Annotated in this window: 60 protein-coding genes and 1 pseudogene (1 of these 61 cut by a window edge); 32 read left to right on the top strand and 29 right to left on the bottom strand. The window is 71.8% G+C overall.

The genetic code is table 11. The annotated features are described in order from the left end of the window. Positions 1–351: 351 nt before the first annotated feature. From BMZ92_RS38845 to BMZ92_RS23995, 3 genes and pseudogenes are all read right to left on the bottom strand, one after another. Positions 352–543, bottom strand: a complete 192-nt coding sequence (locus BMZ92_RS38845; RefSeq protein WP_177228848.1) for a transposase — start codon at positions 541–543, stop codon at positions 352–354. 24 nt (positions 544–567) lie between these two features. Beyond that, positions 568–1,803: an LCP family protein gene (locus BMZ92_RS23990; RefSeq protein WP_091511681.1), complete on the bottom strand. Its 1,236-nt coding sequence runs from the start codon at positions 1,801–1,803 to the stop codon at positions 568–570. Between the two features lie 166 nt (positions 1,804–1,969). Continuing rightward, positions 1,970–3,130, bottom strand: a pseudogene (locus BMZ92_RS23995) (LCP family protein); the annotation flags it as partial. 168 nt (positions 3,131–3,298) lie between these two features. On the opposite strand from BMZ92_RS23995, the gene rfbB reads away from it, so the two are divergent. Together rfbB and rfbD are read left to right on the top strand one after the other, a co-directional pair. Continuing rightward, entirely contained in the window at positions 3,299–4,291 is a 993-nt protein-coding gene (rfbB, locus tag BMZ92_RS24000; protein WP_091511687.1) for a dTDP-glucose 4,6-dehydratase, read from the top strand. Between the two features lie 8 nt (positions 4,292–4,299). Further along, positions 4,300–5,190, top strand: a complete 891-nt coding sequence (rfbD, locus tag BMZ92_RS24005) for a dTDP-4-dehydrorhamnose reductase (RefSeq protein WP_177228849.1) — start codon at positions 4,300–4,302, stop codon at positions 5,188–5,190. Here the strand turns inward: rfbD and BMZ92_RS24010 are convergent. From BMZ92_RS24010 to BMZ92_RS24020, 3 genes are read right to left on the bottom strand one after another with little or no spacing between them, the layout of a single operon-like run. Further along, positions 5,166–6,251 carry a glycosyltransferase family 4 protein gene (locus tag BMZ92_RS24010; RefSeq protein ID WP_091511695.1) on the bottom strand — a complete coding sequence of 362 codons (1,086 nt, stop codon included), beginning with the start codon at positions 6,249–6,251 and terminating at the stop codon, positions 5,166–5,168. The genes rfbD and BMZ92_RS24010 overlap by 25 nt on opposite strands. Then, on the bottom strand, positions 6,244–8,751 hold the full coding sequence (locus BMZ92_RS24015; protein ID WP_091511699.1) for a glycosyltransferase: 2,508 nt from the start codon (positions 8,749–8,751) through the stop codon (positions 6,244–6,246). The genes BMZ92_RS24010 and BMZ92_RS24015 overlap by 8 nt, the downstream gene beginning before the upstream one ends. 31 nt (positions 8,752–8,782) lie before the next feature. Beyond that, complete coding sequence (locus BMZ92_RS24020) at positions 8,783–9,730, bottom strand: glycosyltransferase family 2 protein (RefSeq protein WP_091511704.1); 948 nt, start codon at positions 9,728–9,730, stop codon at positions 8,783–8,785. Here BMZ92_RS24020 and BMZ92_RS24025 point away from each other — a divergent pair. Both BMZ92_RS24025 and BMZ92_RS24030 read left to right on the top strand, forming a co-directional pair. Continuing rightward, positions 9,711–10,748 carry a glycosyltransferase family 4 protein gene (locus BMZ92_RS24025; RefSeq protein WP_091511707.1) on the top strand — a complete coding sequence of 346 codons (1,038 nt, stop codon included), beginning with the start codon at positions 9,711–9,713 and terminating at the stop codon, positions 10,746–10,748. The two genes, BMZ92_RS24020 and BMZ92_RS24025, sit on opposite strands and share 20 nt — an antisense overlap. A 55-nt stretch (positions 10,749–10,803) precedes the next feature. Further along, complete coding sequence (locus BMZ92_RS24030; RefSeq protein WP_091511711.1) at positions 10,804–11,931, top strand: glycosyltransferase family 4 protein; 1,128 nt, start codon at positions 10,804–10,806, stop codon at positions 11,929–11,931. An 89-nt stretch (positions 11,932–12,020) separates the two neighbouring features. Here the strand turns inward: BMZ92_RS24030 and BMZ92_RS24035 are convergent, their stop codons facing one another. Continuing rightward, positions 12,021–12,554, bottom strand: a complete 534-nt coding sequence (locus tag BMZ92_RS24035) for a hypothetical protein (protein ID WP_091511999.1) — start codon at positions 12,552–12,554, stop codon at positions 12,021–12,023. 174 nt (positions 12,555–12,728) lie between these two features. After that, the gene (locus BMZ92_RS24040) at positions 12,729–13,259 is read right to left on the bottom strand and encodes a hypothetical protein (protein WP_091511714.1); all 531 of its coding nucleotides are present in this window, start codon (positions 13,257–13,259) and stop codon (positions 12,729–12,731) included. A 354-nt stretch (positions 13,260–13,613) separates the two neighbouring features. Between BMZ92_RS24040 and BMZ92_RS24045 the strand changes: the two genes are divergently transcribed. Further along, positions 13,614–14,477, top strand: coding sequence for a glycosyltransferase family 2 protein (locus BMZ92_RS24045; protein WP_245783215.1), 864 nt, complete (start codon positions 13,614–13,616; stop codon positions 14,475–14,477). Position 14,478: 1 nt separating this feature from the next. On the opposite strand, the gene BMZ92_RS24050 is transcribed toward BMZ92_RS24045, so the two are convergent. Continuing rightward, positions 14,479–14,826, bottom strand: a complete 348-nt coding sequence (locus tag BMZ92_RS24050) for a hypothetical protein (RefSeq protein WP_177228850.1) — start codon at positions 14,824–14,826, stop codon at positions 14,479–14,481. Between the two features lie 141 nt (positions 14,827–14,967). Between BMZ92_RS24050 and manB the strand changes: the two genes are divergently transcribed. Both manB and BMZ92_RS24060 read left to right on the top strand, forming a co-directional pair. After that, positions 14,968–16,047, top strand: coding sequence for a mannose-1-phosphate guanylyltransferase (gene manB / locus BMZ92_RS24055; RefSeq protein WP_245783216.1), 1,080 nt, complete (start codon positions 14,968–14,970; stop codon positions 16,045–16,047). After that, positions 16,047–16,943, top strand: coding sequence for a DNA-3-methyladenine glycosylase family protein (locus BMZ92_RS24060; RefSeq protein ID WP_091511717.1), 897 nt, complete (start codon positions 16,047–16,049; stop codon positions 16,941–16,943). Before manB ends, BMZ92_RS24060 begins: the two co-directional genes overlap by 1 nt. Before the next feature lie 160 nt (positions 16,944–17,103). Here the strand turns inward: BMZ92_RS24060 and BMZ92_RS24065 are convergent, their stop codons facing one another. From BMZ92_RS24065 to BMZ92_RS24085, 5 genes are read right to left on the bottom strand one after another with little or no spacing between them, the layout of a single operon-like run. Further along, a complete protein-coding gene (locus BMZ92_RS24065) occupies positions 17,104–17,460 on the bottom strand; it encodes a GntR family transcriptional regulator (RefSeq protein WP_091511719.1) in 357 nt (118 codons plus the stop codon). Beyond that, positions 17,457–17,984, bottom strand: a complete 528-nt coding sequence (locus BMZ92_RS24070) for an NUDIX hydrolase (RefSeq protein WP_091511722.1) — start codon at positions 17,982–17,984, stop codon at positions 17,457–17,459. Before BMZ92_RS24070 ends, BMZ92_RS24065 begins: the two co-directional genes overlap by 4 nt. Further along, on the bottom strand, positions 17,981–19,315 hold the full coding sequence (locus tag BMZ92_RS24075) for a coenzyme F420-0:L-glutamate ligase (RefSeq protein ID WP_091511725.1): 1,335 nt from the start codon (positions 19,313–19,315) through the stop codon (positions 17,981–17,983). The genes BMZ92_RS24070 and BMZ92_RS24075 overlap by 4 nt, the downstream gene beginning before the upstream one ends. Beyond that, positions 19,308–20,303: a 2-phospho-L-lactate transferase gene (cofD, locus tag BMZ92_RS24080; RefSeq protein WP_091511728.1), complete on the bottom strand. Its 996-nt coding sequence runs from the start codon at positions 20,301–20,303 to the stop codon at positions 19,308–19,310. Before cofD ends, BMZ92_RS24075 begins: the two co-directional genes overlap by 8 nt. Continuing rightward, complete coding sequence (locus tag BMZ92_RS24085; RefSeq protein WP_091512008.1) at positions 20,300–21,028, bottom strand: GNAT family N-acetyltransferase; 729 nt, start codon at positions 21,026–21,028, stop codon at positions 20,300–20,302. Before BMZ92_RS24085 ends, cofD begins: the two co-directional genes overlap by 4 nt. A gap of 108 nt (positions 21,029–21,136) precedes the next feature. Here BMZ92_RS24085 and fdxA point away from each other — a divergent pair, with 108 nt between their 5' ends. Continuing rightward, the gene (fdxA, locus tag BMZ92_RS24090; protein ID WP_091511729.1) at positions 21,137–21,457 is read left to right on the top strand and encodes a ferredoxin; all 321 of its coding nucleotides are present in this window, start codon (positions 21,137–21,139) and stop codon (positions 21,455–21,457) included. Then, entirely contained in the window at positions 21,454–22,539 is a 1,086-nt protein-coding gene (dapC, locus tag BMZ92_RS24095) for a succinyldiaminopimelate transaminase (protein ID WP_091511732.1), read from the top strand. The genes fdxA and dapC overlap by 4 nt, the downstream gene beginning before the upstream one ends. On the opposite strand, the gene BMZ92_RS24100 is transcribed toward dapC, so the two are convergent. Next, complete coding sequence (locus BMZ92_RS24100) at positions 22,536–23,108, bottom strand: TetR/AcrR family transcriptional regulator (protein WP_245783217.1); 573 nt, start codon at positions 23,106–23,108, stop codon at positions 22,536–22,538. The genes dapC and BMZ92_RS24100 overlap by 4 nt on opposite strands. A gap of 70 nt (positions 23,109–23,178) precedes the next feature. Between BMZ92_RS24100 and BMZ92_RS24105 the strand changes: the two genes are divergently transcribed. Then, a complete protein-coding gene (locus BMZ92_RS24105; RefSeq protein WP_091511736.1) occupies positions 23,179–24,567 on the top strand; it encodes an FAD-dependent monooxygenase in 1,389 nt (462 codons plus the stop codon). Here BMZ92_RS24105 and dapD read toward each other — a convergent pair. Both dapD and BMZ92_RS24115 read right to left on the bottom strand, forming a co-directional pair. Continuing rightward, positions 24,542–25,522 carry a 2,3,4,5-tetrahydropyridine-2,6-dicarboxylate N-succinyltransferase gene (gene dapD / locus BMZ92_RS24110; protein WP_091512011.1) on the bottom strand — a complete coding sequence of 327 codons (981 nt, stop codon included), beginning with the start codon at positions 25,520–25,522 and terminating at the stop codon, positions 24,542–24,544. The genes BMZ92_RS24105 and dapD overlap by 26 nt on opposite strands. A gap of 25 nt (positions 25,523–25,547) precedes the next feature. Beyond that, the gene (locus tag BMZ92_RS24115) at positions 25,548–25,970 is read right to left on the bottom strand and encodes a lipoprotein (RefSeq protein ID WP_245783218.1); all 423 of its coding nucleotides are present in this window, start codon (positions 25,968–25,970) and stop codon (positions 25,548–25,550) included. Between the two features lie 36 nt (positions 25,971–26,006). On the opposite strand from BMZ92_RS24115, the gene dapE reads away from it, so the two are divergent. The 3 genes from dapE to BMZ92_RS24130 are packed head-to-tail and all read left to right on the top strand — an operon-like array spanning position 26,007 to position 28,427. Continuing rightward, positions 26,007–27,071 (top strand): succinyl-diaminopimelate desuccinylase, encoded by a 1,065-nt coding sequence (gene dapE / locus BMZ92_RS24120; protein WP_091511738.1) that lies wholly within the window; start codon positions 26,007–26,009, stop codon positions 27,069–27,071. Between the two features lie 10 nt (positions 27,072–27,081). Next, positions 27,082–27,858, top strand: coding sequence for an LOG family protein (locus BMZ92_RS24125; protein ID WP_425425853.1), 777 nt, complete (start codon positions 27,082–27,084; stop codon positions 27,856–27,858). Continuing rightward, a complete protein-coding gene (locus tag BMZ92_RS24130) occupies positions 27,858–28,427 on the top strand; it encodes an LOG family protein (protein ID WP_091511742.1) in 570 nt (189 codons plus the stop codon). Before BMZ92_RS24125 ends, BMZ92_RS24130 begins: the two co-directional genes overlap by 1 nt. Here BMZ92_RS24130 and BMZ92_RS24135 read toward each other — a convergent pair. Then, positions 28,420–28,770: a PIN domain-containing protein gene (locus BMZ92_RS24135; protein ID WP_091511745.1), complete on the bottom strand. Its 351-nt coding sequence runs from the start codon at positions 28,768–28,770 to the stop codon at positions 28,420–28,422. The two genes, BMZ92_RS24130 and BMZ92_RS24135, sit on opposite strands and share 8 nt — an antisense overlap. Further along, the gene (locus BMZ92_RS24140; RefSeq protein ID WP_091511747.1) at positions 28,767–29,438 is read right to left on the bottom strand and encodes a lysophospholipid acyltransferase family protein; all 672 of its coding nucleotides are present in this window, start codon (positions 29,436–29,438) and stop codon (positions 28,767–28,769) included. Before BMZ92_RS24140 ends, BMZ92_RS24135 begins: the two co-directional genes overlap by 4 nt. A 98-nt stretch (positions 29,439–29,536) precedes the next feature. Between BMZ92_RS24140 and BMZ92_RS24145 the strand changes: the two genes are divergently transcribed. The 3 genes from BMZ92_RS24145 to BMZ92_RS24155 are packed head-to-tail and all read left to right on the top strand — an operon-like array spanning position 29,537 to position 30,857. After that, positions 29,537–29,839 carry a DivIVA domain-containing protein gene (locus tag BMZ92_RS24145; RefSeq protein ID WP_091511749.1) on the top strand — a complete coding sequence of 101 codons (303 nt, stop codon included), beginning with the start codon at positions 29,537–29,539 and terminating at the stop codon, positions 29,837–29,839. Continuing rightward, entirely contained in the window at positions 29,839–30,294 is a 456-nt protein-coding gene (locus tag BMZ92_RS24150; RefSeq protein ID WP_091511752.1) for an SRPBCC family protein, read from the top strand. Before BMZ92_RS24145 ends, BMZ92_RS24150 begins: the two co-directional genes overlap by 1 nt. After that, the gene (locus BMZ92_RS24155; protein ID WP_091511754.1) at positions 30,291–30,857 is read left to right on the top strand and encodes a DNA-3-methyladenine glycosylase I; all 567 of its coding nucleotides are present in this window, start codon (positions 30,291–30,293) and stop codon (positions 30,855–30,857) included. Before BMZ92_RS24150 ends, BMZ92_RS24155 begins: the two co-directional genes overlap by 4 nt. Positions 30,858–30,861: 4 nt before the next feature. Here BMZ92_RS24155 and BMZ92_RS24160 read toward each other — a convergent pair whose 3' ends face one another. Next, a complete protein-coding gene (locus tag BMZ92_RS24160) occupies positions 30,862–31,656 on the bottom strand; it encodes an enoyl-CoA hydratase-related protein (protein ID WP_091511756.1) in 795 nt (264 codons plus the stop codon). 184 nt (positions 31,657–31,840) lie between these two features. On the opposite strand from BMZ92_RS24160, the gene BMZ92_RS24165 reads away from it, so the two are divergent. Both BMZ92_RS24165 and BMZ92_RS24170 read left to right on the top strand, forming a co-directional pair. Continuing rightward, complete coding sequence (locus tag BMZ92_RS24165; RefSeq protein ID WP_081617745.1) at positions 31,841–32,008, top strand: DUF3117 domain-containing protein; 168 nt, start codon at positions 31,841–31,843, stop codon at positions 32,006–32,008. A 79-nt stretch (positions 32,009–32,087) separates the two neighbouring features. Next, positions 32,088–33,455, top strand: a complete 1,368-nt coding sequence (locus BMZ92_RS24170) for a leucyl aminopeptidase family protein (protein ID WP_091511759.1) — start codon at positions 32,088–32,090, stop codon at positions 33,453–33,455. Here the strand turns inward: BMZ92_RS24170 and BMZ92_RS24175 are convergent. Further along, entirely contained in the window at positions 33,446–34,363 is a 918-nt protein-coding gene (locus BMZ92_RS24175) for a LysR family transcriptional regulator (RefSeq protein WP_091511761.1), read from the bottom strand. The two genes, BMZ92_RS24170 and BMZ92_RS24175, sit on opposite strands and share 10 nt — an antisense overlap. A 63-nt stretch (positions 34,364–34,426) precedes the next feature. Here BMZ92_RS24175 and BMZ92_RS24180 point away from each other — a divergent pair, with 63 nt between their 5' ends. After that, the gene (locus BMZ92_RS24180) at positions 34,427–35,635 is read left to right on the top strand and encodes an MFS transporter (RefSeq protein ID WP_091511764.1); all 1,209 of its coding nucleotides are present in this window, start codon (positions 34,427–34,429) and stop codon (positions 35,633–35,635) included. Between the two features lie 718 nt (positions 35,636–36,353). Here the strand turns inward: BMZ92_RS24180 and BMZ92_RS24185 are convergent. Together BMZ92_RS24185 and BMZ92_RS24190 are read right to left on the bottom strand one after the other, a co-directional pair. Beyond that, positions 36,354–37,142: a helix-turn-helix transcriptional regulator gene (locus BMZ92_RS24185; protein WP_091511766.1), complete on the bottom strand. Its 789-nt coding sequence runs from the start codon at positions 37,140–37,142 to the stop codon at positions 36,354–36,356. A gap of 54 nt (positions 37,143–37,196) precedes the next feature. Next, positions 37,197–37,829 (bottom strand): O-methyltransferase, encoded by a 633-nt coding sequence (locus tag BMZ92_RS24190; protein ID WP_091511769.1) that lies wholly within the window; start codon positions 37,827–37,829, stop codon positions 37,197–37,199. Positions 37,830–38,006: 177 nt separating this feature from the next. On the opposite strand from BMZ92_RS24190, the gene sigE reads away from it, so the two are divergent. From sigE to tatB, 4 genes are all read left to right on the top strand, one after another. Continuing rightward, positions 38,007–38,630 (top strand): RNA polymerase sigma factor SigE, encoded by a 624-nt coding sequence (gene sigE / locus BMZ92_RS24195; protein ID WP_091511771.1) that lies wholly within the window; start codon positions 38,007–38,009, stop codon positions 38,628–38,630. Then, positions 38,627–39,286, top strand: a complete 660-nt coding sequence (locus BMZ92_RS24200) for a zf-HC2 domain-containing protein (RefSeq protein WP_091511774.1) — start codon at positions 38,627–38,629, stop codon at positions 39,284–39,286. Before sigE ends, BMZ92_RS24200 begins: the two co-directional genes overlap by 4 nt. An 80-nt stretch (positions 39,287–39,366) precedes the next feature. After that, entirely contained in the window at positions 39,367–40,881 is a 1,515-nt protein-coding gene (locus tag BMZ92_RS24205) for a S1C family serine protease (protein ID WP_091511777.1), read from the top strand. Positions 40,882–40,923: 42 nt separating this feature from the next. Further along, complete coding sequence (gene tatB / locus BMZ92_RS24210; protein WP_091511779.1) at positions 40,924–41,322, top strand: Sec-independent protein translocase protein TatB; 399 nt, start codon at positions 40,924–40,926, stop codon at positions 41,320–41,322. Positions 41,323–41,772: 450 nt separating this feature from the next. Here tatB and BMZ92_RS24215 read toward each other — a convergent pair whose 3' ends face one another. Genes BMZ92_RS24215 through BMZ92_RS24225 form a run of 3 tightly spaced genes read right to left on the bottom strand, consistent with a single transcriptional unit; the run spans position 41,773 to position 44,725 of the window. Continuing rightward, positions 41,773–42,918 carry an Mrp/NBP35 family ATP-binding protein gene (locus BMZ92_RS24215; RefSeq protein ID WP_091511781.1) on the bottom strand — a complete coding sequence of 382 codons (1,146 nt, stop codon included), beginning with the start codon at positions 42,916–42,918 and terminating at the stop codon, positions 41,773–41,775. 9 nt (positions 42,919–42,927) lie between these two features. Beyond that, positions 42,928–43,440 carry a DUF1003 domain-containing protein gene (locus tag BMZ92_RS24220; RefSeq protein WP_091511783.1) on the bottom strand — a complete coding sequence of 171 codons (513 nt, stop codon included), beginning with the start codon at positions 43,438–43,440 and terminating at the stop codon, positions 42,928–42,930. Next, complete coding sequence (locus BMZ92_RS24225) at positions 43,433–44,725, bottom strand: magnesium transporter MgtE N-terminal domain-containing protein (RefSeq protein WP_091511785.1); 1,293 nt, start codon at positions 44,723–44,725, stop codon at positions 43,433–43,435. The genes BMZ92_RS24220 and BMZ92_RS24225 overlap by 8 nt, the downstream gene beginning before the upstream one ends. Before the next feature lie 300 nt (positions 44,726–45,025). Between BMZ92_RS24225 and BMZ92_RS24230 the strand changes: the two genes are divergently transcribed. From BMZ92_RS24230 to BMZ92_RS24265, 8 genes are all read left to right on the top strand, one after another. Continuing rightward, entirely contained in the window at positions 45,026–45,868 is an 843-nt protein-coding gene (locus BMZ92_RS24230; RefSeq protein ID WP_091511787.1) for a slipin family protein, read from the top strand. A gap of 92 nt (positions 45,869–45,960) precedes the next feature. Then, complete coding sequence (locus BMZ92_RS24235) at positions 45,961–46,497, top strand: YflT domain-containing protein (RefSeq protein ID WP_091511789.1); 537 nt, start codon at positions 45,961–45,963, stop codon at positions 46,495–46,497. 124 nt (positions 46,498–46,621) lie between these two features. Next, positions 46,622–47,917, top strand: a complete 1,296-nt coding sequence (locus tag BMZ92_RS24240; protein ID WP_091511792.1) for an ABC transporter substrate-binding protein — start codon at positions 46,622–46,624, stop codon at positions 47,915–47,917. Continuing rightward, the gene (locus BMZ92_RS24245; RefSeq protein WP_091511794.1) at positions 47,914–48,864 is read left to right on the top strand and encodes an ABC transporter permease subunit; all 951 of its coding nucleotides are present in this window, start codon (positions 47,914–47,916) and stop codon (positions 48,862–48,864) included. Before BMZ92_RS24240 ends, BMZ92_RS24245 begins: the two co-directional genes overlap by 4 nt. Further along, entirely contained in the window at positions 48,864–49,706 is an 843-nt protein-coding gene (locus tag BMZ92_RS24250) for a carbohydrate ABC transporter permease (protein WP_091511797.1), read from the top strand. The genes BMZ92_RS24245 and BMZ92_RS24250 overlap by 1 nt, the downstream gene beginning before the upstream one ends. Before the next feature lie 5 nt (positions 49,707–49,711). Continuing rightward, a complete protein-coding gene (locus BMZ92_RS24255; RefSeq protein WP_091511799.1) occupies positions 49,712–50,902 on the top strand; it encodes an ABC transporter ATP-binding protein in 1,191 nt (396 codons plus the stop codon). A 37-nt stretch (positions 50,903–50,939) separates the two neighbouring features. Then, the gene (locus BMZ92_RS24260) at positions 50,940–51,248 is read left to right on the top strand and encodes a toxin-antitoxin system HicB family antitoxin (protein ID WP_091511801.1); all 309 of its coding nucleotides are present in this window, start codon (positions 50,940–50,942) and stop codon (positions 51,246–51,248) included. Next, positions 51,232–51,666, top strand: a complete 435-nt coding sequence (locus BMZ92_RS24265) for a type II toxin-antitoxin system VapC family toxin (RefSeq protein WP_091511803.1) — start codon at positions 51,232–51,234, stop codon at positions 51,664–51,666. The genes BMZ92_RS24260 and BMZ92_RS24265 overlap by 17 nt, the downstream gene beginning before the upstream one ends. Positions 51,667–51,672: 6 nt before the next feature. On the opposite strand, the gene BMZ92_RS24270 is transcribed toward BMZ92_RS24265, so the two are convergent. Continuing rightward, entirely contained in the window at positions 51,673–52,338 is a 666-nt protein-coding gene (locus BMZ92_RS24270) for a TetR/AcrR family transcriptional regulator (RefSeq protein ID WP_342743518.1), read from the bottom strand. Positions 52,339–52,439: 101 nt separating this feature from the next. Between BMZ92_RS24270 and BMZ92_RS24275 the strand changes: the two genes are divergently transcribed. Further along, positions 52,440–53,942: an MFS transporter gene (locus BMZ92_RS24275; protein WP_091511808.1), complete on the top strand. Its 1,503-nt coding sequence runs from the start codon at positions 52,440–52,442 to the stop codon at positions 53,940–53,942. A 29-nt stretch (positions 53,943–53,971) separates the two neighbouring features. On the opposite strand, the gene BMZ92_RS24280 is transcribed toward BMZ92_RS24275, so the two are convergent. Continuing rightward, the gene (locus BMZ92_RS24280) at positions 53,972–54,820 is read right to left on the bottom strand and encodes a ParB N-terminal domain-containing protein (protein WP_091511809.1); all 849 of its coding nucleotides are present in this window, start codon (positions 54,818–54,820) and stop codon (positions 53,972–53,974) included. Next, positions 54,817–54,877, bottom strand: the 3' end of a protein-coding gene (locus tag BMZ92_RS24285; protein ID WP_091511812.1) for a metallophosphoesterase family protein. The gene runs 596 nt beyond the window's last position; 61 of the gene's 657 nt are visible here — the last part of the coding sequence; its start codon lies off the right edge, out of view — the gene reads right to left on this strand; its stop codon occupies positions 54,817–54,819. Before BMZ92_RS24285 ends, BMZ92_RS24280 begins: the two co-directional genes overlap by 4 nt.

Raw genomic sequence — 54,877 nt, forward strand, 5'->3', positions numbered from 1 at the left:
GCTCCACTTCACAACCGGAGGCCTTCACCTGTCAGCACGACAGGCCACCAACGGTCACCTCAACCCGGGACAACGTCCCTGAACATCACACCTAGGTCATGGCTGACAACGTTGTGGTTCAGGTGATGACGGCGTGCAGGACGATGGCTGCCCGGTAGTCGGTGGCCAGCTTGTGTCCGCACCGGCCCTCCGGATGGGCGGGGCACGTACAGGTGTCGCATCAGGGGCAGGAACGTCGTCGAGTCCCCGGCCTGCCCCGCGGTCAGCAGCGTGACCAGTGGCCGTCCGTTCCCGTCGACGAGCTCGTGAATCTTCGTGGACGGCCCACCTCGTGAGCGGCCGAGCGCGTGGTCAGGCGGCTCGGTCCGAGGATGCGTGTAGTTCGACCCGGCCCCCTGTGGTGCGGGTGATATTCGTCTGCCACGGCCCGAACACCGGCGGCACATCCCGCCACGCGATTCCACACCGGTACCGGTAGATGATGCCCTCGACCATCGCCCGCGCATCCGAAAACGGCCGCCCCGGCTTACCGGTCCGAACCACGCCCGATCTTTCTCAGACACGCCACTAATTCACACACGTCACGCCGTTGATGCTGGTCTGCGCGTACCCGCCCGAGGCCGCCGCGCCACCACCGCCCGTGTGGCCCACGAGCCCGGCGACGTACTGCTGCACCGCCTTCGGGTCCACCTGCACGATGCTCTGCCCGTCCGGGCTGCGGCCGTTGATGGTCAGCACGGGGATGGTCTCGAACGACACGTCACCCGACGCCAGGCCCTTCGCCTTCTCCGCGAACTGCAGCAGGTCGAAGTCCGGGTCCAGCACGAGCGACCGGTGCAGCGCGTCGGTGAGGTCCGTCAGCTTCCCGGGGTTGGTCAGCACACCGGCCGACAGCACCTTGTGCAGTGCCGACCCGAGGAACACCTGCTGCCGCACGATCCGGTCGAGATCGCCCCGGGGCAGGTTCTTCCGCTGCCGCACGAACGACAGCGCCTCGCCGCCGGTCACCGTGTGCAGCCCGGCGGTGAAGTCCGCCCCGGAGTCCTTGTCCTCGGTCGCGTGGTTGAGGCACACCTGCACGCCGCCCAGCGCCTCGGTGATGAGGTAGAAACCGAGCAGGTTGACCTCGGCGTAGTGGTCGATGCGCACCTGCGTGAAGTTCTGGATGGTCTGGACCAGGGCCTTGCGGCCGGCCTGGTCCGAATCGCGCTCGACCGCCGCGGAGTCGCGCTCGCCCCGGGCGCGCAGCTGGTTCGCCGCGGCGGCCTTCGTGGTGCCGAACACCGAGTTGATCTTCGCCTGCCCGCCTTTCGGCACGTCCACCCACGTGTCGCGGGGGATCGAGAGCGCGACGGGCTTGCCGCCGTTCTTGGGGACGCGCAGCAGGATGAGGGTGTCGGTGTTGATCGTGCCCGTCTGCTCGGTGCGCAACGTCTTCAGCATCGACAGCGGCAGCGGGTTGCCCTGCATGTCGGTCCGCGCGTCCACGCCCACCAGCAGGATGTCCTCGGCGCCGTCGTCCGCGGGCGGTGGGGGTGGCAGGTCCGGGCTGTCCGGTTCGCCGAGCACGTCGGTGGTGTGCAGATCGCCCTGCACCTGGTGGTAGGTCAGGTACGCGTAGCCCGTGGCGGCCAGCGCGACCACCGACAGCAGGGCCAGTGCGACCTTCGCCACCCGCGCCGGGACCCGCCCCCGCCGCCGCGGCTCCGGCTCGGTCCCGGCTTCGGGTCCGGCCTCCGGTTCGGTCGTCCTCGGGTGCGGCGTCGGCTTCTGCTGCTCAGCGCCGTCGTCGTCGGTGTCCAAACCGGTTTCTCCCCCTGCTCGCCCCTGCCTGTCGTCCCAGGTTAAGGCACGGGGGTCAGTTCACACAGGCGACTTCGCCACCCGTGATGGGCGGGGGCGCGCTGGACGGCGGCGGCAGCGACCGGCCGGCGGCACCGGCGTTGGCCCGGCCGGCGGAACTCGGTGGTGCCTTCGAGGACGGGGGCGCCGACGAGGTGGTCGGCGGGGTGGCCGTGGTGGACGTCGCGCCGGGGTCGGCGGTGAGCCCGTCGACGAACTGGTGCACCTGCGCCGGGTCGACGCGCAGCACGTCCGCGCCGCCGATGACCGCGTTGCCGAGCGTGGGGATGGTGCGGAACTCGATGCGGCCGCTGTCGAGACCGCGCATCTGGCCGGCGAACTGGGTCAGGTCCCAGTTGTCGGAGAGCACCACGGACTTCTTCACGGCGGTGATCACATCACCGAGTTTCCCGGGGTTCATCAGGACGTCCCGCGACAGGACCTTGCGCGCGAGCCCCGACAGGAACGCCTGCTGCCGCGCGATCCGGTCCAGGTCCCCGTTGGGCAGGTCGTAGCGCTGCCGCACGAAGGCCAGCGCCTGCACGCCCTCGACGGTCTGCCTGCCCGCGGGCAGGTCGACGCCGGACTTGCGCTCGTGCACCGGGCCGTTCAGGCACACCTCGACCCCGCCGAGGGCCCTGGTCACCTCGTAGAAGCTGGCGAGGTTCACCTCGGCGTAGCGGTCGATCATGCCGGGCTTGCCCATGAAGTTCTCGAGCGTGGCGACGAGGTTCTGGCGGCCGGCGTTCTTCGCCTGCCGGTCGGCCTCCTTCAGGTCCACGCCCCGCTGCTGCAACTGGCGGAACCGCTCGTTGTAGGCGTAGACGAACGCCCCGTTGAGCTTGTGCTTGCCGAAGCCCCCGGCGAGTTCCACCCAGGAGTCACGCGGGAACGAGATCGCGACGGCCCGGCGCCCGTCCTGCGGGATGTGCACGAGGATCATCGTGTCGGTCTGCTTCTCGCCCTCGGCGTCCCCGGCGTGCAGCATGTCCAGCACCTCACGCGGCAGCGGGTTGCCCTGCCCGTCGGTGCGGCTGTCCATGCCCACCAGCAGGATGTCCACCGCGCCGTCGAGCGGGACCGCGTGCAACTCGTTGTCCGCGAACACTTCGCTGGTCGTCAGCCCCTGGTTCGGGTCGCCGACGAACTGCCAGCCGTACCACGTCAGCACCAGCACGGCGACGGACACGAGTGCCACGATGGCCTTGCCGCCCCGCAGGGCGAAGACCGCGAACCACGGCCTGCGCCCCCTGGGTGAAGGGATGGGCGGCGGGGGCCATTCGGGTATCTCTTCCGTGGCGTCCTGGCGGGTCGCAACCCCGTCGGTCACGGTCGCTCCTCCTGCCCCCACCATTTTGTGAATGCTTCCAGATTACTGTTCCCTCTACAGAGACGTGTCTCGGCTGGGTTACGTTGCCCGGGTTGCGGAAATCGATGTTCGGAAGGGCGGAAGCCGATGCGGGTGCTGGTGACCGGGGGAGCGGGTTTCATCGGGTCGCACTACGTGCGCCAGACGCTGACGGGTGCGTACCCGGCACTCGCCGACGCCGAGGTCGTGGTGCTGGACAAGCTGACCTACGCGGGCAACCCGGCGAACCTCGCCCCGGTCGCCGACAGCCCGCGGTTCGAGTTCGTGCAGGGCGACATCTGTGACGGCGCGCTGGTGTCGGAGCTGATGACGGGTGTCGACCTGGTGGTGCACTTCGCCGCCGAGTCCCATGTGGACCGGTCGATCCTCGGTTCGGCGGACTTCGTGCTCACCAACGTGCTGGGCACGCAGACCCTGCTGCAGGCCGCGCTCGGCGCCGGCGTGGGCAAGTTCGTGCACGTCTCGACCGACGAGGTGTACGGCTCGATCGCCGAGGGCTCCTGGCCGGAAGACCACGCGCTGGAGCCGAATTCCCCCTATTCGGCGTCGAAGGCGTCCTCGGACCTGCTGGCACGGGCCTTCTTCCGCACGCACGGCCTCCCGGTGTGCGTCACGCGGTGCTCGAACAACTACGGTCCGTACCAGTTTCCCGAAAAGGTCATCCCGCTGTTCGTGACGAACCTGCTCGACGGCGCGAAGGTGCCGCTCTACGGCGACGGGCTGAACGTCCGTGACTGGCTGCACGTGGACGATCACTGCCGCGGCATCCAGCTCGTCGCGGAGTCGGGCAGGGCCGGGGAGGTCTACAACATCGGTGGCGGCACGGAACTCACCAACCGGGAGCTGACCGAGCGGCTGCTCGCCGCGCTCGGCGCCGGCTGGGACAGGGTCGAGCCGGTGCCCGACCGCAAGGGCCACGACCGCCGGTATTCCGTGGACATCACGAAGATCAGCACGGAGCTGGGGTACCGGCCCCAGGTGCCGTTCGACGAGGGCCTGGCCGACACCGTGCGCTGGTACCGCGAGAACCGCTCGTGGTGGGAGCCGCTCAAGGAGCGCGCCGCGCTGGCCGGGAAGTGAGGGCACCGATGCTCAGTGTGCTGGTACCCGGCGGATCCGGGCAGCTCGGCCGGGACCTGGCGGCGCTGGCGTCGCCGGAGGTGGACGTCACCGCGCCGGGATCGGCGGAGCTGGACGTGACCGACGCGGGTGCGGTGATCGCCGCGGTCGGCGCGCTGGCCGAGCGGGCGCGGGAAAGCGGCCGGAAACCCCTGGTGGTCAACGCCGCGGCCTACACCGCGGTGGACAAGGCGGAGACCGACGAGCGGCGCGCGTTCGCGGTCAATGTGGACGGTCCCCGCGTGCTCGCGGCCGCGTGCTCGTCACGCGGGGTGCCGCTGGTGCACGTGTCGACGGACTACGTGTTCCCCGGCGACGCCGACCGGCCGTACGAACCGGAGGACGAGGTCGGCCCGCGCAGCGCGTACGGGCGGACGAAGGCCGCCGGGGAGGACGCCGTGCTGGGTTCCGGCGCGCGGGCCTGGGTGGTGCGCACGGCCTGGGTCTACGGGGTGAGCGGGGCGAACTTCGTGAAGACCATGGTCCGGCTGGAGGGTGAGCGGGACACGCTGTCCGTTGTGGACGACCAGCGGGGCTCGCCCACGTGGTCGGCCGACCTCGCCGCCGGACTGCTCGAACTCGGTCGGGCCATTGTGGACGGTGGTGGTCCTGCCCGCCGGGTGCTGCATTGCACCGGCGGCGGCGAGACGACGTGGTACGGCTTCACGAGGGCGATCTTCGAGGAGCTGGGTGCGGACCCGGAGCGGGTGAAGCCCTGCACCACCGAGGAGTTCCCCCGCCCGGCACCACGCCCGGCGTACTCGGTGCTGTCGAACAAGTCGTGGGCCGACGCGGGGCTCACGCCCTTGCGGCACTGGCGGGAGGCGTTGTCCGCCTACTTCGCGGCCGCCCGCCGGTAGGCCTCGACGGTGGCGTCGGCGCACCGGCGCCACGTGAAGCCACCGGCGTGCGCACGCCGCTCGGCGGACAGCGACGGGTCGCGGACCTCGGAAACCGCTTCCCGCAGCGCTGCGACCAGCGCGTCCACGTCGCCGTAGGGCACCAGGTGGGCGTAGCCGCCCGAGATCTCCCGCAGCGCCGGGATGTCCGTGCACACCACCGGCACGTCGCATGCAAGCGCTTCCAGCACCGGCAGGCCGAACCCCTCCTCACGCGAGGGCAGCACCAGCGCCGAAGCGCCCGCCACGACGTTACGCAAATCCACTTCGGACAGATAACCCGCGTGCCTTGCTCGGCCCGACACGTGCACCGGGCCTGGGCCGGAGAACACCAGCGGCGGCAGCTCAGGGGCCGCCGCGTGTGCCTTGAGCAGCCAGTCCAGCCCCTTGCGCGGGTTCGAGGCGCCGACGTAGAGCAGGTACTCCGAGGGCAGCCGCAGCCGTTCGCGCGTCTCCTTGTTCGGCGGCCGCCCGGTGAACCACGCCGCGTCCACGCCCAGAGGCGTCACCTGGATCTTCTCTCGGGGCACGGAAAGGCGTTCGGCGACCGTTTCGGCTACCGCCTCCGTGGGCGTGCAAACGACGCGGGCCTGCGCCGCACCCTGGCGCACCAGCCTGGGCAGCTCGCGGTCGCTCGGCGCCAGTTCCTCCGGCGCGTCGAGGAAGGCGAGGTCGTGGATCGTCAGCACCCCGGCGGCGCGCAGCGAACGCGGCAACACGAAGTTGGTCCCGTGCACGACATCCGCCCGCCCGGCGAACAGTTCGACCGGCGGGAACGGCGAGTGCAGCCAGCTGGCCCGCAGCAGCCGCGCCGCGACGGGCATGCCGCGGGCGCGGGCACCGTGCGGGAGGACGTGCCGCAGCCGTCGCCAGCCGCGCAGCGTGAACGCCACCGCGCGAGTGTCCACATCGGACCGTGAAGCCAGCTCCTCGGCCAGCGAAGCGGTGTAGCGGCCGATGCCCGTCCGCGCCCCGAGCAAGGGGGTGCCGTCGAGCAGGACTTTCAACGGCCGGTCAGCCACGGCTTCTGGCCAGCTTCTTCAGACGCCCGGCGGCGCGCCGGGCCAGCTCCTTCGGACCGCCGTCGGCGAGGTACTCCCGCACCAGCGCGAGGTCGCGGCGGAGGGCTTCGGTGCCCCGCAACGGTGCCGAGACCACCAGGTCCGCCGCCCCCGGCAGCCGGTCGGCGGCGGGACGCGGGTTCCGGCAGAACTCGACGAGCGGCTTGAGCGCTTCGGGCCAGGCGTACCGGCGGGCGACCGCCGCGATCCGCTCCTTGCACCCGGCGGCGAACTCCTCGTCGTACATCGCGCGTTCCAGCGCGTCCGCGAGCGCGTCGGCGTCCTCCGCGGGCACGACCACGCCGAGCTTCTCGTCCCGCACCAGGTCGGCGAACGCGTCCCCGTCGGTCGTCACGATCGGCAGGCCCGCCCACAGGTAGTCCAGCACGCGGGTGCGGAAGGCGAACGTGGTCTCGACGTGCTCGAAGTGCGTCGTCACGCCGCAGTCGGCGTCGAGCAGCCAGTTCTGCCGCTCGCCGTAGGGCACCCAGTGCTCGTTGAAGAACACGTGCTTGCCGGTCAGCCCGAGCCGGTCGGCGAGCCGCATCGTGCGCGCGCCGATGTCCATCTCCGCGACCTCGGGGTTCGGGTGCTTCATACCGAGGAACACCAGCCGCACGTCGGGCCGCCGCTGCCGCAGCCGGTCGATCGCGCCGACGAGCGTGAGCGGGTCGAACCAGCTGTACACGCCACCGGCCCACAGCACGACGTGGTCGGTCTCGGCGATGCCGTCCAGCGTCGCGCGGAGACCGGGGCCGGTGCGCACGGGCGGTTCGGCGTGCAGGCCGAACGGGACGACGGCGAGCAGCGACTGCGTGGTCGGGTCGGCGTCGTACAGGCGGGGGGTGAGCCTGCCGAGCGCGGCGAGGTGGCCGAGCCAGAAGTGGCGCTGCCGCTCGGAGGCGCAGAGGAAGAAGTCGCCGCGCTCCAGCTGCGCGTCGAGCACGCGCGTGACGCCCACGAGGTCCGCGGCGCGCTTGTCGTCCGGCGCGCTCTTGCCCTGTTCGAGCAGCTCCAGGTGCATCGGGTCGTACAGGTCGCACACCACGATCTTGTGCGAGTGCTCCGCCTTGAGCGCGGGTGCCATCTCCAGCACGTGCCCTTGCAGGATCACCACGTCGGCCCACTCGACCGGCTCGGTGAGGTCGCGCTTGCGGGCGGCGCTGACGGGGAACGGCGCGGGCGGGGGAGCGGCGACCGGGTTCACGGTGACCAGCCGGACGTCGTGCTCGGGGGCGAGGGCGCTCGCGATGTTCCAGGCGCGGATCGCGGGGCCGGCCATCCGCTCGGTGATCGCGTCCCCGGTCAGCACGAGGATCTTGCGCCGCTGCCCGAACACGCTCTCGATGCCGAAGGCTTCGACGAGGATCTCGTGTGCGGCGAGGTAGCGCGGCAGCGGGTAGGCGGGCTCAAGTGCCTTGCGCAGCAACGGGATCAGGTCCGCGTCGGTGCGCACCCTGGCGGCCTGCTCGGCCTTGCGGGACTCGGCAAGCGAGGGCAGCAGCTCGACGAACTGGTCGATCGCCAGCACTCCCGCGAGCGTCGTCCTCGGCACCTCGACCGGCGTCGTGTCGACGGGCTTCACGCCCTTCGCGAGGTCGAGCTGCGTCGCGTCCAGCTCGCCGCGGGCGGTCGCGCGGCGGACGGCCAGCGCGAGCGCGGCGGGCAGCACCTTCGCCAGCGTCTCGTCGGAGACGTTCTTGTACAGCGCGGCGAGTGCGTTGCGCTCCAGCAGGAACGTCTCGCGGCCCGTGTCCGGAGCGTCCACTTCGGACATCGTGGCGTGGTGGCGGTGGTAGGCCAGCGACTCCGGCACGTACCGCACGCGCCAGCCCCGCAGGTTCAGCCGCCAGCCGAGGTCCACGTCCTCGTAGAACATGAAGAAGCGCTCGTCGAAGCCGCCCAGCTCGGTGAACACGCTCGCGCGCACGAACATCGCCGAGCCCGTGGCGAACAGGACGTCCTTGGCGGCCTCGTGCTCTCCGGACGGCAGGTCGGCGAGCGGGCTGCCCGCGTGTCGCTTGTAGCCCATGCCGAACCACGTCAGCCCGGCGTCCACGAAGTCAGTACCGGTCCCGTCCCAGTCCAGCACCTTGCTCGCGACGGCGGCGACGGTCGGTTCCGCGGTCAGGGTCGCGACGGCCGCGCGCACCCAGTTCCGGTCGGGGCGGGCGTCGTTGTTGAGGAACGCGAGGACGCTGCCCTGTGCGTGCCGCGCGCCGAGGTTGCAGCCACCGGCGAAGCCGAGGTTTTCGGAGGACTCGACCAGCTTGATCCCGGGGACCGCCTTGAGCCGGGCCACGTCGTCGCCGCCGGAGGCGTTGTCGACGCAGATCACCTCGAGCCGGGGGTAGTCCAGGTCCTCGCGCAGGGCGCGCAGGCACGTGATCGTGTCGTCCGCGCCGCGGTAGTTCACCACGATCACCGAGACGAGCGGTAAAGGCGAATCCCCCTGGCCCAATGCCGACCTCCGTGCTCCGGTTGAAAGGAGCTTAGCGGCGCGCCCAGTGTCGCCAGACCTGCCCTCGCCGCACTGTCGACCGCCGGGTGATCGCCCGGCGGTCGCGCAGGGCCGCGGGTACCCGGACGAGTACTTCGGTGAGCACCCGCACACGGAGCGCGATGCGGAAGTTCGCCCCCTCGGGCACGTTGCGGCGCAGGGGAAGTAGTGCGGTGATCGCGGCGAACCGCGCCAGCTCGCGGAGGACGACCCACGCGGGTGCACACCGTACAAGGGTGAGCAGGCGGTTGCGCTCGTTCCACAGGTGGAACTGCCGCGACCCGGGCCTCGTGCTCACGCCATGACGGTGGGTCACCCGCGCCTCCGGCACCGTCACGATGTCGTGCCCCGCCAGGCGCAGCCGCCACGCGGTGTCGGTGTCCTCGTAGTAGCAGAAGAAACCGGCGGGCACGCCGCCGATCTCGCGCAGCACGTCCGCGCGCAGCAGGGCCGCACCGCCGCAGAACCCGAAGGCCGGCGTGTCGAGCGTGTCCGCGCCGTAGCCGTCCGCGGTCAGCCGGACCCCGACGCACTGGGGAGTGCCGTCGGGGCGGTTCAGCCGGGAGCTCGCGGCCGCCGCCGGGCCCAGCGCGTCCTCCAGCGCGCCCAGCCAGCCGGGCTCGGGCTCGGCGTCGTCGTTGAGCCAGGCCATCAACGGCGTGTCCACAAGGGACAGCGCGGCGGCCATCGCGCCCGCGTACCCGGCGTTGCGGGGCAGGCGCACGACCCGCGGCTGCGACGGGTGCCCGGCGAGCAGGCGGGCGGTGCCGTCGTCCGAGGCGTTGTCCACCACGAGCGTCCGATGTGGACGATCCTGGGCGGCGAGCGCGTCCAGGCAGGCGGTGATCTGCCCGGCACCCCGCCACGTGACGACCACCACCGTGGAGCTGACCTCGGTCACGGCGAGCACAATACGGCTCGTGTCGGAACTCGTGGTCATCGCCGAGCAGCTGCTGGCGCCCGTGCCGGGCGGCACCGGCCGCTACACCGCCGAGCTGCTGCGTGCGCTGGGCGAGACGGCGCCGCCGGGCTGGGAGGTGACCGGTGTCGTGGCCCGGCGCCCGAAAGAGCAGGTGACGGGCCTGCGGATGCTGCCGCTGCCGCCGCGGGCGCTGGTCGCCGCGTGGCAGCTGGGGGTGCCGTACTGGCCGGGCGGGGACGCCGTCCACGCACCGACCCCGCTCGCGCCGCCACGCGGGCCGGTGTCGGTGACGGTGCACGACACGGTGCCGTGGACGCATCCCGAGACGCTCACCCCGCGCGGGGTGTCGTGGCACCGGCGGATGATCGGTAGGGCGGCCCGCCGTGCCCGCGGACTCGTCGTGCCGACGCGCGCGGTGGCCGACGACCTGTGGCGGTGGGTGCCGGTTTCGGTGCCCGTGCACGTCGCCGGGCACGGGGTGGCGGCGGCGTTGTCGGCCCCCGAGGATGTCCCTGACCTGCCGGAACGTTTCGTACTGGCGGTCGGCACGCTCGAACCCCGCAAGGGCATCGACGTGCTGCTCGACGCGATGGCGGAGCTGGACGTGCCGCTCGTGCTGGTCGGCCAGCCCGGCTGGGGCGGCGTCGAGGCGCGGCGGGACGGCGTGGACGTGCGGGTGCTGGGGCGGCTGCCGGACGCGCGGCTCGCGGGTGTGTTGCGGCGGGCGGCGGTGCTGGCGGTGCCGAGCCGGGCCGAGGGGTTCGGGTTGCCGCTGCTCGAAGCGATGGCGGCCGGGGTGCCGGTGGTGCATTCGGACGCCCCGGCGCTGGTGGAGGTGGCCGGAGGGGCCGGGTTGTGCGTGCCGAGGGGCGACGCGCGGGCGCTCGCCGCGGGGCTGCGGGAGGTGCTGGGGTCGCCGTCGCGGGCATCCGCGCTGGTCGAAGCGGGCCGGGCGCGGGCGGCGGAGTTCTCGTGGCGGCGGTCGGCGGAAGCCGTGTGGCGGATCCACACCGGGAGCGAAGTTGTGAGTTCCTGACCAAACGGACTTTGATCGGTCGTACTCTGCACTGGTGGGACGGAGCGAACCGAGTGTGCTGATCGACGCGACGGCCGTGCCCGCGGACCGCGGCGGCGTCGGCCGCTACGTCGACTCGCTCGTCCAGGCGCTCGACGAGGGCGGTGCGCCGGTCAGCGTGGTGTGCCAGCCGCGGGACGTCCGGTTGTTCGCGCGGCTCGCGCCGCGGTCGCGGATCGTGCCTGCCGGGCCGTCGACGGTGACCAGGACGGCGCGGCTCGCGTGGGAGCAGACGACGCTGCCGATGCTCGCGCGGCGGCTGAACGTGCAGGTCGTGCACTCGCCGCACTACACGATGCCGCTGGCGAGCCCGGCCGCGTCGGTGGTGACCCTGCACGACGCGACGTTCTTCACCGACGCGGTGCTGCACTCGTCGGTCAAGGCGCGGTTCTTCCGCGGCTGGACGGTGACGGCGCTGCGCCGCGCGACGATGTGCGTCGTGCCGAGCCACGCGACGGCGAACGAGCTGGCGCGGGTGACGCGGGCGAGGCCGAGGGCGCTGGAGATCATCGAGCACGGGGTGGACGTGGAGCGGTTCCACCCGCCGTCGCCGGAGGAGGTCAGGGCCGCGCGGGCGGCGATCGGGCTGGAGACCCAGCCGTACGTGGCCTTCCTGGGGGCGCTGGAGCCGCGGAAGAACGTGCCGGCGTTGATCCGGGGCTTCGCGAAGGCGGTCGAACACCGCGCTTCGCCGCCCGCTTTGGTGCTCGCGGGGCAGCCGGGGTGGGACACGCAGGTGGAGAAGGCGCTGGACGCCGCGCCGTTGCGGCTGCGGGTGATCCGGGCGGGGTACCTGCCGTTCGGGACGCTGGCCGGGTTCCTCGGCGGGGCGGAGCTCGTGGCGTATCCCAGCCTCGGGGAGGGTTTCGGACTGCCCGTGCTGGAGGCGATGGCGTGCGGGGCGTGCGTGCTGACCACCCGGCGCCTCTCGCTGCCCGAGGTAGGCGGGGATGCGGTGGCGTACTGCGGCGTCGGCGCGGGCGACGTGGCAGTGGCGCTGTCGGAGCTGCTGGACGACCCGGGTCGCCGTGCGCAGCTCGCCCAAGCGGCACAGCGGCGGGCGAAGGACTTCTCGTGGACCACCAGCGCGGAGCGGCACCGCGAGGCGTACGGAAAGGCGTGGCTGGCCCACCGGCGGGGCTGACTGGTAGCGTTGGGGGTGCGAGGCCCCCGTAGGGCCGAGAAGTGAGCCCGTGGTGCGTCCGGACGGTCGTGTCGCGGGCTTTGCGCTGTCTAGAGCTGGGTGATCCGCCCGATGCCGGCCGAGACGCGCCGCCGCCAGTCGCCACCCGCGCCGTAACACCAGGCCACGGCGTCGGGGATCCACAAGAGCGGGGTGGCAGTGGATTCGTGGTGTTGATGCACCACCGGAGGGGACGTCTCGTAGGTACCCAGCACCCGGTAGATCGTTGCCTGATCATGCCGGTCCTGCTCCTGCCGACTGTCGATCACCACGCGGTGCGCGCCCGCCGCGACGAGATCGCGCACCGCTTCCGCGAGGCACCGCTGCCGGTCCTGTTCCTCGGTCTTCGGGGTGCACGAGGTCGTGTAGATCCACGAGATCGCCGGAAGCGCCGCGATCCGGTCGGCGAGTAGCCGGCGCCTGCGCGGCTTCTCCTTTTTGAAGTGCAGCTCACGTTGTCCCGGGAGGAGCAACGCGGCGAGCTGCTTCCGGGTGGGGACGAGCTGAGCGGGGTCGACAACGCTCACGCAGACGATGTAGGCACCGTCCCGCCCGGACTCGTCGATGAAGGCATGCACTGGCACCTCGAACATCCTGCTCGGAGGGGGCGACAGTTTTGCGCGGGAACGCGGAGCGCCGCGCAATGCAGTGGCGCTCCGGAGCAGCTCCCTGCTACCGTCGTTGGTGCGAGGCCCCCTTAGGGCCGAGAAGTGAGCCCGTGGTGCGTCCGGACGGTCGTGTCGCGGGCTTTGCGCTGTCTAGACCACGATGACCTTCGAAACGACCGGCATGACCCGGCGGCGCCAGTCGCCGCCGGCGCCGTAGCACCACGCGACGGCGTCGGGCACCCACAGCAGGGGTGCGGATGCCGAGTTGAGGTGGTGGTGGGCCAGCTCGGTCTTCGGGTGTTGCCCCAGCGTGCGGTAGATCGTCGTCCGGTCGTGGATGTCGCGGTGGTCGCGGCTGTCGAGGACGACTCTGTGCGCGCCTAGCTCGACGAGGTGGTGGAACGCCTGCTCCAGGCACCGCTGCCGGTCACGTTCCTCGGTCTTCGGGGTGCACGCGGTCTCGTAGATGTGCGTGACGAGCGGCAGCCCGGCGATCCGATCGGCGAGCAGCCGCCTCCGCGGTGGTTTCTCTGCCTTGAAGTGCAACTCCCGTTGCCCGGGGAGGAGCAGCGCCGACAACTGCTTCCGCGCGGGCGCAAGACAACCGGGGTCGACGACCGCGACGCAGATGAAGTAGCGGCGGTCCCGACCGGACTCGTCGATGAAGGCATGCACCGGCACCCGGAACATCCTGCTTGGAGGGTGCGACAGTTTTGCGCGGGGACGCGGGATGCAGTGGCGAGAGCGCGAAGCTTCCCGCTACCGTCACTGGTGCGAAGCCCCCGTAGGGCGGAGAAGTGAGCCCGTGACGCGTCCGGACGGTCGTCTCACGGGCTTTGCGCTGCCGCGCGGGGACGCGCAATGCAGTGGCGCGCGAGCCGAGCTCCCTGCTACCGTCGACAGCGCGAGGCCCCCTTAGGGCCGAGAAGTGAGCCCGTGACGCGTCCGGACGGTCGTCTCACGGGCTTTGCGCTGTTCGGGGGGCCGATGCGGCCCTGCGGGTCACCGTCGTGGGGGAAGCGGCACAATGGCCCGGTGACCGAGCCGACACGTTATGGCGACGGCCTCGCCGTGGTCGTGGTGACCTACTTCCCCGGGGACGACCTCGCCCGTTTCCTCGACACGCTCGAGAAAGCCACCACCCGCGACGTGCGCGTGGTGCTCGCGGACAACAGCGTCGAACCCGTCGAAACCCTCGATCGCGCCGCCGAGCGGGAGAACGTGCGGGTGCTGCGCATCGGCGAGAACCTCGGCTACGGGGGCGGCGCCAACCGCGGCGTGGCCGAACTCGACGACAGCTACGGCTGGGTCGTGGTCGCCAACTCCGACCTCGAGTGGGAGCCCGGCTCACTCGATGTGCTCCTCGAAGCCGCGCAACGCTGGCCGCGCGGGGGCGCTTTCGGGCCCCTCATCCGCGAACCCGACGGCGCCGTCTACCCCTCGGCCCGCCTGCTGCCCTCCTTCGGCCGCGGCATCGGGCACGCCGTGTTCGGCAAGATCTGGCCCGCCAACCCGTGGACCCGCGCCTACCGGCAGGAACGCGCCCCCGAGGAACGCACCGCGGGCTGGCTCTCCGGTTCCTGCCAGCTGTTCCGCCGCGAGGCCTTCGACTCCGTCGACGGCTTCGACTCGCGCTACTTCATGTACTTCGAGGACGTCGACCTCGGCGACCGGCTCGGCCGCGCCGGCTGGCAGAACGTGTACGTCCCCTCCGCCTCGGTGACCCACATCGGCGGCAAGGCGACCTCCCGCGCACCGAAGAAGATGCTGGCCGCGCACCACCAGAGCGCCTACCGCTACCTCGCCGACCGCCACCGCGGCCCGGCCTGGCGCCCCGTGCTGGCCGCGGTCAAGCTCGGGCTCGCCGTGCGGCTCAAGATCGAGACGCGCGGCCGCTGAATCAGAAGCCTTCGAGACGGCGGGACAGATCGGAGCGGCCGGTGGTCTGCGTGGTGGTGGGGATGAGGCCCCCGACCTCCTCCTCGCGGGAGTCCGGGCGCACCGGCGTCATGCCGACCCGGGTGTCCGGCTTCTCGAGGCTGCCCTGCACCGAGTCGATCACCGACGAGGGCACCACGGCCGTCGTGTCCGGGTCCTCGCCGTGGTCGATCCTGTCGATCGCCGAACGCGGGATCTGCTGGGTGTTCGCCGCGTCCATCGGCGACGTCGCGTCGTCGGGCGTGACCACGAAGGCGCCGCGTGCCCGCGCCCGGGCCAGCAACGCGTCCGCACGCTCGCGGGGGTCCATCCGCTCGGCCTCCCGACTCGACCTGAGGCCCTCTCCGACCGGGGCCGCCCCTGTGCTGTCTAGGGTAGGCCCTCCGGGGCGTCGCCGTCAGCAAAATGCGCGGCCTGTCGCCCGGCGGCTGCTCGATCACGGGAGGAAGTTGTGACGCCGACGGAGAATGTCGACGCCGTGGTGCTGGTGGGCGGCAAGGGCACGCGGCTGAGGCCGCTGACCCTGTCCGCGCCCAAGCCGATGCTGCCCACCGCCGGGGTGCCGTTCCTCAGCCACCTGCTGTCACGGATCCGCGCGGCCGGCATCCAGCACGTCGTGCTGGGCACGTCGTACCGCGCCGAGGTCTTCGAGGACTACTTCGGCGACGGCTCGTCCCTCGGCCTCGACCTGGAGTACGTGGTGGAGGAGGAGCCGCTCGACACGGGCGGCGCGATCCGCAACGTGTACGACAAGTTGCGGGCCGACCACGCTGTGATCTTCAACGGCGACATCCTCTCGGGTGCCGACCTGCACGCCCTCGTGCAGGCGCACCTCGACGCCTCGGCCGACGTGACGCTGCACCTGCAGCGCGTCGACGACCCGAGCCGCTTCGGTTCGGTGCCCACCGACGCCGACGGCCGCGTCACGGCGTTCCTGGAGAAGACGCCCAACCCGCCGACCGACCAGATCAACGCCGGCTGCTACGTGTTCCGCCGCTCGGTGGTCGAGTCCATTCCCGCCGGTCGCCGCGTGTCCGTCGAGCGTGAGACGTTCCCCGGGCTGCTGGCCGACGGGGCACACGTGCACGGGTTCGTCGACGCGTCGTACTGGCTGGACGTCGGCACCCCGGAGGCCTTCGTGCGCGGCTCGGCGGACCTGGTGCGCGGGCTCGCGCCGACGTCGGCCCTGCCCGGTCCCACCGGGGAGTCGCTGGCGCTCGACGGGGCGACGGTCGCGTCCGGCGCGGAGGTGCTCGGCGGGTCCACCGTCGGCGCCGGTGCGCAGGTCGCGGCGGGGGCGCGCGTGACCGGTTCGGTGCTGTTCGACGGGGTCGCCGTCGCGGAGGACGCCGTGGTGGAGGACTCCGTGCTCGGCGCGGGTGCCCGGGTGGGCAAGGGTGCGGTGCTGCGCGGGGTCGTGCTCGGCGACGGGGCGGTCGTCGGAGCGGGCTGCGAACTGCTGCACGGCGCCAGGGTGTGGCCGGAGATGGTGCTGGCCGACGGTTCGATCCGCTTCTCCAGCGACTGCTAGTGCGGTACCGGCCACCGTTCACAGTGGACCTCGGCGCGGTGCTCGGCCCGCTGCGCCGGGGCAAGGCCGACCCGTGCTTCCGGGCGGAGGAGTCCGGCGTCACCTGGCTGACCGGCAACACCCCCGACGGCCCCGGCACGCTCGCGTTCCGGCGGTTCGCCGACGGTGAGATCGAGGCGCAGGCGTGGGGACCGGGCGCGGACAGGATGCTCGCGGGCGTCCCCGCCCTGCTCGGCGCGGAGGACGACGACAGCGGGTTCGTCCCGCACCACGATCCGGTCGCGCGCGCCCGGCGGGACATGCCCGGCCTGCGGCTGGGGGCCACGGGGCGCGTGTTCGACGTGCTGATCCCCGCGGTGCTGGAGCAGAAGGTGACGGGCTACGAGGCGCGGCGGTCGTGGCGGGAGCTGTGCCGCTGGTACGGCGAGCCCGCCCCGGGACCCGCCCCGGCGGGGATGCGCGTACCACCGACCCCGCGCGCAATAATGTCCATTGTGGACTGGAAGTGGCACAAGGCGGGCGTGGACCTGGCGCGGCGGCGTGCGTTGATCTTCGCGGCGCAAGTGGCGCACCGCTTGGAGCGGGCGGCGGAGCTGCGGGGTGCCGAGGGCCGTGCGTTGCTGCGCAAGGTCCCGGGCATCGGCGTGTGGACGGCGGCGGAAGTGGCCCAACGCGCCTGGGGTGACGCGGATGCCGTCAGTTTCGGGGATTTCCACATCCCCACGGTCGTCGGCTACGCCCTGCTGGGCGAACCCCTGGACGACGAAGGCCTGGCGGAGGTGCTGGCGCCTTATGCACCACAACGGCAGCGCGCCGTCCGATACCTGGAGGCAGCAGGCTTCACCCGTCCCCGCTTCGGCCCCAGGTATGCGATAAGGGACTACCGGGCCATCTAACGGAAACCCGGCAACGCGAAGCGAGCGGCCCCACGCCCACGCCCACGCCCACACCCACCTCCGCCCCGAGCGGCCGTTGAACCCTAAAGGATCGGGGCGGGGGTGGGACCGGAACGAGGGCGCCCAGCGCCCGGTCACCGAGGCACGACACCCGCCCCACCTAAACCCCCAACGCTGCCCGAACGATCGCCAAAGCCTCCTCCGGAGCCACCCCCACCGCCCGGCAGGTCTCCGCGAACGTCACCGCCGCCTCACGCACCACCCGCCGCGACTCATCCCCCGAGGACGACACGAAACTCCCCGCCCGCCCCCGCGTCTCGATGAGCCCGGCCTCCTCCAGCTCCCGGTACGCGCGCGCGATCGTGTTCGGCGCGATGCCCACGTCCGCCGCCAGCTGCCGCACCGTCGGCAGCCGCGTGCCGACCGCGAGCCGCCCGTCGTTGATCTGCTCCGCCAGCGACGAGCGCACCTGCTCGTACGGCGGCACGGACGACCCCGGATCGACGCGGACGATCATCGGGCCGCCGCCACCAGTTCCGCCAGGTCCTCCGAGCCCGCGGGCAGCGCGTCGACCGGCCACCACCGCAGGTCGTCCGACTCGTCGCTGCGCACCGGTTCCGCCCCGCGCGGCGCGCGTACCGCGAACCGCACGTCGAAGTGCCGCGTCGGCACCCCGAGCGAGCAGGTGATCGGGTGCACGTCCAGGTGCACCGGCTCCGGCTCGATCCGCAGGTCCTCGATCCCGGACTCCTCCCGCGCCTCCCGCAACGCCGCTTCGACGAGCGAGGGGTCCGACTCCTCGCAGTGCCCGCCGAGCTGCAGCCACCGGCCGACCCGCGGGTGCAACGTCAGCAGCACCCGGGAACCGTCCGCGTCGAGCAGCACCGCCGAAGCCGTGATGTGCCCGGCCTCGCACGAACGCGAGCACGCGTCCTCCCGCGCCGCCAGGAACCCCAGGAACGCCTGCCGCAACGACTCCTGCGCCGCGGCAGCGGGACGCCATTTGTCCAGAGTGGACAGAGCATCGGCGTGCAGTGTCACAGTTCCACCAGTCCTTCGCCGGGCTCCAGCGGCCCGCGGTCGGGCACCGCAACCGGGTGCCCGACCGCGACGGCGCCCAGCGGCTGCCACTCCGCGCCGAGCCCCAGCACGTCCCGCACCACGTCCGCCGCGAAGATCGTCGAGCCGATCCAGCACGAGCCCAGGTCCTCCGCCGCCAGCGCGACCAGGAAACCCTGCACCGCCGCGCCGCCCGCGACCGTGAACATCGTGCGCTCGCAGGCGTTGCGCCGGTCGTCCGGATACGTGTGCGCGCCGTCGGGCACCAGTAACGGCAGGACGACCTCGGGCGCCTGGAACAGGATGTCGCCGCGGCTCACGCGCCGCGCGATCTGCTCGTCCGTGAACCCGTCGCCGCGCAGGTCCGCGCGCCACGACTCCCGCATCGCCTCCAGCAGTTTCGTGCGCAGGCCGCGGTCACGCAGCCACACGAACCGCACCGGTTTCGTGTGGTGCGGCGCCGGCGCGGTGAGCCCCGCGGCGATCGCCCGGCGCAGCGCCCCGGGATCGACCGCCTCGTCGGTGAACCGGCGAACGGACCGGCGGGCGGGCACCGCTTCACGGCGGCCCTGCGCGATCGCCTCCGTGACGCCGAGGCGGAACATGTCCTCCTCGACCGGGCGGACCAGCTTCCGGGCCGTCGAACCGTCGTCCACGAGGGACAGTCCGCGCACCACGGCGACCGGTGTCGCCTTCAGCTTGCCCTTGACCAAATCCGCCGCCGCGGCGATCTCGTCCGCCACGGCGATCTCGGTGACCTGCAGCTCGTTGCCCTGCCCGTCGACCTCACCCTCGTAGGAGTGCAGCACCTCCAGGCCCGACGAGCCGATCGCGGCGTCGGTCTGCCCGACGCGCCACGCGCGGCCCATCGTGTCCGTGATGACGACGGCGACCTCGACGCCGAGCCGTTCCCGCAGCCCGTTGCGCAACGCCAGCGCCGAAGCGTCGGGATCGGCGGGCAGCAGCGCGATCTCGCCCTTGTCCACATTGGAGGCGTCGACACCGGAAGCCGCCTGCACGATGCCGATGCGGTTCTGCGTGATGAGCGTGCGGCCGAACCGGGCCAGCACGCGCACCGCCTCCTCCTCGACGAGCCGCCGCCGCTCCGCGTCGCGCGCCTCCGGGTCCTCCGGCACCCGGACGAGCCGGCCCTCGGCCTTCGACACGATCTTGCTGGTGACCACGACGACGTCGCCGGACCGCAGCCACCGCGCCGCCGAGGCGATCGCGCCCGTCAGGTCGTCGCCGGGCCGGAACTCCGGCAGGCCCTCGACCGGCAGGACCTCCAGCCGGTCCGTGGAATGCTCAGTCAACGTCCACTCCGGACAGTTCGAGTGCCGCGCGGGCCATCGCCGCGGTGGCGTCCACGTCGGTCATCAGCAGCGGCACCGCCTGCACGGCCACCCCGGGGACGTGCACCGTCTCGCCCGACGCGACCAGCCAGCCGTCGAGCAGCCCGTCCTCCGACGTCTGCCGCGAGCCGTAGTGGCGGCCCACCGCCTCCGCCGAGGTCTCCACGCCGATGGCGGTCAGGCACGCGTCGGCCATGCCGCGCACGACCTTCCCGCCGATGATGGGGGAGATGCCCACGACACCGGCCGCGGTCTTGCGCAGGGCTTCACGCACCCCGGGCACGGCCAGCACGGTGCCGACCGACACGACGGGGTTCGACGGCGCGAACAACACGGCGTCGGCCTCGGCGATCGCTTCCAGCACGCCCGGGCCCGGTTTCGCCTCGTCCGCTCCGACCGGCACGATCGAGTGCGCGGGCAGCTCCGCGCGGTACCGCACCCACCACTCCTGGAAGTGCAGCGCCTTGCGCTGCCCGGCCTCCTCCGGGTCGTCGACCACCACGTGCGTCTCGACCCGGTCGTCGGTCATCGGGAGCAGCCGCACGCCCGGCTGCCACCGGTCGCACAGCGCCTCGGTGATCGCCGAGAGCGGGTAGCCCGCGCGCAGCATCTGGCTGCGGATCAGGTGCGTCGCGATGTCCTTGTCGCCGAGCCCGAACCAGCTCGGCTCGGCCCCGTAGGCGGCCAGCTCCTCCTTGACGACCCACGTCTCGCCGCTGTGCCCCCAGCCGCGTTCGGTGTCGACCCCGCCGCCGAGCGTGTACATGCACGTGTCGAGGTCCGGGCAGATCCGCAGCCCGTGCATCCACACGTCGTCGCCGGTGTTGACGACGGCGGTGACCTCGTGGGGTGAGTTCCCTGGACCGACCGGGGGGAGGCCGAGCGCGGCCTTGACGCCGAGCAGGAAGCGGGCGCCGCCCACCCCGCCGACTAGTACGACAACCTTCACAGGGAGCGATCCTCGCACGCTGGCACCCAGTACCGGTACCGATGGTGCTCGCGGAACCCGAGCGCCTCGTAGAGCGCCAGCGCGGGCGCGTTGTCCACCGCGACCTGGAGCACGCACTGGGTCGCGCCGCGCTCGGCGGCCCATGCGCCCGAGGCCGCCATCAGCGCCTTCGCCAGCCCCCGTCGCCGGTGCTCCGGGCGGACGGCGAGACGCGAGATGTGCAGCAGGTCACCGGTGATCGCGGCCCGCACGGCGCCCGCCGTGACTTCGGCCACGCCGTAGCCGATCTCGCCCGTCGTGAGCACGTGCCGCTGTGCCGGCGACGGCTCGCGTGCGCCCGCCGTCAGCTCCCACCAGTCGGGAGACGGCCCGGGCAGGAACTCGACCCCGTCCGCGCCCCGGCCGAGCGGCCCGAGCAGCACCGACACGAGGTGCCCGGCGGCGTGACCGGTGTTCGGCACCCAGCCCGCGGCCTCCACCGCCTGCTCGGTCTCGCTGCCCTCGACGGCGTGCACGACGGGCGGGATGCCGTGGGCGTGGGCGAAGTCACACACCCGCGCCAGGGCCTCCTCGACGGGCATGCCGGGGTCGCCGACGGCGAGCGCGCTGTTGGCGCGACCGGTGAACCCACCAGCGGCCCGAAGGCGCCAATCACCGAGTTTCTCCTCGGTGACGGCACGCCAGGCGTCGGCACACAGCAGCTCCAGGGTTCCGGTCGCGTCCATGCGGTCCATTGTGCCGACCTAAGGGTGCCCTTACCTGGGAATGGCGGGCCAGGAACGCGTAATGTCCGAGGTCGTAGCTGGATCTCATTCACACAGCAGGAGTGCGCAGTGACCTACGTGATCGCCGAGCCCTGCGTCGACGTGCTCGACAAGGCGTGCATCGACGAGTGCCCAGTCGACTGCATCTACGAGGGTGACCGGATGCTCTACATCCACCCCGACGAGTGCGTGGACTGTGGCGCCTGCGAGCCGGTGTGCCCGGTGGAAGCCATCTACTACGAGGACGACGTCCCCGACGACTGGGCGGCCTACACCAAGGCGAACGCGGACTTCTTCGAAAAGCTCGGATCCCCCGGCGGTGCCTCCAAGGTCGGCAAGACCAGCGACGACCCGCAGTGGATCAAGGACCTGCCCCCGCAGGGCGAATGACCGCACTGCCCGACTTCCCCTGGGACTCCCTCGCCGGGGCCAAGGCGACCGCGAACGCCCACCCGGGTGGCGTGGTCGACCTGTCCGTCGGCACCCCCGTCGACCCGGTCGCGCCGCGCATCCGGGAGGCGCTGGCCTCGGTGTCGGAGATCCCCGGTTACCCGCAGACCCACGGCACGCCCGAGCTGCGGGCCGCCGCGATCGACGCGCTCCGGCGGCGGCACGGCGTCACCGGCCTGGAGCCGGACGCCGTGCTGCCGACGATCGGTTCGAAGGAGCTGGTCGCCTGGCTGCCGAAGCTGCTCGGCATCGGGCCCGGGGACGCCGTGGTGATCCCGGAGCTGGCGTACCCGACGTACGAGGTCGGTGCGTTGCTGGCCGGGGCGTCGGTGCTGCGCTCGGACAGTCTCTTCGCGCTCGGGCCGCAGCGCCCGGCGATGATCTGGCTCAACTCGCCGTCCAACCCGACCGGGCGCGTGCTCGGCGTCGACCACCTGCGCAAGGTCGTCGAGTGGGCGCGCGAGCGGGACGTGCTCGTCGTGTCGGACGAGTGCTACCTCGCGCTCGGCTGGGAGGCCGAGCCGGTCTCGATCCTGCACCCGTCGGTCAGCGGCGGCAGCACGACGGGTCTGCTCGCCGTGCACTCGCTGTCCAAGTCGGCCAGCCTGGCCAGCTACCGCGCGGGGTTCGTCACGGGTGATCCGGCGGTGGTGGCGCGGCTGCTGGAGGTGCGCAAGCACGCCGGGATGATCGTGCCGCGCCCCGTGCAGGAGGCGATCACGGTCGCCCTCGCCGACGACGACGTGCTCGCGACGCAGCGGGAGCGCTACGCCCGCCGCCGCACGGTGCTGCAGAAGGCGTTGCAGGACAACGGTTTCACGATCGACCACTCCGAAGCCGGGCTCTACCTGTGGGCCTCCCGAGGCGAGGACGCCTGGGCGACGGTCAACTGGCTGGCCGAGCGCGGCATCCTGGTCGCCCCCGGCACCTTCTACGGCCCGAAGGGCGGCCAGCACGTCCGCGTCGCCCTGACCGCGACGGACGAACGCGTCGAAGCGGCCGCGGAGCGGTTGGGCAGCTAGTAGTCCTTGCCCGTGAGGCCCCGGTAGACGAACCGGGTCAGCGCCTCCGTCAAGTCCTCTTCGGACAGTCCCGGCGGGGCGAGTTCCACGAAACCGTCGACCAGTGCGTACATCAGCGCGACGCTGACCTCCGGCGGGGCTGGCAGGTCGAGGCCGGCCAGGTGGCCGATCAGATCCCGTCGCTGGACCTCGCCGAACTGGGCGAACTTCTCGGCGAAGTCCTCGTTCACCAGCGCCGCCTGCCGCATCGCCAGCATCGTCGCCGCGTTGGCGCGGTGGAAGTCCAGGTACGCCTTGACGTGCCAGCGGACCGCGTCGGGGTCGGAGAAGTCCGACTTGTGCCCCTCCGTCGCCGCGGCTTCGTCGCTGTCGGCCGAGATGTCCGCCAGCAGCGCTTCGAGCAGGTCCTCCTTGCCGCCGAAGTGGTTGTAGAAGGACCCCGCCGCGCGCCCGGCCGCCGCCGTGATGTCGGTGATCTTCGTGTTCAGGTAGCCGCGCTCGGCGAACAGCCGCTTGGCCGCCGCCTTGAGCGCCGTCTCCGTCTCGGCCGCCTTCTCGCTGCGTTTCACGGCACCTCCTTGACAGGGAACGCTAGCAGCGGGCACGCTGAATCTAAATTCAGTGAATGGAGATTCAGTCATGAACGTTCTCATCGCGGGCGGCGGTCCGACCGGGCTGACCCTGGCCATCGAGCTCGCCAGGCGGGACATCGACGTGCGAGTTGTCGACAAGGCGACCGAGTTCTTCGCGGGCTCCCGTGGCGACGGGCTGCAGCCGCGCACCCTCGAAGTGTTCGAGGACCTGGGCGTGCTCGACCACGTGCTGGCCGCCGGGTCCCTGCCCGCGCCGATCCGCGTCCACCTCGGCGGGCGGTACGTGGAGGAGCGGTGGATGGCGCCGATCCAGGAGGCGCGCCCTGACGTGCCGTACCCCAACAGCTGGATGCTGGGGCAGTCGCGGACCGAGGGGATCCTGCGTGCCCGGCTCGCCGAGTTCGGCGTGCACGTGGAGCTGAACACCGGGCTGACCGGGTTCGAGCAGGACGCCGACGGGGTGACGGCGACGCTGTCCACCGGCGAGGTCGTGCGGGCCTCGTACCTGGTGGGCGCCGATGGCGGCCGCAGTTCCGTCCGCAAGGCGCTGGGCATCGCGTTCGAGGGGGTCACCGACGAGTCGATCCGGATGCTGCTCGGCGACGTCGCGGCCGACCTCGATCCGGCCTACGGGTACTGGTTCGCGACCGAGGCCGACCCCATGTCCGGGGTGGTGATGAGCCCGCTGCCCAGCGAGGGGTTGTTCCAGTTCGGCGCGCCGCTCGGCGAGGAGGACGCGGACCCGACGCTCGAGACGTTGCAGGCCAAGCTCGACGAGCTGCGGGCGGGTGTGCGGCTGGAGAAGCTCGCGTGGTCGACGGTGTGGCGGCCGAACGTGCGCCTCGCGGAGCGGTTCCGCGTCGGCCGGGTGTTCCTCGCCGGGGACGCGGCCCACGTGCACCCGCCGACGGGCGGGCAGGGGCTCAACACCGGCGTGCAGGACGCGTACAACCTCGGCTGGAAGCTCGCCGACGGCTCACCCGAACTGCTCGACAGCTACGAAACCGAGCGGCGTGCCGTGGCGGCGCGGGTCCTGGGCGTCACCACCGAGCTGCTGCACAAGTACGTCGAAGGCAGCGAGGACGCACACGAGCGCGGCGAGAACACCCGGCAGCTGGACATCAGCTACCGCACCACCGAGGGGGTGCTGGTGCCGGGCGACCGCGCCCCGGACGCGCCGGTGAAGGACGCGGACGGCAACCCGGTCCGGCTGTTCGAGCTGTTCCGCGGCCCGCACGCGACGCGGCTCGTGTTCGGCGCGCCCGCCCCGGCGGAGCCACACGCGTACGCGGTGCTACGGCCGGGGCAGACGGCTTCGGGCACGTACGTCGTCGACACCGAAGGGCACGCCTTCGCCGCCTACGACGCCTCAGACGGGACCGAGGTCCTCGTGCGCCCGGACGGTTACGTCAGTTCGCGTGCAGAGCGGCGTTGAGCTCGACAGTCGCGCCCGCGCGCGGCACCACCTCGACGGCGCCGGTGGTCGAGTTGCGGCGGAACAGGGCGTTCGAGATGCCCGACAGCTCCCGCGCCTTGACCGACCGGCCCTCGACGGTGACCTTCGTGCCCGCCGTGATGTACAGCCCCGCCTCGACGACGGAGTCGTTGCCCAGCGAGATGCCGACCCCGCCGTTGGCGCCGATGAGGCAGCGCTCGCCGAGCGAGATGACCTCCTTGCCGCCACCGGACAGCGTGCCCATGATCGAGGCACCGCCGCCGACGTCGGTGCCGTCGCCCACGACGACCCCGGCCGAGACGCGGCCCTCGATCATCGACGCGCCCAGCGTGCCGGCGTTGAAGTTCACGAAGCCCTCGTGCATCACGGTCGTGCCGGGCGCGAGGTGCGCGCCGAGGCGCACGCGGTCCGCGTCCCCGATGCGGACACCGCCGGGCATCACGTAGTCGACCATCCGCGGGAACTTGTCGACGCTGTAGACGGTCACCGGGCCGCGGGCACGCAGCCGCAGGCGGGTGCTCTCGAAGCCCTCGACCTGGCACGGGCCGTGGTTGGTCCACACCACGTTGGCCAGCAGGCCGAAGATGCCGTCGAGGCTCTGCCCGTGCGGCTGGACCAGGCGGTGCGAGAGCAGGTGCAGGCGCAGGTAGACGTCGTGCGCGTCGGCCGGGGCGTCGGCGAGCCTGGCGATCGTGGTGCGCACGGCGACCACCTCGACACCGCGGGCGTCGTCGGGGCCCAGCAGCGCGGCGGCGTCCTCACCCAGCGCCTCGACGGCCTGCTCCCGCGAGAGGCGCTCCGTCCCCGCCTTGCCCGGGTCGCACAGCTTCGGGTGCGGGAACCAGGTGTCCAGCACGGTGCCGTCGGTCGTGACGGTCGCCAGCCCGACGCCGGAGGCGCCGGTCGTCTCGGGGTTCGGGGTCTCTTCGCTCACGGTCCACACCGTAACCGACCCCGGCTCAGCCGTTGACCAGCTGGGTGTCGACGAACTGCTTGAGGTCGCGCAGCGTGTTCGCGAGGTCCGACAACGTCGCTGAGCAGGGGGTTCCCGCGGTCAGCACGGTCTCGCAGTGCGCGCCGCGGTACGCGCCGACGTTCTTGTCGAGCTGGTCGGCGAGGCGGTTCAGCTCGGGGTGCTTGGTGCCTGCCTGCTCGCGCACCATGCCCGTCGAGCTGCCCAGCTCGGTCACGTACTTCTCGCAGCCCTTCGGCGTCTGCTTCGCGGGGGCGGTGTAGCACGTGTCGGCTGTGTACACCCGCAGCTTCGTCGCGAGCGCTTCGGGCGTGGTCGCCGAACCGGCGCCCTTAGGCGTGGGACCGGCTTCGCCGCTGCACCCGGCCAGCGCGAGCGCGAGGGCGAGAACTACCAGAGGCTTCCGCACGCTGACACCGTACGCGGGCGGGTTAGGGTCCGGGGCATGGCCTTGGACCTGTACGCCGATCCCGTCGACATCACCGCTGAGCTGGTGGACATCCCGAGCGTCTCGGGGGAGGAGGCGGCGATCGCCGACGCCGTGCAGGAGGCGCTGACCAGGCAGGCCGGGCACCTGGAGGTCGTCCGCAACGGCGACGCCGTGCTCGCGCGCACGCACCTCGGCCGCCCGTCGCGTGTCATCCTCGCCGGGCACCTCGACACCGTGCCGGTCAACCAGAACCTGCCGCTGCGCCGCGATGGCGACACCCTGCACGGCCTCGGCACGGTCGACATGAAGGGCGGTGACGCGGTCTTCCTGAGCCTGGCCGCGAAGGTGCGCGAGCCGCGTCACGACGTCACCTTCGTCTTCTACGACTGCGAGGAGGTCGAGGCGGTCCGCAACGGCCTCGGCCGCATCGAGCGCGAGCTGCCCGACTGGCTGCGGGCCGACCTGGCGATCGTCGGCGAGCCGTCGAACGCGGTCGTCGAGGCGGGCTGCCAGGGCACCATGCGCGTGGAGCTGCGCACCGAAGGCCGTCGCGCCCACACCGCCCGCGCGTGGATGGGGGTCAACGCGATCCACGCGCTCGGCGAGCCGCTGCGGCGGCTGGAGGCGTACCAGGCGCGGGAGGTGGAGATCGACGGGCTGCGGTACCGGGAGGGGCTGCAGGCGGTGCGGATCTCCGGTGGCGTGGCGGGCAACGTCGTGCCGGACGAGGCGGTGCTCGCGGTGAACTTCCGGTTCGCGCCGGACCGCACGCCCGAACAGGCGGAGGCACACGTGCGCGAGGTGTTCGACGGGTTCGACGTGTCCGTCGTGGACTCCTCACCAGGTGCGTTGCCCGGGTTGTCGGCGCCGGCGGCGGCGGAGCTGGTGCGCGCGGCGGGCGGGCAGGCGGCCGCGAAGCTGGGCTGGACCGACGTGGCGCGCTTCGCCGCGCTGGGCATGCCCGCGGTGAACTTCGGCCCCGGCGACCCGACGCTCGCGCACACGCGTGAAGAGTTCGTTCACGCGGCGGAAATCAGGCAGGTGGCCAGCGTGCTGCGCGAGTTTCTGTCTCCCGGATAGGCTCGCGAAGGTGACAGTGGACGAAAGCACCGACTACCCGGAGCACCCCCGCGAGAAGCACCGCGGACCGGTCGTGCTGCGGCGGGACAGCCGGCACGAGGACAGCACCACCGACCAGCGGCTGCTCGACGCGCGGGGGCCGAGCGACTGGGTGCACACCGACCCGTGGCGGGTGCTGCGCATCCAGGCCGAGTTCGTCGAGGGCTTCGGCGCGCTCGCCGAGGTGCCGCGCGCGGTGACCGTGTTCGGCTCCGCCCGCACCCCGCGCGACCACCCCGAGTACGAGCTGGGCCGCAAGATCGGTGCGGCGCTCGCGCACGCCGGGTTCGCGGCGATCACCGGCGGCGGGCCGGGGTCGATGGAGGCGGTCAACCGCGGTGCCTCCGAGGCGGGCGGGCTGTCCATCGGGCTGGGCATCGAGCTGCCGTTCGAGCAGGGCCTCAACCCGTGGGTGGACCTCGGGGTGAACTTCCGGTACTTCTTCACCCGCAAGACGATGTTCATCAAGTACGCGCAGGCGTTCATCTGCCTGCCCGGCGGGTTCGGCACGCTCGACGAGCTGTTCGAAGCGCTGACACTGGTGCAGACCAAGAAGGTCACGAAGTTCCCGGTCGTCCTGTTCGGACGGTCGTACTGGGGCGGGCTCTACGACTGGGTCAAGAGCACCGTGTACGGCGAGGGCAAGATCGGCGAGAAGGACCTCGCGCTGCTGCACGTCACCGACGACATCGACGACGCGGTGCGCGTCGTGCTGGAGTCGTACAAGGCTTGGGAGGACACGCACTAGTGCGCCGGATCTGCGTTTTCTGCGGTTCGTCCACGGGCCGGGACCCGGTGTACGCCGAGCAGGCCGCCGCGCTCGGCAAGCTGCTGGCGGAGCGCGGCATCGGGCTCGTCTACGGCGGGGCGAGCGTCGGCATCATGGGCATCGTCGCCGACGCGGCGCTGGCCGCCGGCGGTGAGGTCTTCGGTGTCATCCCGCAGCACCTGAAGCGGGTCGAGATCGCGCACGCGGGCCTCACGGAACTGCACGTGACCGCCGACATGCACGAGCGCAAGGCGAAGATGGCCGAGCTGTCCGACGGCTTCCTCGCGCTGCCCGGTGGTGCGGGCACACTGGAGGAGCTGGCGGAGATCTGGACGTGGGCGCAGCTCGGCCTGCACGCGAAGCCGCTCGGGCTCGTGGACGTCGCCGGGTACTACCGCCCGCTGCGCGAGTTCGCCGACCACATGGTCGCGGAGGGCTTCCTCCGGCAGGAGCACCGCGACCTGCTGTTCGTCGACTCGGACCCAGCCGCGCTGCTGGACGCCTTCGCGGAGTACGAGGCGCCCGACGTGGCGAAGTGGCTCAGGTAGGGACGGTCCGGACCTCGACACCGGGCAGCTCGTCGAAGCGCGCCGCGAGGTCGGTGGTCACCAGGACTCGCCCCGCCGCCCTCGCGATGGCGGCGATCATCAGGTCCAGCGGCCCGCGTTCGTGACCCGTGCGCCACGTGTGATCGAGCAACTCCGCATGGATCGTCGCGGTGTGTTCGTCGTAAGGGATCACGGGCATGGTCCCTCCGCACAGGGGCGAACGGCGCTGATCAGGACACGACCGCATCGCGATCCGCTTTCCCTTGGGCCGGACCACGATGGTCTCGCCCCGCTCGACCGCGTCCAGCAGCTCGGAGAAGTGCCGCGAAGCCCCGGCACTCACGCCGCTTCGCCGGGCCGCTTGTGGTAGCGGTCCACGTACTCCAGCTCCGACAGCTCCAGGATCGCGTACATGATCTCGTCCGTCACCGCCCTGCGGATGGCGGGCGAGTTCTCCATGCCCGCGTACCGCGAGAAGTCGAGCGGCTTGCCGAACCGGACGCACACCTTCGCCAGCCGGGGGACCTTCTTGCCGATCGGCAGCATCTTCTCCGTGCCGGTCAGCGCCACGGGCACCACCTTCGCGCCCGTGGTCAGTGCCAGCGCCCCGACGCCGGTGTGCCCGCGGTGCACGCGCCCGTCCAGTGACCGGGTGCCCTCGGGGTAGATGCCGAACGCGCCGCCCGCCTCCAGCACCTTGCGCGCCGCCTCCAGCGCCGCCATCCCGGCCGCCGCGTTGCCGCGCTCGACCGGTACGTAGTTCAGCCCGCGGAGGAAGCCGGCGACCAGCCGCGCCTTGGGACTTCTGCCGGTGAAGTACTCGGCCTTCCCGAGGAACGACACCGGGCGCGGCGCGACGATCGGGATGACGAACGTGTCCACCGCCGCCCGGTGGTTCGACGCCAGGATCACGGGCCCCGTCAGCGGGACGTTCTCCGCTCCGTGGACCTCGGGCCGGTACACCAGCCGGGCCAGCGGTGCCAGCACCAGCCGGATCAACAGCTGCAACAAGACTCCTCCAGACCTCTACCTCCCCAGGATGACATCCCGGCGGCCCCGATTCCCAGTCGCTCCGGACACCGCGGCCGCCGGTGTGCCACGATCGACCCGTGACGACCGCGCTCATCTACCTCGTTGTCATGCTGCTCGTCGCCGCGGTGGTGTTCCTGCTGGCCGCCGTGGTGTTCGGGCGCGGCGAGGAGCTGGCCCCCCTGCCGCCGGGCAGCTCACCCACCCGGCTGCCGGTCCGCGACATCACCGGCGAGGACGTGCGGGCGGTGAAGTTCCAGCTGGTCCTGCGCGGGTACAAGATGTCCGAAGTGGACTGGGTGGTGCGCAGGCTCGGCGCCGAGATCGACACGCTGCGTGACCGGATCGCCGAGCTGGAAGCGCAGCGCGCGGGACAGTCCTGATGTCCGACCTCGTCTTCTCCGTCGACGTCGCCGCCCCCGCAGGGACCACCTGGCTCGCGCTCACCGACTGGACGCGGCAGGGCGAGTGGATGCTCGGCACCGACGTGCGCGTCGTGTCGGGTGACGGGCGCAGCGTCGGGTCGCGGCTCGCCGCGTTCACCGGCGTCAAGGGGATCGGCTTCACCGACCTGATGGAGATCACCACGTGGGAACCGCCGCTGCGGTGCACCGTGCGGCACCTCGGTTCGGTCGTCCGCGGCAGCGGGGCCTTCCACGTGCAGCCGCGCGGGCCGCAGTCCTCCACGTGCGTCTGGACCGAGAGCCTCGACATCCCCTTCGGGCTGCTCGGCAGGCTCGGCTGGCCGGTCGTGCGGCCGGCGTTCGGGATCGGGGTGCACCGCTCGCTGAAGCGGTTCGCCGAGTTCGCCGCCGACTACACGATGGGGGTGCCGTGACCGCCGCACCGGGTGAGGACGGCGTGTTCCGGTGTCCGTGGGGCAACAGCGCCCCCGAATACGTCGTCTACCACGACACCGAATGGGGGGTGGAGCTGCACGGCGACGACGCCCTGTACGAGCGGCTCTGCCTCGAAGCGTTCCAGTCCGGGCTGTCCTGGATCACCGTGCTGCGCAAGCGCGAGGCGTTCCGCCGGGCCTTCGAGGGGTTCGTGCCCGAGAAGGTGGCCGCGTTCGGTGAGGACGACGTCGCGCGCCTGCTCGCCGACCCCGGGATCATCCGGAACCGGGCGAAGATCCAGGCGGCGATCACCAACGCCCGTGCCGTCGCCGGGCTGGACCGGCCGCTCGACGAGCTGCTGTGGTCCTTCGCCCCGGCCGGGCCCCGGCAGCGCCCGGAAACCATGGCCGACGTCCCGGCGATCACGCCGGAGTCGACGGCCATGGCCCGTGAGCTGAAGAAACGCGGCTTCGCGTTCGTCGGCCCCACCACCTGCTACGCGCTGATGCAGGCCACGGGCATGGTCGACGACCACCTCACCGGCTGCTTCCGCGCCGCCTGACCCGTCACTTGCCCTGGAAGACGGGCTTGCGCTTGGCGACGAACGCCTCGACCGCCTCGCGGTGGTCGGCCGTGGCGCCGAGCGCGGTCTGCGCGGCGTCCTCGGCGGCGAGCGCCTCCTCCAGCGTGCTCTCCGCGGCGGTGGTCAGCACCTCCTTGATCTTGGCGTAGCTGACCGTCGGCCCGGCGGCGAGTTTCGCCGCGACGGCGTGCGCCCGATCCGCCAGCTCCTCGTCCGGCACCACCTCGCCGACCAGTCCCAGCCGCAACGCCTCGTCCGCCTCGACGGTCCGCGCGAGCAGCATCAGCTCGGCCGCGCGGCCGTAGCCGACGAGCCGCTGCAACGTCCACGACGCACCCGAGTCGGGGCCGAGCCCGACGTTCGCGAACGCCATCAGGAAGTTGGCCGAGCTTGCCGCGATCCGCAGGTCGGAGGCGTAGGCGAAGGCCGCGCCCGCCCCCGCGGCCGGCCCGTTGACGGCCGCGACGACCGGCTTCGGCATGTCCACGATGGCGCGGACGATGGGGTTGTAGTGCTCGGCGACGGTGCGCAGCGGCGCGTCGTCGCCCGACTGCAGCAGGCCCACGTGCTCCTTCAGGTCCTGCCCAGCGCAGAACGCCTTCCCGGCGCCGGTGAGCACGACTGCGCGCACCTCCGGCGCGGCCGCGGCCTCGCGCAGCGCCGTGAGCAGGCGCTCCTTGAGCTCGACGGTGAGCGAGTTGTAGGCCTTCGGCCGGTTGAGCGTCAGGGTGCGCACACCGTCGGCGTCGGCGGTCAGCAGCACTTCTTCGGTCGTCACGGGTCTCCTCCTGGCAGCAAAGCCTGTTCGCGCGGCACGGAGGCCGCATACCAGCACCTATGCAAACACGAAAAGATCGGTCCGCGTTCGCACGCCCGCGTTGATGAGGGAGAATGACACCGACACCCGGTTGGCTCAGACAAGCGCGACCCGGGCGCGCCGGTTGAGACGGAGGGAGCACGCTATGGCGGCCATGAAGCCCCGGACCGGAGATGGTCCCCTCGAGGTGACTAAGGAGGGGCGGGGCCTCGTGATGCGCGTGCCGCTGGAGGGCGGCGGGCGACTCGTCGTCGAACTGTCGGCCGAGGAGGCCAAGGACCTGGGCGTCGCCCTGCAGGAAGCCACCAGCTAGTACCCGTCTCACCTCCTCCTCTTCCCCGCCGGCTGACGAGTGGTCAGCCGGTCTTTCGCCGTCCCCTCCGGAGGCCTTCTTGCCGCGCTTTCCCCTGCCGCCCGTGCCCAGTCCCCTGATCGACGTCGAGCTCTCCGGGTCGCCGCGCCGAGGCGTGCCGACCGCGGTCGTCGACACCGGCAAGGCCGGGGACGTGCGTGACGCCGACGGCGAGTTCCGCTGGCTCGTCGGCGTGGGGGAGGGCTCGGCGAAGGACTGGCGCACGGCCGGCGCCGCGCTGGTGCGCGCGGCGCGGGCCGACGGCGAGAAGCCGGCCCGGGACGTGCAGGTCCAGCTGGCGCCGGACGCGCGCGTGCCCGAGTTCGTGCTCGGCGCGCTGCTGGGGGGTTACCAGTTCAAGGTCAGCGCGGACACGCGCCCCGGCCTGCGGACGCTGCGGTTGATCACGGCTTCGGCTGACCAGGATGCCGTCGCCCGTGTCCGCGAGCTGGCCGCCGCGACGGCGCTCGCCCGCGACCTGGCGAACACCCCGTCCAACATCAAGAACCCGGCCTGGCTCGCCGAGACGGCCGAGCGGGTCGTGACCGGCGCCCCCGGCGTGCGGGCGACGATCCGTGACGAGGCCTGGCTCGCCGAGCAGGGCTTCGGCGGGGTGCTCGCCGTCGGCGGCGGCTCCGCCAGCCCGCCCCGGCTCATCGAGCTGACCTACCGGCCGCGCGGCGCTGCGAAGCACCTGCTGTTCGTCGGCAAGGGCATCACGTTCGACACTGGCGGCCTGTCCATCAAGCCCGCCGAGGGCATGCACCTCATGCGCACCGACATGGCGGGCGGGGCCGCGGTGATCGCCGCGCTGCGGGCGATCGCCACCCTGCGGCTCGACGTGCGCGTGACCGCGCTCGTGCCCGCGGCGGAGAACCACGTGTCCGGCGGCTCCTACCGGCCGGGCGACGTCGTCCGCCACTACGGCGGGAAGACCACCGAGGTCGGCAACACCGACGCCGAAGGCCGCATGGTCCTCGCGGACGCCCTCGTCTACGGCATCCGCCGGTTCCGCCCGGACGCCGTCGTCGACGTGGCGACGCTGACCGGCGCCATGAAGGTCGCGCTCGGCGTGCGCACCGGCGGTCTGTTCGCCACGGACGACGAGCTCGCGAAGCGGCTCGCGGAGGCCGGGGAGCGCACGGGCGAGGCGTTCTGGCGGATGCCGCTGCTCGAAGCGCACGCCGAAGCCGTCCGCGGCGAGCTCGGCGACGTCAAGCAGGCTCCCGGCGGTCCCGGTGGCATCACGGCCGCGTTGTTCCTGCGGGAGTTCGTCGACGGCGTGCCGTGGGCGCACCTCGACATCGCGGGGCCGGCCCGTGCCGACAAGACGTACGCCGAGGTGGTGCCGGGTGCGACCGGGTTCGCCGCCCGCACGCTGGTGGAGCTGGCCGCCTCCTACGCCTGAGCCCGCACGTGGTCCCGGAACAGCCGGACCGCGGGCGTGAAGCGCTCCGCCGCGGGCCACGTTAGGCAGATGGTGCGGCTGACCTTCGGCGAAAGCGGGATCTCGACGACCCCGGCCGGCGGTTCGAGGCCGAACCGCGGTAGCAGCGCGACACCCAGCCCGGCCGCGACGAGGCCGCGCACGGTGTCGGACTCCTGCCCCTCGAACGCGATCCTCGGCTCGAACCCCGCTTCGGCACACAGGGCGTCGGTGATCTGCCGGAGCCCGTAGCCGTGTTCGAGGGTCACGAACTGCTCCTCGGCGAGCTCGCCGAACCGGATGCGTGAACGCCCGGCGAGGCGGTGTCCCTCGGGGACGGACAGCAGCAGGTCCTGCTCGGCGAGCGCGACCGAGGCCAGTGCGGGGTCGTCCGGGACCGGGGCGACGAGCGCGAGGTCGAGCTCGCCCGCGGCGAGCCGGTCGAGGATGTGCTGGCGTGAGCCCTGCACGAGCGTGAACCGGACGTTCGGGTAGCGCTCGCGGAAGCCCCGCACGAACTTCGGCACCAGCGAGCGGCCGAGCAGGTGCAGGAAGCCGAGCACGACGTGCCCCCGGTCCGGCTCGACTTCTTCGCGCGCCTGCCGCGCCCCGGCCTCGACGGTCGCGAGCGCGCGGGCGGCGGTGTCCGCCAGGATCGTGCCCGCCCTGGTCAGGCGGATGCCGCGGCCGGCGGGTTCGGTGAGCGGCGCGCCGAGGGCGTCGGCGAGTGCGGCGAGGCGGCGGCTCACCGTGGGCTGGGGGATGCCGAGCAGGTCGGCCGCGCGCGTGATGTTGCCCGTTTCACGCAGGGCCGACAGCAGGGCCAGGTGCGGGGCCAGCGCGGTGACGAGCCGCTGGTCAGCGGACGGTGACGCGAATTCATTCGGCACGGTATCGATACTGCCACTTGAACGTATTAGACGTATTGATTAGGAGTGCTTAGCGTCGACGGGGTGACCGCCGCTGACCTCGCCGTTTCCGCCCCTGCCGAGACCCGGCGCGTCAAGACGGCCGTCGCCGCCGCCGGGATCTCGTCCTTCGCACTGCTGTACGCGCCGCAACCCGTGTTGCCACAGCTCGCCGCGCAGTACCACCTGGACCCGGGTTCGGCGTCGCTCGCGGTCAGCGTCGCGACGGGGGCGCTGGCGCTCTCGGTGCTGCCGATCGCGGCGTTGTCGGAGATCGTGGGGCGGCGGCCGGTGATCCTGACCTCGGTGATCGCGTCGGCGGTGCTCGGCCTGCTGCTGCCGCTCGCGCCGTCGTACGGGGTGCTGCTGGTGCTGCGGGCGCTGCAGGGGATCGCGATCGCGGGGTTCCCGGGCGTCGCCGCGGCCTACCTCGTCGAGCAGCTGGGGAAGAAGGGCGTGGCGGCGGCCGTCGGGGCGATGATCGCGGGCAACACCGTGGGCGGCATGCTCGGCAGGCTCGCGGCGGGCTTCAGCGCGGAGGCGTTCGGGTACCACGGGGCGCTCACGGTGGTCGGCGGGCTGGGGCTGGTTTTCACGGTGCTGACGGTGCTTTCGCTGCCGCCGGCCACGCGGGCGCGTTCACGGTCTTCGCTGGGGCGGCAGCTGCGCGGGGTGCTCGCGGGGGTCGCCGCGGCGCTGGGGAAGCCGATCCTGCTGGCGCAGTACGCGGTGGCGTTGCTGGCGATGGGCTCGTTCGTGGCGTTGTACAACGCGGCGGGGTTCCGGCTGACGGGTGCGCCGCTGGACCTGTCGCCCGCGATCGCGTCGCTGGTGTTCCTGGCTTACGCGATGGGATCCGTGTCGTCGGCGACGGTGGGCAGGCTGGTCGGGCGGTTCGGGCGGGTGCGTTCGGCGGTGGGGGCGCTGCTCGTCACGGCGGCCGGGGTGCTGCTCACGTTGCCGGATTCGCTGGTGGTCGTGGTGCTGGGGTTCGTGGTGCTGACGGGCGGTTTCTTCGCGGCACACGCCGTGGCGAACAGCTGGGCCGCGGCGGAGGCGCCGGAGGGCGCGAGGGGCCAGGCGTCGGGGACGTACACGCTGTCGTACTACCTGGGCAGCAGCGTGGGCGGCACGGTGGGCAGCGTGATCTACGCGAAGGCCGGCTGGCCGTGGCTGGTCGCCGCGACGGTCTGCTGGCTGCTGCTCGCGGTGGCGACGGTGGCGGTGACGGCGCGGCGGGGTGCGGCGATGTGAGTTGTGGCGGCGGTCGGCCGCGGGGTGGTTGGCCGCCGCGGGTGGCGGCTGGAGGCGGCGCGTTGTGGCGATGGCCGTCGGTGGCGGCCGGGGGTGGCGGTCGAGGGTTGGACGTCGGCGCGGGGCGCCGGGCGGCGGGCGAGGGTTGGAGGTTGGCGCGGGGCGGCGGTGCGGGCCGCGGGGCGGGCGGAGGGGGCGTTGTGGCGGTTGGCCGCCAGGTGGCCGGTGGCGGCCGAGGGTTGGAGGTTGCGCGGGGCGGCTGGGCGCGGAGCGCTGCAGGGTGGGTGAGCAGCGGCGGCGGTCGGCGTTAGGCGGGGGCGGGCGCTGGCGGGGCAGCCCCCGCGGCGGGAACCGCGGAGCGGAGGCCGCCGGTAGGCGCGGCCGGGCGCTGGGCCGGGCGGAGGGGCGAGGCGGGGCCGGGTGAGGGGCGAGGCGGGGCCGGGTGAGGGGCGAGGCGGGGCTGGGCGGCAGGTGTGCGGCGGGACGCTGCCCGCCGTGCTGCGGGAGGCGATGCGGTGGGAGCCGGTGAGGGGCGCGGCTGAGCGCGGCCGTTCTCCGGGCGCGCCGGAGGTCCGAACGTCGCGGTGAATCGCGGTGGGGCGCGCAGCGGGCGCGGCCCGTGCGAAGCGCTGACGCCGCTGCCCGCCGGTCCCCGGAGGCAGCCACGGTCCCCGGGGCAGCCGTTCCCGAAGGCAGGCCACCCCGGGCCGTCCCGTCGTCAGCTGCCTGTCGGGAGGAGCACCGGGCGTGGTGCGTTCCGGGGCGAGGCCAGCGGCGGGAGGGCGACGAGCACCGGCGCGTCCCACTCCGGGGCCACGTCCAGCCACACCTCGCGGTGGTGCACCGGGCGGCACGGCGTGACGTGCACCGGCTCCCGCGCCGCCCCCGAGATGCCTCGGCGGGGGACCAGCTGCGCGACCGGGCCGTCACGCGCGGGCAGCGCCGAAGCGAGCAGCCAGTAGGCCCCAGGCGGCACGTCGACCAGCAGGAAATCGCCCGTTTCGCCCAGGAGTGTGCCGCACACCGGGAAACCCCGTGCGGTCCGCTTGTGGAACAGCCCGACGTAGACCGACGCCGTGCCGACCGCCGCCTGCGCGGCCGCGCTCAGCCGCACCGTGCCGGTGACCGTGCCGCCACCTCGAGCGGTTCCGGGGACGATCAACGGCTGTGGCGGATCGTCCACCAGGACGTCCGGCAGCTGCCGGAACCGCGCCGGCGACTGCCCGACCGCCGCCGTGAAGCGCGTCGTGAACGTGCCCACCGACGAGAAACCCACCTCGTGGCAGATGTCGACCACGCGCTCGTCCGTGGCCAGCAACAACTGCTTCGCCCGCTGGAACCGGTGCGCCGCCAGGAACTGCCCCGGCGGCTGCCCGTGCGCCCGCTCGAAGGCCCGCGCCAGGTGGAACGGGCTGTAGCTGACGTGGTCGGCCACGTCACCCAGCGTGACCGCCTCCGTGCACCGCCCGGCGAGGAACCGGGCCGCCTCGACCACCGCTTCCCGCACCGCACCTCCTCCTTCCCGTGACGTGCGCCACGGTAGCCGAGGGGTACGACAAAATCAGGCGCGCACGGCCGCGACCAGCAGCCCGGCACCGACGGGCAGCAACGCGGGCACGAGCCGCTCGTCCTCGCGCAAGGCCCTGGCGAGCTCGCGGGCCGCCAGCACACCCGGATCACGGCGGGCCGGGTCCGCCCGCGGCGCCAGCACCCCGTGGAACGCGATGACCCCGCCCGGCCGCAGCAGGTGCACGCCGTGCTCGTAGTAGCTCGGGTACTCCGCCCTCGCCGCGTCGACGAACACCAGGTCGTACCCGCCGCTGGTGAGCCTGGGCAGCACGTCGAGCGCGCGCCCCATGATCAGCCGCGTGCGCCCCGGCGGGAACCCGGCCTCAGCGAACGTCTTCCGCGCGACCCGGTGGTACTCCGGTTCAAGGTCGATGGACGTCAGCACACCCTCCGGCGCCATGCCCCGCAGCAGGTACAGCCCGCTGATCCCCGTGCCGGTGCCGATCTCGACCACCGCGCGCGCCCGCAGGCTCGCCGCCAGGAAGCACAGTGTGGCGCCGGCCGCGGCGTCGAGCGCGCCGCAGCCCAGGTCCTCCGCGCGCAGGCGGGCGGTCAGCAGGACGTCGTCGTCGGGCAGGTAGCTCGCGGCGAAGTCGGTGACGCCGGCGTGCGTCTCGGAGGTCACGCGGGAAAGGTTAGCGCTGGTCGTCGCCAAATTCGTGCAAGACGTGCACACTTCTCTCAGGTGCCTCTCAGTCGGATCTCACTAGACGCATAAGGAGACCCGGCAAGCTCGGGTCTAACAGTTGGGAACACGGCGTGGCCGGACCACGTTGGACCGAGCAGTAGGGAGAACTGCCTGATGGAGGTGCCTTCCCCGCCGATGCAGAAGAGCCCGATGAACGAGCAGCTCGCGACCGAGGGGCGGCCGGTGACGGTCGACGAGGCCGCGTGGACGCCGCCGTCCTGGGACGAGGTGGTGCGGGAACACGCCGACCGGGTCTACCGGCTCGCGTACCGCCTGACCGGCAACACCCACGACGCCGAGGACCTCACCCAGGAGACCTTCATCCGGGTCTTCCGGTCACTGGCCTCCTACAAGCCAGGCACCTTCGAGGGCTGGCTGCACCGCATCACCACGAACCTCTTCCTCGACATGGCGCGCCGCCGCTCGCGGGTGCGCATGGAGGGGCTGCCCGAGGACACCGACCGGATCGTCGGCGACGACCCGAGCCCGGAGCAGGTCTACAGCGACTCGCACCTCGACCCGGACCTGCAGGCCGCGCTCGACGAGCTGCCGCCGGAGTTCCGCGCCGCGGTGGTGCTGTGCGACGTCGAAGGACTGTCCTACGAGGAGATCGGCGCCACGCTCGGCGTTAAGCTGGGCACGGTGCGCAGCCGCATCCACCGCGGCAGGCAGGCGCTGCGCGCCTCGCTCGAACGGCGGCGTGCGCTGAAGGAGGATTCCGTGGAGGCTTCCGCATGACCGATCTGCGAGGCCGGGGTCTGCTTCCCGAGTCGCATCTGCTTCCCGACGCGGTCGTCGCCTTCGTCGACGGTGAGCTGTCGCTGGGTGCACGGGACCGCGCCGCTTCGCACATCGCCGGGTGCCCGTGCTGCGCCGCGGAGGTGGCGGCGCAACGGCAGGCCCGCGCCGCGGTGAAACGCGCCGGGGCCCCCAGCATGTCGGCCGGTTTCCTGGCGAGCCTGCGGGCGATCCCGGAGCACACCGACCTGCCGACGTCACCGGACAACCTCGCGGTCAGCGAGGACGGGCAGCTGGTCGCGATCCAGCGGCCCGACCGCGTCGCCGGGCTGCGGCACATGCCGTCCGTGCTCGGTTCGTCCCAGCCGCTCGGTTCGAGCACGGCGCTGGGCCACGGTTCCGCGGTGCTCAACTCGCACCGGTCCAGCTCCGTCCGCAAGCGCGCCGCGCAGGGCGCCGGCGTCGTCGTGTCGGGCATCGTGCTGAGCGCGCTCGCGATCGTCGCGACCTCCGGTGGCGGCAGCGAGCCGGTCACGCCGCAGCCGGCGGGCACGCCGGGCGTGCTGCGGGCCCAGTTCGGCGGCCAGCCGCCGGCGCCGACCAGCACCACCACGACCACGCCGAGCACGACCACCCCGGTCGCGCCGGGGCGCTGACGCTCGTTTCACCGTACTGGCGAGACCATGTGGCGTAGGGTTCCGCCGAGCCCGCGAAGTCCGTCCAGCCCCGGGGAACGATGAGTCAGCCCACCATGCCAGAGGAGAACCCCGGCGAGTCCAGGCTCGCCCCGAAACCCCTGGACCGTCCCCCGGTCGACCCCGAGCAGGCCGCCGCGTTCGGCAGGCCGCGGGGGGTGGACGGCGCTTTCGACAAGCTCTACGTGCCGAACGGGCGCAGCTCCGCGCCGATCATCACCAAACCGCCCGCGCCCGAGTCGCTCGCCGAGGCGTTCGGACGGCCGCCCGGTGCCGAGGACGTGCTGCTGCAGCGACCGGCGACCGGGACGGGCAGCCCGAACGAGGGGGCCGAGCCGCCGCTGTGGGCCGAGAAGGCGGACCCGTGGCGCGATCCCGGTGCCCCCGCCGTGCTCGGCGGCCCGGCGCTGGAAGCCGAGGACGAGAAGAACGGTGAGGAACGGCCGCGGGGTGCGCTGCTCTCCCTGCCCGAGGTGCTGTTCGGCCGCCGGGTCAAGCCCGTCGCGCTGGGCCTGCTCGGCGTCATCTGCCTGCTGATCGGCGCGGTGGGCGGCGTCGTCGGCTGGGGCATCGCGCGCACCGGCAACTCCCTCACCGGCACCGCCACGATCTCCGAGGCGGAGGCGGGCAAGGAGCGGGCGCCCGGGTCCATCGCCGACATCGCGGCCCGCGTGTCGCCCGCGGTGATCTCCATCGAGGTCAAGTCGGGGGACACGGGCAGCGTCGGCTCGGGCGTGATGATCGACCCGCAGGGCTACGCCATCACCAACAACCACGTCATCTCGCTGGCCACCAGCGACCCGCAGGCCAAGATCACCGCCGTGTTCACCGACGGCACCCGCACCGAGGCCAAGGTCGTGGGCACCGACCCGAAGACCGACCTCGCGGTGATCAAGGTGGCGGTGCGCAACCCCGTGGTGATCCAGATCGGCAAGTCGGCCGACCTGGAGCCGGGTGACTCCGTGATCGCCGTCGGCTCCCCGCTCGGCCTGCAGAACACCGTGACCGCGGGCATCGTCAGCGCGCTGCACCGGCCCATCACGGCGCAGGGCGAGAACGGCGAACCGCCGGTCACCTACGACGCCATCCAGACCGACGCGCCCATCAACCGCGGCAACTCCGGCGGGGCGCTCGTCGACTCCACGGGCGCGCTGGTCGGCATCAACTCGTCGATCCGCACCGACAGCGGCGAGGCCGGGCAGGGCGGCAGCATCGGCATCGGGTTCGCCATCCCCGCCGACGACGCGATGAAGATCGCGAAGGTGCTCATCAGCAACGGTCAGGTCAAGCACGCCGACATCGGCGTCAACGCGGCCTCGGTCTCGGCGGACACGTCGGAGGGCGCGCAGGTGCTCAACGTCGCGGACGGCGGGCCCGCCGCGCGGGCCGGTATCGCCGAGGGCGACGTGATCACGAAGGTCGGCGACCGGCTCGTGCGCAATGCCGCCGAACTCACGGTCGCCGTGCGTGCGCACAACGCGGGCGAGGTCGTCCCCGTTCAGGTGGTCCGGCAGGGGAGACCTCTTGTCGTCGACGTAACCCTGGGTTCCGATTAGCGGGGTACGCTGAGCCCGCAAGGGTCACGAGGAGGTTCGCTGATGTTCGAAAGTGTGGGCTGGGGCGAGATTCTCGTGCTCATCGTGGCCGGGCTGTTCATCCTGGGCCCCGAACGGCTGCCGGAGGCGGCCTCGTGGCTGGCGAAGGGTGTGCGGAAGGTGCGCGAGTTCGCCACCGGCGCGCGGCAGCAGCTGCGGGACGAGATGGGCCCCGAGTTCGAGGAGTTCCGCAAGCCGCTGGAGGACCTGCGGCAGCTGCGCAACTTCGACCCGCGCCGCGCGATCACGAACCACCTCTTCGACGGCGACCCCGATCCGCTGGGGTTGAACGGGATGAGCGGCGGGAGCACGAAGCCGAACGGGTATCCGGCGGTTTCGGGTAAGGCCGAGGAGTCGTTGAAGCCGGGGGAGAAGCCTCCGGTGGATCCGGATGCTACTTGATCTTTGGTTTCGTTTAGGGATGTTTGACGGGTTGGTGGGCGGTGCCGGTCGCCGTGCGGGCTGCCGGTTTACCGCCCTTCGTGCCCGATCGTCTTACGCCCGGGCGGCCGAGTAAAGGGCGCCTTCGGCGTCGCTGCGCGATGGCTTCGCCTCACCCTTGACTCGGCCGCCCGGGCGCAAAGCGGGCTGGGGACGAAGGGCCCGGGGGGCCTAACGGCGTTGCCGTTGGCCGCTGGCGCGGCCTCGGCATGCAGGTGGGCGGGTGGCGCCATTGGCCGCTGGCGCGGCCTCGGCATGCAGGTGGGCGGGTGGCGCCATTGGCCGCTGGCGCGGCCCCGGCATGCAGGTGGGCGGGTGGCGCCATTGGCCGCTGGCGCGGCCCCGGCATACAGGTGGGCGGGTGGCGCCATTGGCCGCCCTGGCGGGCGGCCTCGGCAATCTGGCGGCTAACTACCGGCCTTTTGGTGTCACGTTCAGCATCATGCCTGCCAGGCCGCGTGCCCTGACGGAGAGTTGCTTCGCGACGTCCTTGAGGACCTGGGCGGCCGGGGCTTCCGGCTCGGCCAGGACGATGGGGGTGCCCGCATCGCCCTGTTCGCGGAGGCGGGGGTCGAGCGGGACCTGGCCCAGCAGCGGGACCTTGGCGCCCGTCGACTTGGAGAGGGAGTCCGCGACCGTCTGGCCGCCGCCGGAGCCGAAGATCTCCATGCGGGTGCCGTCCGGGGTTTCGAGCCACGACATGTTCTCGATGACGCCCGCCAGGCGCTGCCGGGTCTGCATCGCGATCGCGCCGGCGCGTTCGGCGACCTCGGCCGCCGCCTGCTGCGGGGTCGTCACCACGAGGATTTCGGCGTTCGGGATCAGCTGCGCGACCGAGATCGCGATGTCACCCGTGCCGGGCGGCAGGTCCAGCAGCAGGACGTCCAGGTCACCCCAGAACACGTCCGCCAGGAACTGCTGCAGCGCGCGGTGCAGCATCGGCCCGCGCCAGACCACCGGGGTGTTGCCGGGGGTGAACATGCCGATCGAGATGACCTTCACGCCGTGCGCCTGCGGCGGCATGATCATCGTGTCGACCTTGGTCGGCTTCTCGGTCGCGCCCAGCATGCGCGGCACCGAATGGCCGTAGATGTCCGCGTCGACCACGCCGACCGACAGGCCGCGCTCCGCCATCGCGACCGCGAGGTTCACCGTCACGCTCGACTTGCCCACCCCGCCCTTGCCGGACGCGACGCAGTACACCCGCGTCAGCGAGCCCGGCTGCGCGAACGGGATCACCGGCTCCGCCGCGTCGCCCCGCAGGGACTTCCGCAGCTCGGTCCGCTGCTCGTCGCTCATGACGTCGAGTTCGACCCGCACGTCCCGCACCCCGTCGAGCTTGCCGACGGCCTTCGTCGTGTCGCGGGTGATCGTGTCCTTCAGCGGACAGCCCGCGACCGTCAGGTACACCGAGACCGTGACGACCCCGTCGTCCCCGACGACGACGTCCTTGACCATGCCCAGATCGGTGATCGGCTTCTTGATCTCCGGGTCGTAGACGTCCTTCAGCGCGGCGCGGACGTCCTCGACGCTGGGGCTCTGCTGCGTGCTGGTCATACCCCCATGCTACGGACGGGTAATGGGTTCCGAACGGCTGCCTTTGGTTTTGCGCGGCTTGGTGTTCAGGTCCTCGCGGAGCTTGTCGAGCTCGCCGCGCAGGTAGTCGCGCGTGGCGACCTCGCCGATGGCCAGCCGCAGCGCCGCCAGTTCGCGTGCCAGGTACTCCGTGTCGGCCTTCGTCTGCGCTGCCCGGTTGCGGTCCTCCTCCAGCGACACGCGGTCACGGTCGTCCTGCCGGTTCTGCGCGAGCAGGATCAACGGCGCCGCGTACGCCGCCTGCGTGGAGAACGCCAGGTTGAGCAGGATGAACGGGTACGGGTCCCAGCGCAGCGCGGCCGCGCCCAGGTTGACGCCGATCCACACCACGACGATGAGGGTCTGCCAGAACAGGTACTTACCGGTGCCCAGGAACCGGGCCAGCCGCTCGGAAATCCGGCCGAACGCGTCCGGGTCGATCGAGATGACCCGGCGGGCCGCGCGCGGCTGGTCCAGCCGCCGCCTCGGGAGCAGTTCAGGCACGCTCCACCTCCTCCTTGTTGGTGACGTCGTGCAGCCCGGTCTCGCGCCAGCCCTCGGGCAGCAGGTGGTCGAGCACGTCGTCGACGGTGACGGCCCCCAGCAGGTGGTCCTGCTCGTCGACGACCGGCCCGCAGGCCAGGTTGTACGCCGCGAAGTAGCGGGTCACCTCCGCGAGCGGCGCGCTGGGCCGCAGCGCGGGCAGGTCGGTGTCGACCGCGCTCGCGACGATCTCCGCCGGCGGTTCCCGCAGCAGCCGCTGGAAGTGCACGACGCCCACGTACCGCCCGGTCGGGGTGGCCGTCGGCGGGCGGCACACGAAGACCATCGTGGCGAGCGCGGCGGGCAGGTCGGCGTTGCGGATGTGGGCGAGTGCCTCCGCGACCGTGGTGTCCGGGGTGAGGACGACGGGCTCGGGCGTCATGAGCCCGCCCGCGGTGTCGGAGGAGTAGGCGAGCAGGCGTCGGACCGGTTCCGACTCCTCCGGCTCCATCAGTTCCAGCAGGCGGCTCTGGTCGGCGGGGGCGAGTTCGGCGAGCAGGTCGGCGGCGTCGTCGGGGTTCATCGCTTCGAGGATGTCGGCGGCGCGTTCCTCCGACAGGTGCTGCAGCAGCTCCTTCTGGTCCTCCTCGGGCAGCTCCTCCAGCACGTCGGCGAGCCGCTCGTCGTCCATCGAGTCGGCGACCTCGTGCCTGCGTTTCGTCGGCAGGTCCCGCACGGTCGCGGCGATGTCGACGGCACGCATCGTGTCGAACAGCATCAGCAGCTGCCCGGCGCCCTGCGGTTGCCCGGCGAGGTCGGTGAGGCCGAGCCCGGCGACGTCACCCCACGCCACGACCTGCAGCGACGAGCGCCGGCGGCCGAGCCCGAGCCGGCCGGTGCGCTCGCGGACGGCGAGCTTGACCAGCACCCAGTCGCGCGTGCGGACGGGCTCCATCGCGGCGTCGACGACGGTGACGCGGGTGCCGTTCTCACGCAGGTGCGCGTGGGCGTCGGTGAGCTGCCCGAGGACGAGGACCTCGTTGGGGCGCTGGTGGAAGCGGCGCATGTTGACCGAGCCGGTGGCGAGCGTGACGGCGTTCGGGTCGATCGAGGTGACCCGCAGCATCGGCACGAACACGCGGCGGCGGGTGGACAGCTCGACGACGAGCCCGAGCACCCGCGGCGGCTGCTGGTCCAGCCGCAGCCCGACGACGAGGTCCCTGACCTTCCCGATGGACTCGCCGTCCGGCCCGAACACGGGCAGACCGGCCAGCTGAGCGGCGAAAACCCTGTTCACGGGGGACACGCGCCCAGGCTAGCGGGAGTCGGAACCCGCCGCCCACCTCGCGATCCGGGCGGATCACGTGGAGGAGGGCAGACGCACCGAAATGGTCCAAAGTGGACCCGGGATTCCGTTGGTGTGGCACGGTATCCGGCACGTCCTCGTGCCCGACCATGCCGTGTGGACAGTGCGGCGGCCGCCACCGGCCCACGCGCCTGCCGCGGTGCCTCCCCGGTGGGCCCGGAACAGCTCCCAGAACGCGGGGTCCAACGGGCTGTGATGGAGGTAACATCGGAGGAAGGGTCCGCTTCCCGGGGAGCTGCCATGCTGGTGGAACTCGTCTCCGCGATAGCCGTCGCCGGCATCGCCTGGTTCGGTGCGAGCGTCCGGGTCGTCAAGCAGTACGAACGCGGGCTGGTCTTCCGCTTCGGCCGGGTGCGGCCGCAGGTGCGGGAGCCGGGCCTGGCGATGCTGCTGCCGATCGCCGACCGGATGCAGAAGGTGAACATGCAGATCGTGACCCTGCCGGTGCCCGCGCAGGAGGGCATCACGCGGGACAACGTCACGGTCCGGGTCGACGCGGTCGTGTACTTCAAGGTCATCGACCCGATCGTCGCGGCGGTGAACGTGCAGGACTACCGCTTCGCCGTCGGGCAGGTCGCGCAGACGTCGCTGCGCTCGATCATCGGCAAGAGCGACCTCGACGACCTGCTGTCGAACCGGGAGCGGCTCAACCAGGGCCTGGAGCTGATGATCGACAGCCCGGCACTGGACTGGGGCGTGCACATCGACCGGGTCGAGATCAAGGACGTCGCCCTGCCCGAGTCGATGAAGCGCTCGATGTCGCGGCAGGCCGAGGCCGAGCGGGAACGCCGGGCGCGCGTCATCTCCGCCGACGGCGAGCTGCAGGCCTCGACGAAGCTGGCGCAGGCCGCCGCCGCGATGTCGGACACCCCGTCCGCGCTGCAGCTGCGGCTGCTGGAGACCGTGGTGCAGGTGTCGGCGGAGAAGAACTCGACGCTCGTGCTGCCCTTCCCCGTGGAGCTGCTCCGCTTCGTCGACCAGTTCAACCGCACCGCCGAAACCGGGCGCAAGCCGGCCCCGGAACCGCCGAACGGGCAGGCCGCGCCCGTGCCGCGCCTCCCGGAGGACGACCAGCCGGGGTAAAAATCGCGCGAACGGCTCACCCGGTGCCGGGTTCGCGTGGTTTCCTGGGCCTTGGCAGGATTGGAAGCCCGTCCGCGACGACAGCACAGGTGATGACCGTGACCGGCCCGTTCAACCCGTCCGGCCGCCCCGCACAGGGACTGCCCCGGATGCCGACCCCGCCCAGCGGCTGGCCCATCGGCTCCTACGCCACCTACGAAGAGGCGCAGCGCGCGGTCGAGCACCTCGCGGACAACGACTTCGCCGTCGAGGACGTGACGATCGTCGGCGTCGACCTGATGCTCGTCGAGCGCGTCATCGGCAGGCTGTCGTGGGGCAAGGTGCTGGGCACCGGCGCGGTGTCGGGCGCCTGGTTCGGCCTCTTCGTGGGCATCCTGCTGGGCCTGTTCAGCGGCGGCGGCCCCGGCATCCACTACCAGCCGATCCTCGTCGGCCTGATCTCCGGCATGTTCTTCGGCGTGGTGTTCGCGGCCATCTCCTACGCCTCCACCCGGGGCCGCCGCGACTTCTCCTCCGCCAGCCAGCTCGTCGCCGGGCGGTACGACGTGCTGTGCCAGCCGCGCAACGCCGAGCGGGGCCGCGACCTCCTCGCGAAGCTCGCCATGCGTCCATCCGGGTCAACGAGCTAAAGCATTGCTCAAGTTGCTTGCGGCTGATCATCTCCCGGCATAGGTTGAGTCCCCACCGATCCACAGGCACGTCGTAGTGCGGGTGCGGTCTCCCGCCGGCGTGCGCGTCGGGTAAGGAGGCCTGATGGGGAAGGGCAGGAGGCGGATCGCGGCGCTGGGCGCCGGGGTGCTCGCCGCCGGCGTGCTGACCGCGTGCGGTTCCGAGCAGGGCACCACGATCAACCTGTACTACGCGCCGGAGGACACCTTCCAGAGCGTGGTGGACAACTGCAACGCGCAGGCCGCGGGCCGCTACCACATCGTCTACAACAAGCTCCCGCGTGGCGCGGACGACCAGCGCCAGCAGATGGTGCGCAGGCTCGCCGCCGGGGACACCGGGCTCGACATCCTGGGCCTGGACGTGACGTGGGTGCCGGAGTTCGCCGAGGCGGGCTGGGCCGAGGAGTGGACGGGGGAGAACAAGGCGGCGGCCACCGCCGGTGTCCTACCCGGACCGCTGGAAACCGCCACGTGGAACGGAAAACTGTACGCGGCGACGAAGAACACCAACGTCCAGCTGCTGTGGTACGACGACCGGATCACGCCGCAGCCGCCCCAGACGTGGGACCAGATGATGGCGCAGGCGCGGCAGCTCAAGTCACAGGGCAAGCCCGGCAACGTCCTGTTCACCGGCGCCCAGTACGAGGGCCTCGTCGTCATCTACAACACGCTCGTCGAGTCCGCGGGCGGCCACATCCTCTCCGACGACGGCAAGTCCGTCGTGATGGACGCGGGCGCGGTCAAGGCGCTGGAGATCCTCAAGCAGGTCACGTCCACGGGCATCACCGACCCGTCGCTGACGAACCAGAAGGAGGACGACGTCCGCCAGGCCTTCCAGCGCGGCAACGGCGCCTTCGAGCTGAACTGGCCGTTCGTCTACGCCTCCTTCGCCAAGGAGGACCCGCAGAACCTGGCGCACTTCAAGTGGTCGACGTACCCGGCGGTGTCGCCCGGCCAGCCGGCGAAGACCACGATCGGCGGTTACGACCTCGCGGTCAGCCCGTACTCGAAGCACAAGCCGGAGGCGTTCGAAGCCGCGCTTTGCCTGCGCAACAAGGACAACCAGAAGTTCTCCGCGCTCAAGGACGGCGTGCCGCCGACGCTGGAGTCGCTCTACAGCGACACCACGCCGCTCGACCCGAGCAAGCCGGTCGACGCGAAGAACAACCCGAGCATGCAGACCACCTACCCGATGAGCGAGTCGATCCTGACCGCGGTGAAGAACGCGGCGGTGCGCCCGCTGACCCCGGCGTACCAGAGCCTGTCCACGGTGATCTCGAAGGTGCTGTCGCCGCCGTCCGCCATCGATCCACAACGGACCGCCGACGAGCTGCGCAGCCAGCTTTCCGATGCTCTGCAGTCGAAAGGGGTGATCCCGTGAGTTCCGCTGTGACAGAGCCCGTCAGGACCGGTGCGGAGACCGGGAAGAAGGGCAAGCCGGTGCTCAGCGAGGGCAAGAAGGCGGAGCGGCGGCTGGGGCTGTTGTTGTGCGCCCCCGCGGCGATCGTGATGGTGCTGGTGACCGCCTACCCGATCGGCTACTCGATCTGGTTGTCGCTCCAGCGCTACGACCTCCGCTTCCCGGCACAGCGCTCCTTCGTCGGGTTCGCCAACTACGCCGCCGTGCTGTCCAATTCGTACTGGTGGACCGCGTTCGGCGTGACGATGCTGATCACGGTGCTGTCGGTCGTGATCGAGCTCGTGCTGGGCATGCTGCTCGCGCTGATCATGCACCGCACGCTCGTCGGCCGCGGTCTGGTGCGGACGGTTTCGCTGATCCCGTACGGCATCGTGACCGTGGTGGCCGCGTTCTCGTGGTACTACGCGTGGACGCCGGACACGGGCTACCTGGCGAACCTGCTGGCGCCGGATTCGGCTCCGCTGACCCAGTTCCTGCCGTCGTTGTTCATCATCGTGCTGGCCGAGGTGTGGAAGACGACGCCGTTCATGGCGCTGCTGCTGATGGCCGGGCTGGCGCTGGTGCCGGACGACCTGCTCAAGGCCGCCGCGATGGACGGGGCGAACGCCTGGCAGCGGTTCATCAAGGTCATGGTCCCGGTGATGAAGCCGGCCATCCTGGTGGCGCTGCTGTTCCGCACGCTCGACGCGTTCCGCATCTTCGACAACATCTTCGTGCTGACGTCCGGCGCCAACGACACGTCGTCGGTGTCCATGCAGACGTACAACAACCTGCTCAAGGGCCTGAACCTGGGCATCGGCTCGACGATGGCCGTGCTGATCTTCATCACGGTCGCGCTGATCGCGTTCATCTTCGTCAAGCTGTTCGGCACCGCCGCGCCCGGCTCGGACACGGGAGGTAAGCGCTGATGGTCATGCAGGGGGCGATCACCCCGGGCCGCAAGCTGAAGTGGACGCTCATCGACATCGTCGTCGTGGTCTACGCGCTGGTGCCGGTGCTGTGGATCCTGTCGCTGTCGTTCAAGACGAAGGACACCCTCGACGACGGGAAGTTCATCCCGCGGTCGTGGACCCTGCAGAACTACGCCGACATCTTCCAGACCAACGACTTCCTCCGCGCGCTGCTCAACTCGGTGGGCATCGCGCTCATCGCGACGGCGATCGCGGTGGTGTTCGGGACGATGGCCGCCTACGCGATCGCGCGGCTGGACTTCCCCGGGAAGCGCTTCCTGGTGGGGGTCTCGCTGCTGATCGCGATGTTCCCGCAGGTGTCGCTGGTGACGCCGCTGTTCAACATCGAGCGGACGCTCGGGTTGTTCGACACCTGGCTCGGCCTGATCGTCCCGTACATCACCTTCGCGCTGCCGCTGGCGATCTACACGCTGTCGGCGTTCTTCCGCGAGATCCCGTGGGAGCTGGAGAAGGCGGCGAAGATGGACGGGGCGACCCCGGCGCAGGCGTTCCGCCGGGTCATCGCGCCGCTGGCCGCGCCGGGCGTGTTCACGACGGCGATCCTGGTGTTCATCTTCTGCTGGAACGACTTCCTGTTCGCCATCTCGCTGACGTCGACGAACGCGTCGCGCACCGTCCCGGCGGCGCTGTCGTTCTTCACCGGTGCCTCGCAGTTCGAGGACCCGACGGGGACGATCTCGGCTGCGGCCGTGGTGATCACCGTGCCCATCATCCTGTTCGTGTTGTTCTTCCAGCGCCGCATCGTGGCGGGGCTGACCTCCGGTGCCGTGAAGGGGTAGGCGCAATGGCTGAGATCGTGCTGGACAAGGTGAGCAAGCGCTATCCCGACGGCGCGCTCGCGGTGTCCGAAGTGGACCTGACGGTCGCGGACGGCGAGTTCATCATCCTCGTCGGCCCGTCCGGGTGCGGGAAGTCGACGACGCTGAACATGGTGGCGGGGCTGGAGGACATCTCCTCCGGTGAGCTGCGCATCGACGGCCGGCGGATGAACGAGCGCGCGCCGAAGGACCGCGACATCGCGATGGTGTTCCAGTCCTACGCGCTGTACCCGCACATGACGGTGCGGGAGAACATGGCGTTCCCGCTGCGGCTGGCGAAGGTGCCCGACGCGACGGTGCGCCAGAAGGTCGAGGAGGCCGCGGAGATCCTGGACCTGACCCAGCACCTGGACCGCAAGCCGGCGAACCTGTCCGGCGGGCAGCGGCAGCGGGTGGCGATGGGCCGCGCGATCGTGCGCAGCCCCAAGGCGTTCCTGATGGACGAGCCGCTGTCCAACCTGGACGCGAAGCTGCGCGGGCAGATGCGCACGTCGGTGTCGAAGCTGCAGCGCCGGCTGGGCACGACGACGCTGTACGTGACGCACGACCAGACGGAGGCCATGACGCTGGGCGACCGGGTCGTGGTGCTGCGGGCCGGGTACGTGCAGCAGATCGGGAGCCCGCAGTTCCTCTACGAGCACCCGGCGAACCTGTTCGTGGCCGGGTTCATCGGCTCGCCGTCGATGAACTTCGTGCCCGCCGCGCTCGCGGACGGGCAGCTCAAGAGCCCGCTCGGCTCGTTCGCGCTGCCGGACAGGGTGCGGCGGCTGGCGGAGGCGGCGAACGCCCCGCGTGACGTGATCATGGGTGTGCGGCCGGAGCACTTCGAGGACGCCTCGCTGGTCGACGAGTCGGCCCGGCAGCGTGGCGTGACGTTCAGCGCGCACGTGGACGTGCTGGAGTCGATGGGCTCGGAGAAGTACGCGTACTTCACGGTCGAGGGCGAGCTGGCCTCGGCGGCCGAGCTGGCCGAGCTGGCGGCGGACGCCGGTGCCGACGACGTCCCCGGCGGTGGCGGCGGCACGCAGCTGGTCACGCGCCTGTCCGCCGCGTCGCGGATCACCGAGGGCGGCCAGGCCGAGGTCTGGTTCGACACCACGAAGGTGCAGCTGTTCGACCCGTCGTCCGGGGCGAACCTCACCTACGAGGAGGAATGACCGGGCGTTGTGCATGCATGCCTGCTAGCATGAAGGCATGAGTCAGGTGACCTGGCGTGCCGAGGAGGAGCTGGTGCGGCGTGTCCAGCTCGCCGCCAAGCAGCAGGGGAAGAGCATGAACGAATACCTGACGCAGGTGCTGGACGCCGCGACCGATCCGGAGCTGGCCGGGGACGAGGCCGAGCGGGTCCGGGAGCGGCTGCGCCGCGCCGGGCTGCTGTGGGAGGGAGGCACGCCGCGGTCCCGGCCCGATCCGGCGGCGGTCGCCAGAGCCCGTGCCGCGGCCGGGCGCGGCGCCGCTCTGTCGGACCTCGTCGCCGAGGGCCGCGGTGACGACCTTCGCTGATTCCTCCGCGCTGGTGAAGATCTACGCGGACGAACCGGGGCACGAGTACGTCCGCTCGTCGCCGGTGCTGGTGGTCTCGCAGCTCGCGCGCGTCGAGGTGCCCGCGGCGTTGTGGCGCAAGCAGCGGATGGGCGAGCTGACCGTCGAGGAGACGTCTGTGCTCATCGCGGAGTTCGAGGCGGACTTCTACGGCACGTGGGACGGGCCGGGCCGGTTCGCCGTCGTGCCGGTGTCCGACCTGGTGCTGGAGACCGCCGCCCGGCTCACCGGGGTGCACGGCCTGCGGGGTTACGACGCCGCGCAGTTGGCGAGTGCCCAGCTGGCGGCGTCCGCGGACCGGGACTGCCGCACCTTCGCCGCGACGGACAAGGCGCTGCGGGCCGCCGCGGCGGGCGAGGGTTTCACGCTGCTGCCCTGACGGGCCTCAGCGGCACCAGTTGTCCATGATGTCGCGCACCTTGAGGATGTCCAGCGCGGGCAGCGGGAGCGGCGCGGGCGTGCAGGGGTTGGCGCGCAGGCTGTCGAACAGCAGTGCCGCGTACCGGCGCCACAGGTCGGGGGCGAGCTGGTGGGTGTACTCCGCCACGCCGCCGATCATCTTGAACAGCATCGGCAGGTCCTCGGGCTGGAAGTCCGCGCGGAGCTGACCGGACTTCTTCGCCCGGCAGATCAGCTCGTTGGCCAGCGGGAGGAGCCGGTCGCGTGCCTCGGCGACCTTGTCGTGCCCGAACGCCGTGCTCAACATCACGTCGTGCAGCCCGCGGTCCTCCGCGATGAGCGTGCACGCCTCCCACAGGAAGTCGACCAGCGCCTGCCAGGCGTCCGGCTTGTCCATCGACTCCGCGATCAGCCTGCCGATGCCTTCGAGCCGGTCGGCGAACATCGCGTCGATCAGGTGTTCCTTGTTGGGGAACCGCCGGTAGACCGTGCCGACGCCGAGGCCGGCGTGTGCCGCGACCTCGTCGAGGGTCGCCTCGAACCCGCGCTCGCGGAAGACCTCGCGGGCGCTGGCGATGATGCGCTGCCGGTTGCGTTCGGCGTCGCGCCTGAGCGGCCGCTTCGTTGCGGTCCGCGCTGTGTCCCGCGTCATGCTGCCCATTCTACTCCGGAAGTCGAGGTAGCTCCTCCACTTCCTGTACGGTGGATCTGGAAGGGGAGGCTTCCACTCCACATCTTGTTTAGGGGACCAGTATGACTGACTCGTCCACGGTGGTCGCCGGGTACAGAACCGGCGGCGCCACGACAGAGGACCCGCACCACGCCCGACGCTGGCTGATCCTGGTGGTCATCGCGCTGGCGCAGCTGATGGTGGTGCTCGACGCGACCATCGTGAACATCGCGCTGCCCAGCGCCCAGCAGGACCTCGGCTTCTCCAGCGACGCACGCCAGTGGGTGGTGACAGCCTACGCGCTCGCGTTCGGCAGCCTGCTGCTGCTCGGTGGCCGCGTCGCCGACCTGTTCGGCCGCAAGTACGCGCTCCTGATCGGGCTCAGCGGGTTCGCGGTGGCGTCCGTCGTCGGCGGGGCCGCGGCCAACTTCGAGATGCTCGTCATCGCCCGCGCGGCGCAGGGCGTGTTCGGCGCGCTGCTCGCGCCGGCCGCGCTTTCGCTGCTGACCACGACGTTCACCGACGTCAAGGAACGCGGCAGGGCGTTCGGCATCTTCGGGGCGATCGCCGGCGGGGGTGCCGCGATCGGCCTGCTGCTCGGGGGTGTGCTCACCGAGTACCTGGACTGGCGCTGGTGCATGTTCGTGAACATCATCATCGCCGTCATCGCGCTCTTCGGCGGGCTGACGCTGCTGCGCCACCGCCCGTCGGAGCACCGGCCGAAGCTCGACATCCCGGGCACGCTGTCGGCGTCCGCCGGCCTGTTCGCCGTGGTGTACGGCTTCTCGAACGCCGAGACCCACGACTGGTCCTCCGCCACGGTGTGGGGCTTCCTGGTCGCGGGTGTCGCGCTGCTGGGCCTGTTCGTCGTGCTGCAGACCCGGGTCTCGCACCCGCTGCTGCCGCTGCGCGTCGTGCTGGACCGCAACCGCGGCGGTGCCTACCTCGCCGTGTTCATGCTCGGCATCGGGATGTTCGGCATCTTCCTGTTCCTGACCTACTACCTGCAGCAGAACCTGGGCTTCTCGCCGATCATGTCGGGACTGGCGTTCCTGCCGATGGTCGGCACGCTGATGATCAGCGCCACCACGGCGACCGCGATGCTGCTGCCGCGGTTCGGGCCGAGGCCGCTAGTCGCGCTCGGCATGCTCATCGCCGGTGGCGGCATGTTCTGGTTCAGCGGCATCGACACCAGCAGCACCTACGCCAGCGGCGTGCTGTTCCCGTTGCTGGTCACCGGGGTCGGCATCGGCCTGTCGATGGCGCCGTCGATGAACGTGGCCACCATGGGCGTGGACCGGCACGACGCCGGTGTCGCCTCCGCGACGGTGAACACCGCGCAGCAGATCGGTGGTTCCATCGGTACCGCGCTGCTCAGCTCGATCGCGTCGGGTGCGGTCACCTCGTTCGTCGCGGGCAGGCAGCTGACCCCGCAGCTGGCGGCCGAGGCCGCGATCCACAGCTACAGCACGGCGTTCACGTGGTCCGCGGTGATCTTCGTGGCCGGTGCGGTGATCTGCGGGCTGCTGCTCAAGCCGGGGGTGGCTGAGCAGCAGGGTGAGTCCACCGCCGCCATCCACATGTGACGAGGGGGTGGTCCCGCCGGCACGGTTTTTCAGTGCCGGCGGGACCGCAACGCGTCGATCACCTCGTCGTCCCAGCGGTGGGTGCGGATCAGGCGGTAGCGCTCGGCGGCCACCCACATGTAGGCCTCGGCCTCCGGGCGTTCGCCGATCAGGTCCGCCTGCCGCAGCATCTCCACCACCGGCTGGTATTCGTCCGTGTACCACCGGTTCGCCACCGTCGCGCGGTCGAGGAACGTGCCTTCGTCCTGCATCAGCCGGAAGCCCCAAGCCTCGACGTGCTCGCCCAGCATCGCGTAGTGCCACGGGTCCGACAGCACGATGGACGCCCGCGCCTGCCCGGTCAGCGGTACCCGCTCCAGGAACAGCCGCCGGTAGTCCTTGACGATCAGATCGCCGCGGTAGCGGATGCCGCCGGGCGAGAGCTTCGTCCTCACCTCGGTCACATAAGCGTCTATTGTGGACAGACCCATCGCGAGCGCCACGGACACCCGGTGGTGCCCGTCGATGATGAAGTGCAGGTCGCCCACGCGGTAGACCTCGATGGGCGGCAGCGCCTCGCCGCGCCGCGCGGCGAGCGCCAGCCGTTCCCAGCGCTCCCGCACCCGGCCCGAGGTGGGCCGGAACCGGCGGTCGAAGTCGTGCCCGCGGTCCACGCTGCCGACGATCGAGTCGAGCTTGATCACCCGCAGCCCGACGCGCCGCTCGCTGACGTACCCGAGCGCCTCCACCACCTCGTCGAACGGCAGCGTGATGTTGACGTCGTCGGGCTCGCGGCGCAGCCGGTTCGCCAGCCGCGACAGCACCTGCCGCCTGCGGGCCCGCAGGAAGTCGTGCTCGGCGTCGGCACGGGGGAAACCGGTGTCCCTGGCGGGGGTCATACGCGCACCTCGTCGAGCTCGAGAACGTGGGCGCCCACGACGTTGCGCACCCTCGTG

The organism is Amycolatopsis sacchari, from assembly GCF_900114035.1.
Lineage (GTDB): Bacteria > Actinomycetota > Actinomycetes > Mycobacteriales > Pseudonocardiaceae > Amycolatopsis_E > Amycolatopsis_E sacchari.

Bases quoted from the DNA above. Each gene is read 5' to 3' on its own strand.
- rfbB (WP_091511687.1), top strand. From the start codon at position 3,299: ATGCGGGTGCTGGTGACCGGGGGAGCGGGTTTCATCGGGTCGCACTAC.
- rfbD (WP_177228849.1), top strand. From the start codon at position 4,300: ATGCTCAGTGTGCTGGTACCCGGCGGATCCGGGCAGCTCGGCCGGGAC.
- BMZ92_RS24020 (WP_091511704.1), bottom strand. From the start codon at position 9,730: ATGACCACGAGTTCCGACACGAGCCGTATTGTGCTCGCCGTGACCGAG.
- BMZ92_RS24050 (WP_177228850.1), bottom strand. From the start codon at position 14,826: ATGGACCCCCGCGAGCGTGCGGACGCGTTGCTGGCCCGGGCGCGGGCA.
- BMZ92_RS24065 (WP_091511719.1), bottom strand. From the start codon at position 17,460: ATGATCGTCCGCGTCGATCCGGGGTCGTCCGTGCCGCCGTACGAGCAG.
- BMZ92_RS24085 (WP_091512008.1), bottom strand. From the start codon at position 21,028: ATGGACGCGACCGGAACCCTGGAGCTGCTGTGTGCCGACGCCTGGCGT.
- dapC (WP_091511732.1), top strand. From the start codon at position 21,454: ATGACCGCACTGCCCGACTTCCCCTGGGACTCCCTCGCCGGGGCCAAG.
- BMZ92_RS24105 (WP_091511736.1), top strand. From the start codon at position 23,179: ATGAACGTTCTCATCGCGGGCGGCGGTCCGACCGGGCTGACCCTGGCC.
- dapE (WP_091511738.1), top strand. From the start codon at position 26,007: ATGGCCTTGGACCTGTACGCCGATCCCGTCGACATCACCGCTGAGCTG.
- BMZ92_RS24150 (WP_091511752.1), top strand. From the start codon at position 29,839: ATGTCCGACCTCGTCTTCTCCGTCGACGTCGCCGCCCCCGCAGGGACC.
- BMZ92_RS24165 (WP_081617745.1), top strand. From the start codon at position 31,841: ATGGCGGCCATGAAGCCCCGGACCGGAGATGGTCCCCTCGAGGTGACT.
- sigE (WP_091511771.1), top strand. From the start codon at position 38,007: ATGGAGGTGCCTTCCCCGCCGATGCAGAAGAGCCCGATGAACGAGCAG.
- BMZ92_RS24200 (WP_091511774.1), top strand. From the start codon at position 38,627: ATGACCGATCTGCGAGGCCGGGGTCTGCTTCCCGAGTCGCATCTGCTT.
- BMZ92_RS24205 (WP_091511777.1), top strand. From the start codon at position 39,367: ATGAGTCAGCCCACCATGCCAGAGGAGAACCCCGGCGAGTCCAGGCTC.
- tatB (WP_091511779.1), top strand. From the start codon at position 40,924: ATGTTCGAAAGTGTGGGCTGGGGCGAGATTCTCGTGCTCATCGTGGCC.
- BMZ92_RS24215 (WP_091511781.1), bottom strand. From the start codon at position 42,918: ATGACCAGCACGCAGCAGAGCCCCAGCGTCGAGGACGTCCGCGCCGCG.
- BMZ92_RS24230 (WP_091511787.1), top strand. From the start codon at position 45,026: ATGCTGGTGGAACTCGTCTCCGCGATAGCCGTCGCCGGCATCGCCTGG.
- BMZ92_RS24235 (WP_091511789.1), top strand. From the start codon at position 45,961: ATGACCGTGACCGGCCCGTTCAACCCGTCCGGCCGCCCCGCACAGGGA.
- BMZ92_RS24240 (WP_091511792.1), top strand. From the start codon at position 46,622: ATGGGGAAGGGCAGGAGGCGGATCGCGGCGCTGGGCGCCGGGGTGCTC.
- BMZ92_RS24250 (WP_091511797.1), top strand. From the start codon at position 48,864: ATGGTCATGCAGGGGGCGATCACCCCGGGCCGCAAGCTGAAGTGGACG.
- BMZ92_RS24255 (WP_091511799.1), top strand. From the start codon at position 49,712: ATGGCTGAGATCGTGCTGGACAAGGTGAGCAAGCGCTATCCCGACGGC.
- BMZ92_RS24260 (WP_091511801.1), top strand. From the start codon at position 50,940: ATGAGTCAGGTGACCTGGCGTGCCGAGGAGGAGCTGGTGCGGCGTGTC.
- BMZ92_RS24270 (WP_342743518.1), bottom strand. From the start codon at position 52,338: ATGACGCGGGACACAGCGCGGACCGCAACGAAGCGGCCGCTCAGGCGC.
- BMZ92_RS24275 (WP_091511808.1), top strand. From the start codon at position 52,440: ATGACTGACTCGTCCACGGTGGTCGCCGGGTACAGAACCGGCGGCGCC.
- BMZ92_RS24280 (WP_091511809.1), bottom strand. From the start codon at position 54,820: ATGACCCCCGCCAGGGACACCGGTTTCCCCCGTGCCGACGCCGAGCAC.